Annotated in this window: 56 protein-coding genes, 3 tRNA genes and 2 riboswitches (2 of these 61 running past the window's edge); of the genes, 29 read left to right on the forward strand and 30 right to left on the reverse strand. The window is 73.6% G+C overall.

All coding sequences use genetic code 11. The features are described from left to right. The 3 genes in view from AB5970_RS04680 to AB5970_RS04690 are tightly spaced (at most 9 nt apart) and all read left to right on the forward strand, a layout consistent with a single transcriptional unit that may run on beyond the window. Positions 1-261 carry the final stretch of an LLM class flavin-dependent oxidoreductase gene (locus tag AB5970_RS04680; RefSeq protein WP_370502742.1) on the forward strand. It extends 831 nt beyond the left edge of the window, so 261 of the gene's 1,092 nt are visible here — the last part of the coding sequence; the start codon falls outside the window, past its left edge; its stop codon occupies positions 259-261. Between the two features lie 9 nt (positions 262-270). Further along, positions 271-1,647: an NtaA/DmoA family FMN-dependent monooxygenase gene (locus AB5970_RS04685; RefSeq protein WP_370502743.1), complete on the forward strand. Its 1,377-nt coding sequence runs from the start codon at positions 271-273 to the stop codon at positions 1,645-1,647. Then, the gene (locus tag AB5970_RS04690; protein WP_370502744.1) at positions 1,647-2,438 is read left to right on the forward strand and encodes a DUF1684 domain-containing protein; all 792 of its coding nucleotides are present in this window, start codon (positions 1,647-1,649) and stop codon (positions 2,436-2,438) included. Before AB5970_RS04685 ends, AB5970_RS04690 begins: the two co-directional genes overlap by 1 nt. Here the strand turns inward: AB5970_RS04690 and AB5970_RS04695 are convergent. Further along, positions 2,435-2,650 carry a hypothetical protein gene (locus AB5970_RS04695; protein WP_370502745.1) on the reverse strand — a complete coding sequence of 72 codons (216 nt, stop codon included), beginning with the start codon at positions 2,648-2,650 and terminating at the stop codon, positions 2,435-2,437. The genes AB5970_RS04690 and AB5970_RS04695 overlap by 4 nt on opposite strands. Positions 2,651-2,859: 209 nt before the next feature. Here AB5970_RS04695 and AB5970_RS04700 point away from each other — a divergent pair, with 209 nt between their 5' ends. Further along, a complete protein-coding gene (locus tag AB5970_RS04700; protein ID WP_370502746.1) occupies positions 2,860-3,342 on the forward strand; it encodes a pyridoxamine 5'-phosphate oxidase family protein in 483 nt (160 codons plus the stop codon). Between the two features lie 4 nt (positions 3,343-3,346). On the opposite strand, the gene AB5970_RS04705 is transcribed toward AB5970_RS04700, so the two are convergent. The 3 genes from AB5970_RS04705 to AB5970_RS04715 are packed head-to-tail and all read right to left on the reverse strand — an operon-like array spanning position 3,347 to position 5,670. Then, positions 3,347-3,958: a DUF1345 domain-containing protein gene (locus tag AB5970_RS04705; RefSeq protein WP_370502747.1), complete on the reverse strand. Its 612-nt coding sequence runs from the start codon at positions 3,956-3,958 to the stop codon at positions 3,347-3,349. Positions 3,959-4,000: 42 nt separating this feature from the next. Next, complete coding sequence (locus AB5970_RS04710) at positions 4,001-5,260, reverse strand: O-succinylhomoserine sulfhydrylase (protein ID WP_370502748.1); 1,260 nt, start codon at positions 5,258-5,260, stop codon at positions 4,001-4,003. Then, positions 5,257-5,670 (reverse strand): rhodanese-like domain-containing protein, encoded by a 414-nt coding sequence (locus AB5970_RS04715; RefSeq protein ID WP_370502749.1) that lies wholly within the window; start codon positions 5,668-5,670, stop codon positions 5,257-5,259. Before AB5970_RS04715 ends, AB5970_RS04710 begins: the two co-directional genes overlap by 4 nt. Positions 5,671-5,680: 10 nt before the next feature. Beyond that, positions 5,681-5,781, reverse strand: a riboswitch (SAM riboswitch). A 118-nt stretch (positions 5,782-5,899) separates the two neighbouring features. Continuing rightward, positions 5,900-6,014, forward strand: a riboswitch (SAM riboswitch). Between the two features lie 43 nt (positions 6,015-6,057). Between AB5970_RS04715 and AB5970_RS04720 the strand changes: the two genes are divergently transcribed. The 3 genes from AB5970_RS04720 to AB5970_RS04730 all read left to right on the forward strand — a co-directional run bounded on the left by AB5970_RS04720 (position 6,058) and on the right by AB5970_RS04730 (position 8,809). Further along, positions 6,058-7,446, forward strand: a complete 1,389-nt coding sequence (locus AB5970_RS04720; protein WP_370502750.1) for an aminotransferase class V-fold PLP-dependent enzyme — start codon at positions 6,058-6,060, stop codon at positions 7,444-7,446. 206 nt (positions 7,447-7,652) lie between these two features. Continuing rightward, positions 7,653-8,033 carry a YrdB family protein gene (locus AB5970_RS04725; RefSeq protein ID WP_370502751.1) on the forward strand — a complete coding sequence of 127 codons (381 nt, stop codon included), beginning with the start codon at positions 7,653-7,655 and terminating at the stop codon, positions 8,031-8,033. Positions 8,034-8,161: 128 nt separating this feature from the next. Further along, positions 8,162-8,809 carry a fasciclin domain-containing protein gene (locus tag AB5970_RS04730; protein WP_370502752.1) on the forward strand — a complete coding sequence of 216 codons (648 nt, stop codon included), beginning with the start codon at positions 8,162-8,164 and terminating at the stop codon, positions 8,807-8,809. A gap of 26 nt (positions 8,810-8,835) precedes the next feature. On the opposite strand, the gene AB5970_RS04735 is transcribed toward AB5970_RS04730, so the two are convergent. From AB5970_RS04735 to AB5970_RS04745, 3 genes are read right to left on the reverse strand one after another with little or no spacing between them, the layout of a single operon-like run. Then, positions 8,836-9,714, reverse strand: coding sequence for a MaoC/PaaZ C-terminal domain-containing protein (locus tag AB5970_RS04735; RefSeq protein ID WP_370502753.1), 879 nt, complete (start codon positions 9,712-9,714; stop codon positions 8,836-8,838). Beyond that, positions 9,711-11,054, reverse strand: a complete 1,344-nt coding sequence (locus AB5970_RS04740) for a 3-oxoacyl-ACP reductase (RefSeq protein ID WP_370502754.1) — start codon at positions 11,052-11,054, stop codon at positions 9,711-9,713. The genes AB5970_RS04735 and AB5970_RS04740 overlap by 4 nt, the downstream gene beginning before the upstream one ends. Before the next feature lie 2 nt (positions 11,055-11,056). After that, on the reverse strand, positions 11,057-12,382 hold the full coding sequence (locus tag AB5970_RS04745; RefSeq protein WP_370502755.1) for an acetyl-CoA C-acetyltransferase: 1,326 nt from the start codon (positions 12,380-12,382) through the stop codon (positions 11,057-11,059). A gap of 91 nt (positions 12,383-12,473) precedes the next feature. Between AB5970_RS04745 and AB5970_RS04750 the strand changes: the two genes are divergently transcribed. Further along, positions 12,474-13,331, forward strand: a complete 858-nt coding sequence (locus tag AB5970_RS04750) for a TetR/AcrR family transcriptional regulator (protein ID WP_370502756.1) — start codon at positions 12,474-12,476, stop codon at positions 13,329-13,331. Continuing rightward, entirely contained in the window at positions 13,328-15,400 is a 2,073-nt protein-coding gene (locus AB5970_RS04755) for an acyl-CoA dehydrogenase (protein ID WP_370502757.1), read from the forward strand. The genes AB5970_RS04750 and AB5970_RS04755 overlap by 4 nt, the downstream gene beginning before the upstream one ends. 45 nt (positions 15,401-15,445) lie before the next feature. Here AB5970_RS04755 and AB5970_RS04760 read toward each other — a convergent pair whose 3' ends face one another. Genes AB5970_RS04760 through AB5970_RS04795 form a run of 8 tightly spaced genes read right to left on the reverse strand, consistent with a single transcriptional unit; the run spans position 15,446 to position 25,275 of the window. Next, on the reverse strand, positions 15,446-16,186 hold the full coding sequence (locus AB5970_RS04760; protein WP_370502758.1) for a DUF2599 domain-containing protein: 741 nt from the start codon (positions 16,184-16,186) through the stop codon (positions 15,446-15,448). A 17-nt stretch (positions 16,187-16,203) separates the two neighbouring features. Next, positions 16,204-17,667: an alpha-amylase family glycosyl hydrolase gene (locus AB5970_RS04765; RefSeq protein ID WP_370502759.1), complete on the reverse strand. Its 1,464-nt coding sequence runs from the start codon at positions 17,665-17,667 to the stop codon at positions 16,204-16,206. After that, on the reverse strand, positions 17,664-19,469 hold the full coding sequence (locus AB5970_RS04770) for a GH39 family glycosyl hydrolase (protein WP_370502760.1): 1,806 nt from the start codon (positions 19,467-19,469) through the stop codon (positions 17,664-17,666). The genes AB5970_RS04765 and AB5970_RS04770 overlap by 4 nt, the downstream gene beginning before the upstream one ends. Then, the gene (locus tag AB5970_RS04775; protein WP_370502761.1) at positions 19,466-21,016 is read right to left on the reverse strand and encodes a glucoamylase family protein; all 1,551 of its coding nucleotides are present in this window, start codon (positions 21,014-21,016) and stop codon (positions 19,466-19,468) included. The genes AB5970_RS04770 and AB5970_RS04775 overlap by 4 nt, the downstream gene beginning before the upstream one ends. 11 nt (positions 21,017-21,027) lie before the next feature. Further along, on the reverse strand, positions 21,028-21,912 hold the full coding sequence (locus AB5970_RS04780) for a carbohydrate ABC transporter permease (protein WP_370502762.1): 885 nt from the start codon (positions 21,910-21,912) through the stop codon (positions 21,028-21,030). Then, positions 21,909-22,925: a carbohydrate ABC transporter permease gene (locus tag AB5970_RS04785; RefSeq protein WP_370502763.1), complete on the reverse strand. Its 1,017-nt coding sequence runs from the start codon at positions 22,923-22,925 to the stop codon at positions 21,909-21,911. The genes AB5970_RS04780 and AB5970_RS04785 overlap by 4 nt, the downstream gene beginning before the upstream one ends. 4 nt (positions 22,926-22,929) lie before the next feature. Beyond that, a complete protein-coding gene (locus AB5970_RS04790) occupies positions 22,930-24,201 on the reverse strand; it encodes a sugar ABC transporter substrate-binding protein (RefSeq protein ID WP_370502764.1) in 1,272 nt (423 codons plus the stop codon). 42 nt (positions 24,202-24,243) lie between these two features. After that, positions 24,244-25,275 (reverse strand): LacI family DNA-binding transcriptional regulator, encoded by a 1,032-nt coding sequence (locus AB5970_RS04795; RefSeq protein ID WP_370502765.1) that lies wholly within the window; start codon positions 25,273-25,275, stop codon positions 24,244-24,246. Between the two features lie 324 nt (positions 25,276-25,599). On the opposite strand from AB5970_RS04795, the gene purL reads away from it, so the two are divergent. Both purL and rsgA read left to right on the forward strand, forming a co-directional pair. After that, a complete protein-coding gene (purL, locus tag AB5970_RS04800; protein WP_370502766.1) occupies positions 25,600-27,963 on the forward strand; it encodes a phosphoribosylformylglycinamidine synthase subunit PurL in 2,364 nt (787 codons plus the stop codon). Between the two features lie 69 nt (positions 27,964-28,032). Further along, on the forward strand, positions 28,033-29,073 hold the full coding sequence (gene rsgA / locus AB5970_RS04805; protein WP_370502767.1) for a ribosome small subunit-dependent GTPase A: 1,041 nt from the start codon (positions 28,033-28,035) through the stop codon (positions 29,071-29,073). Here the strand turns inward: rsgA and AB5970_RS04810 are convergent. Continuing rightward, a complete protein-coding gene (locus tag AB5970_RS04810; protein WP_370502768.1) occupies positions 29,070-29,972 on the reverse strand; it encodes a hypothetical protein in 903 nt (300 codons plus the stop codon). The genes rsgA and AB5970_RS04810 overlap by 4 nt on opposite strands. A gap of 1 nt (position 29,973) precedes the next feature. Then, positions 29,974-30,588, reverse strand: coding sequence for a hypothetical protein (locus AB5970_RS04815; protein WP_370502769.1), 615 nt, complete (start codon positions 30,586-30,588; stop codon positions 29,974-29,976). Positions 30,589-30,807: 219 nt separating this feature from the next. Here AB5970_RS04815 and AB5970_RS04820 point away from each other — a divergent pair, with 219 nt between their 5' ends. From AB5970_RS04820 to purM, 7 genes are all read left to right on the forward strand, one after another. Beyond that, complete coding sequence (locus AB5970_RS04820) at positions 30,808-32,127, forward strand: glycoside hydrolase family 6 protein (protein WP_370502770.1); 1,320 nt, start codon at positions 30,808-30,810, stop codon at positions 32,125-32,127. A gap of 105 nt (positions 32,128-32,232) precedes the next feature. After that, complete coding sequence (locus tag AB5970_RS04825) at positions 32,233-32,697, forward strand: hypothetical protein (protein WP_370502771.1); 465 nt, start codon at positions 32,233-32,235, stop codon at positions 32,695-32,697. A gap of 339 nt (positions 32,698-33,036) precedes the next feature. Continuing rightward, the gene (locus AB5970_RS04830; protein WP_370502772.1) at positions 33,037-33,276 is read left to right on the forward strand and encodes a hypothetical protein; all 240 of its coding nucleotides are present in this window, start codon (positions 33,037-33,039) and stop codon (positions 33,274-33,276) included. Between the two features lie 18 nt (positions 33,277-33,294). Further along, entirely contained in the window at positions 33,295-33,675 is a 381-nt protein-coding gene (locus tag AB5970_RS04835) for a sterol carrier family protein (protein WP_370502773.1), read from the forward strand. Between the two features lie 25 nt (positions 33,676-33,700). Next, a complete protein-coding gene (locus AB5970_RS04840) occupies positions 33,701-34,084 on the forward strand; it encodes a histidine kinase (protein ID WP_370502774.1) in 384 nt (127 codons plus the stop codon). Between the two features lie 50 nt (positions 34,085-34,134). Further along, the gene (gene purF, locus AB5970_RS04845; RefSeq protein ID WP_370502775.1) at positions 34,135-35,682 is read left to right on the forward strand and encodes an amidophosphoribosyltransferase; all 1,548 of its coding nucleotides are present in this window, start codon (positions 34,135-34,137) and stop codon (positions 35,680-35,682) included. Continuing rightward, positions 35,679-36,800 (forward strand): phosphoribosylformylglycinamidine cyclo-ligase, encoded by a 1,122-nt coding sequence (gene purM, locus AB5970_RS04850; protein ID WP_370502776.1) that lies wholly within the window; start codon positions 35,679-35,681, stop codon positions 36,798-36,800. Before purF ends, purM begins: the two co-directional genes overlap by 4 nt. A 97-nt stretch (positions 36,801-36,897) precedes the next feature. Here the strand turns inward: purM and AB5970_RS04855 are convergent, their stop codons facing one another. Beyond that, positions 36,898-37,110 (reverse strand): DUF3073 domain-containing protein, encoded by a 213-nt coding sequence (locus tag AB5970_RS04855; RefSeq protein WP_370502777.1) that lies wholly within the window; start codon positions 37,108-37,110, stop codon positions 36,898-36,900. Positions 37,111-37,601: 491 nt separating this feature from the next. On the opposite strand from AB5970_RS04855, the gene AB5970_RS04860 reads away from it, so the two are divergent. Next, positions 37,602-37,811 (forward strand): BldC family transcriptional regulator, encoded by a 210-nt coding sequence (locus tag AB5970_RS04860; RefSeq protein WP_370502778.1) that lies wholly within the window; start codon positions 37,602-37,604, stop codon positions 37,809-37,811. A 136-nt stretch (positions 37,812-37,947) separates the two neighbouring features. Here the strand turns inward: AB5970_RS04860 and AB5970_RS04865 are convergent, their stop codons facing one another. The 6 genes from AB5970_RS04865 to AB5970_RS04890 form a co-directional block, all read right to left on the reverse strand. Continuing rightward, entirely contained in the window at positions 37,948-38,256 is a 309-nt protein-coding gene (locus AB5970_RS04865; protein WP_370502779.1) for a DUF3618 domain-containing protein, read from the reverse strand. Beyond that, the gene (locus AB5970_RS04870) at positions 38,253-38,663 is read right to left on the reverse strand and encodes a phage holin family protein (protein ID WP_370502780.1); all 411 of its coding nucleotides are present in this window, start codon (positions 38,661-38,663) and stop codon (positions 38,253-38,255) included. The genes AB5970_RS04865 and AB5970_RS04870 overlap by 4 nt, the downstream gene beginning before the upstream one ends. 80 nt (positions 38,664-38,743) lie before the next feature. Further along, a complete protein-coding gene (locus tag AB5970_RS04875) occupies positions 38,744-39,184 on the reverse strand; it encodes a phage holin family protein (RefSeq protein WP_370502781.1) in 441 nt (146 codons plus the stop codon). Between the two features lie 115 nt (positions 39,185-39,299). After that, positions 39,300-39,372: transfer RNA gene (locus AB5970_RS04880), tRNA-Phe, on the reverse strand. Between the two features lie 56 nt (positions 39,373-39,428). After that, positions 39,429-39,502: transfer RNA gene (locus AB5970_RS04885), tRNA-Asp, on the reverse strand. A gap of 38 nt (positions 39,503-39,540) precedes the next feature. Continuing rightward, positions 39,541-39,613: transfer RNA gene (locus tag AB5970_RS04890), tRNA-Glu, on the reverse strand. Positions 39,614-39,750: 137 nt separating this feature from the next. Here AB5970_RS04890 and AB5970_RS04895 point away from each other — a divergent pair. The 3 genes from AB5970_RS04895 to AB5970_RS04905 are packed head-to-tail and all read left to right on the forward strand — an operon-like array spanning position 39,751 to position 41,951. Then, the gene (locus tag AB5970_RS04895) at positions 39,751-40,104 is read left to right on the forward strand and encodes a metallopeptidase family protein (RefSeq protein WP_370502847.1); all 354 of its coding nucleotides are present in this window, start codon (positions 39,751-39,753) and stop codon (positions 40,102-40,104) included. 2 nt (positions 40,105-40,106) lie between these two features. After that, positions 40,107-41,018: a cation diffusion facilitator family transporter gene (locus AB5970_RS04900; protein WP_370502782.1), complete on the forward strand. Its 912-nt coding sequence runs from the start codon at positions 40,107-40,109 to the stop codon at positions 41,016-41,018. A gap of 21 nt (positions 41,019-41,039) precedes the next feature. Beyond that, a complete protein-coding gene (locus AB5970_RS04905) occupies positions 41,040-41,951 on the forward strand; it encodes an LLM class flavin-dependent oxidoreductase (RefSeq protein ID WP_370502783.1) in 912 nt (303 codons plus the stop codon). A 3-nt stretch (positions 41,952-41,954) separates the two neighbouring features. On the opposite strand, the gene galE is transcribed toward AB5970_RS04905, so the two are convergent. After that, on the reverse strand, positions 41,955-42,914 hold the full coding sequence (gene galE, locus AB5970_RS04910; protein ID WP_370502784.1) for a UDP-glucose 4-epimerase GalE: 960 nt from the start codon (positions 42,912-42,914) through the stop codon (positions 41,955-41,957). A gap of 171 nt (positions 42,915-43,085) precedes the next feature. On the opposite strand from galE, the gene AB5970_RS04915 reads away from it, so the two are divergent. Genes AB5970_RS04915 through AB5970_RS04940 form a run of 6 tightly spaced genes read left to right on the forward strand, consistent with a single transcriptional unit; the run spans position 43,086 to position 48,292 of the window. Beyond that, a complete protein-coding gene (locus AB5970_RS04915) occupies positions 43,086-44,207 on the forward strand; it encodes a polyprenyl synthetase family protein (RefSeq protein WP_370502785.1) in 1,122 nt (373 codons plus the stop codon). Between the two features lie 15 nt (positions 44,208-44,222). After that, entirely contained in the window at positions 44,223-45,122 is a 900-nt protein-coding gene (locus AB5970_RS04920; protein ID WP_370502786.1) for a phytoene/squalene synthase family protein, read from the forward strand. Further along, positions 45,119-46,753 (forward strand): phytoene desaturase family protein, encoded by a 1,635-nt coding sequence (crtI, locus tag AB5970_RS04925; RefSeq protein WP_370502787.1) that lies wholly within the window; start codon positions 45,119-45,121, stop codon positions 46,751-46,753. The genes AB5970_RS04920 and crtI overlap by 4 nt, the downstream gene beginning before the upstream one ends. Next, positions 46,750-47,124, forward strand: a complete 375-nt coding sequence (locus AB5970_RS04930) for a lycopene cyclase domain-containing protein (protein ID WP_370502788.1) — start codon at positions 46,750-46,752, stop codon at positions 47,122-47,124. Before crtI ends, AB5970_RS04930 begins: the two co-directional genes overlap by 4 nt. Beyond that, on the forward strand, positions 47,121-47,423 hold the full coding sequence (locus AB5970_RS04935) for a lycopene cyclase domain-containing protein (protein ID WP_370502789.1): 303 nt from the start codon (positions 47,121-47,123) through the stop codon (positions 47,421-47,423). The genes AB5970_RS04930 and AB5970_RS04935 overlap by 4 nt, the downstream gene beginning before the upstream one ends. Beyond that, positions 47,420-48,292, forward strand: a complete 873-nt coding sequence (locus AB5970_RS04940; RefSeq protein WP_370502790.1) for a prenyltransferase — start codon at positions 47,420-47,422, stop codon at positions 48,290-48,292. The genes AB5970_RS04935 and AB5970_RS04940 overlap by 4 nt, the downstream gene beginning before the upstream one ends. Here the strand turns inward: AB5970_RS04940 and AB5970_RS04945 are convergent. Beyond that, positions 48,273-49,133 (reverse strand): hypothetical protein, encoded by an 861-nt coding sequence (locus AB5970_RS04945; RefSeq protein ID WP_370502791.1) that lies wholly within the window; start codon positions 49,131-49,133, stop codon positions 48,273-48,275. The genes AB5970_RS04940 and AB5970_RS04945 overlap by 20 nt on opposite strands. 63 nt (positions 49,134-49,196) lie before the next feature. Between AB5970_RS04945 and AB5970_RS04950 the strand changes: the two genes are divergently transcribed. Further along, positions 49,197-50,288 (forward strand): hypothetical protein, encoded by a 1,092-nt coding sequence (locus AB5970_RS04950; RefSeq protein WP_370502792.1) that lies wholly within the window; start codon positions 49,197-49,199, stop codon positions 50,286-50,288. Between the two features lie 18 nt (positions 50,289-50,306). Here AB5970_RS04950 and AB5970_RS04955 read toward each other — a convergent pair whose 3' ends face one another. From AB5970_RS04955 to AB5970_RS04970, 4 genes are all read right to left on the reverse strand, one after another. Continuing rightward, entirely contained in the window at positions 50,307-52,004 is a 1,698-nt protein-coding gene (locus AB5970_RS04955) for an ABC transporter ATP-binding protein (RefSeq protein WP_370502793.1), read from the reverse strand. After that, complete coding sequence (locus AB5970_RS04960; protein ID WP_370502794.1) at positions 52,004-53,107, reverse strand: ABC transporter permease; 1,104 nt, start codon at positions 53,105-53,107, stop codon at positions 52,004-52,006. The genes AB5970_RS04955 and AB5970_RS04960 overlap by 1 nt, the downstream gene beginning before the upstream one ends. Continuing rightward, positions 53,107-54,219 (reverse strand): ABC transporter permease, encoded by a 1,113-nt coding sequence (locus AB5970_RS04965; protein WP_370502795.1) that lies wholly within the window; start codon positions 54,217-54,219, stop codon positions 53,107-53,109. The genes AB5970_RS04960 and AB5970_RS04965 overlap by 1 nt, the downstream gene beginning before the upstream one ends. 88 nt (positions 54,220-54,307) lie before the next feature. After that, positions 54,308-55,032, reverse strand: the 3' portion of a protein-coding gene (locus AB5970_RS04970; protein ID WP_370502796.1) for an ABC transporter substrate-binding protein. 922 nt of this gene lie beyond the right edge of the window; the window shows 725 of its 1,647 coding nt (coding positions 923-1,647); its start codon lies beyond the right edge, outside the window; it ends in the stop codon at positions 54,308-54,310.

Below are 55,032 nucleotides of genomic sequence, written 5' to 3' on the forward strand. Positions count from 1 at the left end.
GCCCGCGCCCGCCACGAGGCCCTCGACGCGCTCGAGCCCTGGGCGACCGACGCGGTCGTCGCGGGCACCGGGACCGCCGCCGCGGTTCTCCAGGACCTGGTCGACCGGTCCGGCGCCGACGGCCTCACGCTCCGTCCGCTCGCGCTGGCGACCGACCTCCCGCTGCTCGGGCAGGTCCTCGCACCCGCCGCGCCGGGCACGACCCTGCGCGACTCCCTCGGCCTGCCCCGCCCCGCCAGCCGCTACGCGGCCGCCCGCTAAGGACCCCCGATGACCAAGCAGATCCACCTCGCCGCGCACTTCCCCGGCGTCAACCACCACACCGTGTGGACCGACCCGAGCCACCACGCCGACACCCAGTCGTCGTTCGCGTCGTTCCAGCACCTGGCCGCGACCGCCGAGCGCGGGCTGTTCGACTTCGTCTTCCTGGCGGAGGGCCTGCGCCTGCGCGAGCACCGTGGCCGGCTGGTCGACCAGGACGTGGTCGGCCGCCCCGACACCTACGCGGTCCTGGCGGCCCTGGCCGGCGTCACGACGACGGTCGGCCTGGCGGGCACCATCAACGCGACCTTCAACGACCCGTACGAGCTGGCCCGTCAGTTCGCGACGCTCGACCACCTCTCGGCCGGCCGGGCGGCGTGGAACGTCGTGACGTCCTCGGACGCCTTCCACGGCGCCAACTTCCGCCGCGGCGGCTACCTGGCCTACCCGGACCGCTACGAGCGGGCGCGCGAGGTGGTCGAGGCCGCCCGGGCCCTGTGGGACGCCTGGGCACCCGACGCGATCGTGGCCGACGCCGCGACCGGCGAGTTCGTCCGGCCCGGCTCGCTGGGCACCGTCCGCACGGGCGGCCGCCTGGTGGACATCGAGGCCGTCCCGACGGTCCCGCGCCCGCCGCAGGGCCACCCCGTCATCCTCCAGGCGGGCGACTCCGACGGCGGCCGGGAGCTCGCCGCGCGGGTGGCCGACGCGGTGTTCTCCCGCCACAGCGAGCTCGCGGACGGCCAGGCGTTCTACACCGACGTCAAGGGCCGCCTCGCCGCGTACGGCCGCCGCCCGGAGGACCTGCTGATCCTGCCCGCGGCGTCGTTCGTGCTCGGCGACACCGCGGCGGAGGCCGAGGAGAAGCTCCGCGCGATCCAGCTGCAGCAGGTCCGGCCCAGCGTCGCGCGCGCGTTCGTCGAGCAGGTCTGGAACCGCGACCTGTCGGACCACGACGTCGACGGCCCGCTCCCGACCGTCGACCCGCTGGTCGACGCCCCGTCGATCACCCAGGGCCGCGCCTCGCACTTCCGCGACCCGCTGGCGATCGCGCGACAGTGGCGCGAGCTGTCGGAGGCGAAGGGGCTCTCGATCCGCGAGCTGGTGATCCAGGTGATCGGCCGCCACTCGTTCGTCGGCACGCCGCAGCACGTGGCCGCCGAGATCGACCGGTACGTGCAGGAGGACGCCTCCGACGGCTTCATCCTGGTGCCGCACCTGACGCCGCACGGTCTCGACGAGTTCGTCGACACCGTGGTCCCGCTCCTGCAGGAGCGCGGCACGTTCCGCACCTCGTACGAGGGCTCGACGCTGCGCGAGCACCTCGGACTCCCCCCGGCCGACGCCTTCGGCCGGACTCTCGACGCCGACGTGAGGGCCAGCTGATGACGACGACGACCGAGCGCTCCGCCTTCGTGGCCGACTGGGAGCAGTGGCACGCCGCGCGCGAGCGGTACTTCCGGCAGCCGCACGGCTGGGTCGCGATCACCGCCCTGCACTGGCTGTCCGCCGAGCCGCGCGCCCTGGCGGGCCTGCCAGGCCTGTGGTCCGCGGACGGTCCGGTGCGGGTGGAGGCCGTCGACGGGCTCGAGCTCCCCGACGGCTCCGTGGTCGACGGCGTCGCGACCCTCGACCCGGTCGAGGGTGCGCCGGGCCTGCAGGTGCGGGCGGGCGACCTCCTGCTCGAGGTCGCCCGCCGCACCGGGCACGCGATCGTCCGGGTGCACGACCCGGCCGCCCCGCAGCTCGCCGCCTTCGAGGGCATCCCGGCGTACGCGCCGTCGCAGGAGTGGGTGCTGACGGGCCGGCTCGACCGGTTCGCCGAGACCCGGACGGTCACCACGGGCGCGGTCGTCGACGGACTGGAGCACCACCACACGGCCGTCGGCACCGTGCACTTCGAGGTGGCCGGGATCCCGCAGTCGCTCGTCGTCTTCGACGGTGGCGCCCGCGGGCTCAGCGTGCTCTTCCGGGACGCGACCAGCGGGGTCACCACCTACCCCGCGTCGCGCACCCTGGCGCTCGGGCCCGTGGCCGACGACGGCACGGTGACGCTCGACCTCAACCGGGCGGCCAACCTGCCCTGCGGCCTGACGCAGTTCGCGACGTGCCCGGTCCCGCCGCCCGAGAACGTGCTGACGGTCGCGGTCGAGGCCGGGGAGAAGTGGGTGCGCTAGCCGCCGGCGGCCCGCCGCCTCGCGATCTCGGCGAACCGCATCCACTCGTCCTCCTGCGAGGCGGGCAGCGCCACCCAGTCGTAGAAGAGGCGGCCGGAGTCGCCCGGTGACCAGACCGTGGCGCCGGGCAGCGCCAGCGCCTCGGCGTGCTCGGCGCTGTCCCGGCCCAGCTTGACCACCAGCCGGTCGCCGCCGGTGTGCCCGGCGAACATGTCGACCCCACCTTGAGGATCGGGTGACCCATCATCTGCGCGCGGGTGGCGCCGCGGGCGACCAGGTCGTCGGCGATCGCGTCGTAGTCGCTGTCCGTCATGGACCGAGCATGCCGCGCGCCGCCGACATGCGGCACCCCGCGGACCTGCCTACGGTGGCCGGGCCGCCCGCGGTCAGCAGCCCCGCGCGCACGCCCGAGGAGGAACGCATGACGAACGAGGACGAGCAGGCCAAGGTCGCGCGCCTGATCAAGGAGGCGAGGATCGCGATGCTCACCACGGTGTCGGGGGACGGTTCGCTCGTGAGCCGGCCCATGGGGGTGCAGGACGTGGACTTCGACGGCGACCTGTGGTTCTTCGCCGAGGAGGGCAGCCACAAGGTGCACGAGGTCGAGGGAGGCAGCCCCGCCAACGCGGCGTTCGCGGACTCGACGGCCTGGGTCTCGGTCTCGGGTCGCGCCGAGGTGGTCCGTGACCTCGCCAAGATCAAGGAGCTCTGGGGCACGTCGGCCGAGGCCTGGTTCCCCGACGGTCCCGAGACCCCCGGCGTCGTCCTGGTCGTGCTGCACGGCGAGACCGCGGAGTACTGGCACGCCAAGGGCGGCCGGCTGACGACGGCGTTCAGCCTGGTCAAGGCCAAGGTCACCGGCGAGCGCTACGACGGCGGCGAGAACGAGACCGTCCGGCTCTGAGCGGTCACATCGACGCGACGAGGTTCACCAGCAGCGCGATGATCACGGTGCCGAACAGGTAGCTGAGCAGCGCGTGCACCAGCGCCGTCCGCCGCATGGACGACGACCCGAGGTCGGTGTCCGAGATGGCGAAGCTCATGCCCACGGTCACCGCGACGTAGGCGAAGTCGCTGTACCGCGGCGCCTCCGTCATGTGGAAGTCGATCCCGCCGGCGCCGTCCGTCAGGAACATCCGCGCGTAGCGCAGCGCGAACACGGTGTGGATCGCCGCCCACGAGGCCAGCACGCTGGAGAGCACCGCGATCGTCGGCAGGAGCTGGCCGATCTCCTTGTCGACCAGCACGAGCACCACGCCGACTAGGGTCACGAGCGCCGCCGCGATGACCACGGCGTGGGCCCCGAACCGGGTGGGCTCCTCGCGCGTGGCGTGCGACGCGGTGTCGTCGGGACCCATCGGGCCGACCACGATCCAGGTCCACACGACGAAGACCGCGGCCACGGTCGCCCAGCCGGCCAGCACCGCGGCGACCGGCGAGGTCCACCCGATGACCGAGCCGACGACGATCCCGGCGAGCACCCCGACGAGCAGGCGGACCAGCGACGACGACGGGCTCATGCGGTCAGTGTTCCGCGCCGGGCCGACCGGATCGGGGAGGCGTCAGCCGGCGAGTGTGTCGAGCGCCTGCGTCAGGTCGTCGACGAGGTCCGCCGGGTCCTCGAGACCGACCGACAGCCGGACCGTCGTCTCCGCGATGCCCACGGCCGCGCGGCCCTCGGGCCCGAGCTTGCGGTGCGTGGTCGTCGCGGGGTGCGTGACCATCGACTTGGCGTCGCCCAGGTTGTTCGAGATGTCGACGATCCGCAGCGCGTCGAGCACGCCGAACGTGGCCTTCTTGGCGACGTCGGGCTGGGTGCCCTCGGGCACCGCGAGGTTGAAGGTCACCACCGTGCCGCCGCCGGACTGCTGTGCGAGCGCCAGCTGGTGCTGCGGGTGGGACGGCAGGTACGGGTAGCGCACGAGCGAGACGCCGGGCTGCTGCTCGAGCCACGACGCGATCTGCAGGGCCGACGCCGTCTGGTGCCGGACGCGCAGCGACAGCGTCTCCAGCCCCTTGAGCAGCACCCACGCGTTGAACGCCGACAGCGACGGTCCGGTGTTCCGGATCAGCGTCTGCACCGGACCGTGGATGTACTCGTCCGTGCCCAGGATCGCGCCGCCGAGCACGCGCCCCTGCCCGTCGATGTGCTTGGTCGCCGAGTACACGATCACGTCCGCACCCAGCTCGAGCGGCCGGGAGAGCACGGGCGTGGCGAACACGTTGTCGACGATGACGGTGGCGCCCGCCGCGTGCGCCAGCCGGCTCACGGCCGCGATGTCGACGAGGTCCTGCATGGGGTTGGACGGCGTCTCGAAGAACACGACGTCGGCCGGCGTCGAGAGCGCCTCCTCCCACTGCCCGAGCTCGTGCCCGTCGACGTAGTCGGTGCGGACGCCCCACTTGGCCAGGATCTCCTCGAAGATCACGACGGTGGACCCGAACAGCGCCCGCGCGGACACGATGCGCGAGCCCGACTGCACGATCGCGGCGATCGACGTGAAGACCGCCGACATGCCGGACGCCGTGGCGAACGCGGCCTCGGCGCCCTCGAGCAGCCGCAGGCGCTCCTCGAACGTCGACACCGTCGGGTTGCCGTAGCGCGAGTAGAGGAAGCGATCGGCCTCGCCGGCGAACGCGGCCTCGGCCTCGGCGGCGGCGTCGTAGACGTAGCCCTGCGTGAGGAACAGCGCCTCGGACGTCTCCTGGAACTGCGAGCGCACCAGCCCGCCGCGGACGGCGAGGGTGTCGGGCCGCAGGTCGGTGCGCGGCGCTCGGCGGTCGTCCCAGTCGGCCGGGCCGGGGACGCGCCGGGGGCTCACGCCTGCCGCCACGGGAGGCCGGCGGCGCGCCAGCCCGAGTGGCCGCGGTGGCCGTCGGGGCCGACGTCGCCCTCGAAGCCCTCGAGCACGTTGTACGCGGGACCCAGGCCCGCGGCGGTGGCGGCCTGCGCGGCGGCGATGGACCGCACGCCCGAGCGGCACAGGAACACCACGGGTCGGCCGGACGTGACGCCGGCGTCGGCGAGCTGCTTGAGGAACTGCGGGTTGGGCCGTCCCGACGGGTACGACACCCACTCGACCAGCGCCGCGCGGCCGTCGAGCGCCGCGGCGTCCGGGATGCCGACGTACCGCCACTCGGCGTCCGTGCGGACGTCGACGAGCACGGCGGTCTCGTCGGACGTCAGGAGGTCCCAGGCCTGCTGGGGGGTCAGGTCGCCGGCGTAGCTCATCAAAGCCCTCGTCTCATCGGTCCTGGCGGTAGCACCCTCGGCCGGGCACGTGGTGCCCGCGGGTTGCTGCGGCGTCGTCGAGCCAGATCTCTCAGCCGCTCTGGATGGTGCCGGCGATGCTACGCGCGGCGATGCCGCGGCTCCAACTGGTGGACAGGGTGTCCCGCTAGGCGAGACGAACCGCGCGGTGCGTTGACAGGCGCGGCGGGCTGCCGGGACCCTCGTTGCAGGTCATGAGCGCCAGCGTCAAGCCCCGGCTCGCTGGCCGGCAACCCTCCTCCGCGGCGGGGTGCCCCGGGTGACGACCTGGCCGCGTCCCGTCCGGGGCTCGGCAAGCGCGGGGTCCCACCGTCGACGGTGTTCCCCCGGAACGTGTCGGAGGACCCCATGACTGCCATCGCCGAGCGTCTCTCGTGTGCGACCGAGGTGAGCGCCCTGCTGCCCGTCGTCGGCGGAACGACGACCGTCCCGCTGGTGGACGGCACCCAGCGCGTCTACGCCAACCTCGACTACGCCGCCAGCGCTCCCGCGCTCGAGGCCGTAGCGGCCCGCGTGACCGAGGTGCTGCCGCTGTACGCCTCCGTGCACCGCGGGGCGGGCTACCTCTCCCAGGTGTCGACCGCGCTGTACGAGTCCGCGCGGCAGACCATCGCGCGGTTCGTCGACGCCCGTCCCGACGACGTCGCGATCGTCACCCGCAACACCACCGACTCGCTCAACCTGCTGGCCGGCGTCGTGCCCGCCGGGGGGCGTGTGCTGGTGCTGGACGTCGAGCACCACGCCAACCTGCTGCCCTGGGTCCAGTCGTCGGAGCGCCACGGCAACCGCACGACGATCCTGCCGATCGCCGGCACGGTCGCGGCGACGCTCGACGCCGTGCGCGACGAGCTCGCCCGCCAGCGGTACGCGCTGGTCACCGTGACGGGCGCGTCGAACGTGACGGGCGAGGCGCTGCCGATCGACCAGGTCGTCGCGCTCGCCCACGCCGCGGGCGCGAGGGTGGCGGTCGACGGCGCGCAGCTGGTTCCGCACCGCGGCTTCTCGCTGGCGTCGACGCACGCCGACTACGTGGCGTTCTCGGGCCACAAGACCTACGCACCGTTCGGCGCGGGGGCCCTCGTGGGTCGCCGCGACTGGCTCGACAGTGGCACGCCGTACCTCGCAGGGGGAGGTGCGGTGCGCGACGTGCGCGCCGACCGGACGATCTGGCAGCCCGCGCCGGCCCGGCACGAGGCGGGCTCGCCCAACGTGCTCGGCGCGATCGCGCTGGCCGAGGCGTGCGACCAGCTGGCGGCCCTCCCGGCCGGTGCCCTCGCGGCGCACGAGGAGGCGCTGCGGGCGCGCCTGGTCGAGGGGCTGTCGGGCATCGACGGCGTCGAGATCGCGCGCATCTGGCCCGACTCGGCGGCGCCGGTGGGCGTGCTGACGTTCACGGTGCCGGACCACGACCCGGGCCTGGTCGCGGCGTACCTCGCCGCCGAGCACGGCATCGGCGTGCGCGACGGCCGGTTCTGCGCCCACCCGCTGCTCGCGCACCTCGGGGCCTCGGGCGGCGCCATCCGGGCGTCGGTCGGCGTGGGCACCACCAGCGAGGCGGTCGACCGCCTGGTCGCCGCGCTGACGTCGTACCTGTCCGCCGGGCCGGCCGTGCGGTACGAGGTGGTCGACGGCTGCTGGGCGGTGGTCGACGACACCCGCCCGCTGCTCGCCGTGCACGGCCTGGACCACCTGGCGGCCACGGCCGCAGCGGCCTGCGGCCCGGCCCTGGACGACTGACCCCTGCCGCGGACGGCCCGGCACCGAGCTCACCTCGTCGAGCTCGGTGCTCCGGGCTGCCCTCGTCGAGCTCGACGGACGCCACCCGCGGTGAGGACGAGGGTTCGGCACGAGAACGCGGGTCCGGACCCTCGTTCTCGTGCGCACACCTCGTTGTCGCGGCGGCGCCGACCTCCAGCGCCCTGCCGAGCCGACAGGATGGTCCGGTGACCACACCACCGGCCGACCGACCAGCCGACCCGCCCGCGGTCGGCGTGCTCGGCGTGCTCGCCTTCCTCTGCGAGCTCGCCATGGTCGCGCTGCTGGCGGTGGCCGGGTGGCGGCTCGGGCCGAGCACCCCGGCGTCGCTCGCGCTGGCGGTCGGGCTGCCGGCCGTGGCCGTGGCGATCTGGGCGCGCTGGATGGCCCCGGCGTCGCGGCACCGGCTCCGGCGCGGGCCGCGGGTGGCTGCGCAGACGGCGCTGTTCGTCGCGGTCGGCGCGGTCTGCGTCGCCGCCGGCCTCGCCGCGTGGGGTGTCACCTTCGCCGTGATCGCCTCGGCGGTCTTCCTCGGCGCCAGGGACGCCGATCCCGCGCCACGGTCCTGACCGGGCGGCGAGGGCCGCGTGCATCCGAGCGGGCGGGATCCGACGAAGAGGACACAGGGCGCCCTCCGGGTGCCCGCGCGGCGCGGCGCAGGGGCGTCGGCCGCGACCGTCGTCCGCAGGAGACCCTCATGAGGATCCGTCGCACGCTCTCCGTCCTGGTCGCCGCCGGTGTCGTCGCCGGCGGGGGACTCGCCCTCGCGCCGGCCGCGAGCGCGGCAGCGCCACCCACCGGCACGTCCAGCCTGGCCGCCCTGCTGGCGTCGGACGGCGACACCTTCGACCGCAACTGGCGGGACTTCGACATCCTCGACCAGGCGGTCGGCGCGGTGCTCGCCGCGAAGCCGTCGAGCCCGGTCGCGGTGCTCGCCGACGGCACGGTCCCGCTCACCGCGTTCCTGCCGACCGACCGCGCGTTCCAGCTCCTGGCCAAGGACCTGACGCACCACTGGTACGGCACCGAGCAGGAGGTGCTCACGGCGCTCGCGGGCGCGGTCGGCATCGACGCGATCGAGCAGGTGCTGCTCTACCACGTGGTCGCGGGCGCGACGATCGACTCCGCCACCGCGCTGGCCAGCGACAACGCGGTGCTGACCACCGCCCAGGGCGGCACGTTCACCGTCGACGTGCTGTCCAAGCGCTGGGGCATCGTGCAGCTGCGCGACCAGGACCGCAACGACCTGAACCCGTTCCTGATCCCGGGCCGGCTCGACCTCAACAAGGGCAACGTGCAGATCGCGCACGCGATCACGTTCGTCCTGCGCCCCGCGGACCTCTGAGACCCGCGCTCGGTCGCCCCGCCGGCTCAGGCGAGCGGGGTGACCGAGCCCGTCAGGTGCGGCTTGCCGGAGCGGGCGTCCCAGCCGGCGAACGCGAACCCGTCGGCCGGGGTCCCCGCGATCCGGACGGTGACCGTGCCGGGCAGGAGCACCGGCTTCGCGAACTCGACCGACCAGTCGAAGGCGTCCCCGCGGCCGGCGCCGACGTCGGCGAGCGCGCGGGAGGCCGTGTACATGCCGTGCGCGATGGCCCGCGGGAACCCGAGAGCCTTGGCCGGCAGCGCGGACAGGTGGATGGGGTTGCGGTCGCCCGACACCGCCGCGTACCGGCGCCCGACGTCGCCGGCGAGCGTCCAGCGGCCCGTGGGCGTCGGCGGGACGAAGGGCGTCGGTCCGTCGTCGGAGGACGCAGCGGCCCCGTCCAGGAACACGTCGCGCGCCAGGTAGGTGGACACCCCGCGCCAGGCGAGTGAGCCGTCAACCGAGACCTCGGTGACCAGGTCCACCTGCGTGCCGGAGCGGTGCGCGCGCAGGTCGGCCGCGGACGCGCGGATCTCGAGCTCGTCGCCGAGCGCGAGGGGCCGCAGCTGCGTGACCCGGTTGGCCACGTGCACGAGCCCGACCAGCGGGAGCGGGAAGTCGACCCGGGTCATGAGCGCCGTGGCCACGGGGAAGGCGAGCACGTGCACGAACCCCGCGGGCAGGTGGTCGGAGCCCGACTCGCCGAGCAGGTGCTGGTAGTCGGTCAGGTGCTCCGCCGAGGCCTGGACGCCGCGCACGACGAGGGAGACGCCCGGCAGCACCGACGGCCCCGACCGCACCCGGCGCGCCACGGCGAGCCCGGCGCCGCGGGCGTAGAGCCCGCCGAGCCCGGGCACCCCGGGCAGGACGACGGTCGTCGTCACTGGCCCACCATGTTCTGCCCGCACACGCGCAGCACGCGCCCGACCACGCCGCCGGCGGCAGGCGAGGCGAGGAAGGCCACGGTCTCGGCGACGTCGACCGGCTGCCCGCCCTGCTGCAGCGAGTTGAGCCGACGGGCCACCTGCCGCGTGACAGCCGGGATCCGGGCGGTCATCTCGGTCTCGATGAACCCGGGGGCCACGGCGTTGGCGGTGCCGCCGAAGGCCGCGAGCAGCGGCGCGGTCGCGCGGACCATGCCGATGACGCCGCCCTTGGACGCCGCGTAGTTGGTCTGCCCGCGGTTGCCGGCGATGCCGGAGGTCGACGCGAGCGAGACGATCCGCGGCGCGTCCGTGAAGTCGCCGGACGTCAGCAGCGCCTCGTTGATGCGCAGCTGGGAGGCGATGTTCACGGCGAGCACCGACTCCCACTTGTCCGCGGACATGTTGGCCAGCAGCTTGTCACGCGTGATGCCGGCGTTGTGCACCACGATGTCGAGCCGCCCGTGCCGCTGCAGCGCGTGCTCGAGCAGGCGCTCGCCGGCGTCCTCCGCGGTGACGTCGAGCTGCAGCGCGGTCCCGCGCACGCGGTTGGCCACCGCGACCAGCTGCTCGCCGGCCGCGGGCACGTCGACCGCGATCACGGTGGCGCCGTCGCGGGCCAGGGTGTCGGCGATCGAGGCGCCGATGCCGCGGGCGGCGCCGGTGACCACGGCGACGCGCCCGGCCAGCGGCTTCTCCCAGTCCTCCGGGAGCGAGCCCGCGGACGAGTCGACGGCCAGCAGCTGCCCGTCGACGAACGCCGACCGGGTCGACAGGAAGAACCGCAGCGCGCCTACCACGGACGGGGCGGTCACGGGCACGTCGTCGGCGAGCACGATGCCGTTGCCGGTCGAGCCGCCCCGCAGCTCCTTGGCCAGCGACCGCAGCAGCCCGTCGACGCCCTGCCGGGCGGCGGCCATCGCGGGTGCGTCGTCGGGACCGGCCGAGCGGGACACGGTGATCACGCGCGCACCCCGCGGGAGCGACTTGAGCACCGCGCCGGCGGCCAGCACGGGCTCCGCCAGCTGGTCGGGGTGCGTGAGCTCGGTGAGCGCGAGGACGACCGCGGAGTACCGGGTGCCGGGCGTCGCGTGCCGGTGCACGTCGAGGTCCCAGTCGGACGCGAGGACCCCGGCGACCGCCTCGGACTCCGCGCCCCGGCCGAGCACCAGCACGGCCCCGGCGACCAGCGGCTGCCCGGGCTCGTAGCGCTTGAGCGGCGCGGGCTGGGGGAGGCCCAGCTGCTTGGCGAGCTTCTTGGTGAAGCCGCTGTTGACCAGGTTCAGGTAGGTGTCGGTCATGGTCAGGCCGCCTCGAGGATCGCGGTGAGGCCCAGCCCGCCGGCCGCGCACACGGACACGAGCGCACGCACCGGCTTGTCGGAGCCCGACGCCACCTTGCGGCGGTGCAGCTCCTTGCTCACGGTCGCGATGATCCGGCCGCCCGTCGCGGCGAACGGGTGCCCCGCGGCCAGCGACGAGCCGTGCACATTGAGCCTCGACCGGTCGACGGTGCCGAACGCGCCCTCGAGGCCGAGCCGGGTGCGCCCGAACTCCGCGGACTCCCACGCGGCCAGGGTGGTCAGCACGGTCGCCGCGAACGCCTCGTGGATCTCGATGAGCTCGAGGTCGGCCAGCGTCAGCCCGTTGCGGGCGAGCAGGCGCGGCACCGCGAACGCGGGGGCCATGAGCAGCCCGTCGTCGCCGTGCACGAAGTCGACGGCCCCGGCCTCGGCGTCGACCACCGACGCGAGCGGCACCAGGTCGTGGGCGGCCGCCCAGTCGGCGGAGCCGAGCAGCACGGCGGACGCGCCGTCGGACAGCGGCGTCGAGTTGCCCGCCGTCATCGTCGCGGGTGTCGACAGCCCGAGCCCGAAGGCGGGCTTGAGCTTCGCCAGCTTCTCCAGGGACGAGTCGGCGCGCAGGTTGGCGTCGCGCGTGAGCCCGCGGAACGGCGTGACCAGGTCGTCGAAGAACCCGGACTCGTAGGCGGCGGCCAAATTCTGGTGGCTGGCCAGCGCGACCTCGTCCTGCGCCTCCTGCGTGATGCCCCACTGCGCGGTGGTCAGCGCCTGGTGCTCGCCCATCGACAGGTGCGTGCGCGGCTCGCCGGTGTTCGGGGCCGACGGCGCGAGGTCCTTCGGGCGGATCTGCGCGATCGCCGCGAGCTTCTGCTTGGCGGTGCGGGCCCGCGACAGGTCGAGCAGCGCCCGGCGCAGGCGGTTGCTGACCGCGATCGGCGCGTCCGAGGTGCTGTCGACGCCGCCCGCGATGGCCGACTCGAGCTGGCCCAGGCGGATCTTGTTGCTCAGCGAGACGACGGTCTCGAGGCCGGTCGCGCACGCCTGCTGGACGTCGTACGCGGGCGTCTCGGCCGAGAGCGCCGACCCGAGGACGGCCTCGCGCGTGAGGTTGAAGTCCTTGCTGTGCTTGAGCACGGCGCCCGCGGCGACCTCGCCGATGCGCTCGCCCTGCAGCCCGTAGCGGGCCACGAGCCCGTCGATGGCGGCCGTGAGCATGTCCTGGTTGCTGGCGCGGACGTACGGGCCGCCGGCGCGGGCGAAGGGGATCCGGTTGCCGCCGAGCACGTAGGCCTTGCGGACGCTCGGGGTGGGGCTGGGGCGGGCCATGAGGCGCGTTCCTCTCGCATCGTCGCTGGAGGGCAGGAGTCAGATGATGACGTGGTGTCCGAAACCCACAGTACCTGATACCTTCGGTCTCGTGAGCCCTGTCACACCGGGCCCGTCGAAGGCGACGGCCCTCACCCTGCTGAGCACCGAGGTCGGTCGTGCGCGACCGGCCCTCCCCACGCCCCCGGCGAGCCGGCGTCCCCCCGAGGACGCTTTCGCCGCGGACGGCCGGTCCACCCGCTGGGCCGACCACCGCGAGGCCCGTCGCGCCGAGCTGGTGCGCATCGCGCGCCGCACGGTCCACCACAAGGGGCCCGACGTCTCGATGGAGGAGATCGCGGCCGCGGCCGGCACCTCCAAGTCGATCGTCTACCGCTACTTCGCGGACAAGACCGGCCTGCAGATCGCCGTGGCCGAGGCGGTCGTGCTGCAGATCCAGGGGGCGCTCGAGGGCGTCCTGCGGATCGCGCCGACCCCGCGCGACGGCCTGCGGGCGATGGTCGCCGTGTACCTCGAGATGATCGAGTCGTCGCCGCACGTGTACGCGTTCGTCACGCGCAACGGCTCGATCGAGTCCGGCGGGCCGCTCGGCCACTTCCTCGACTCCGTGACCGCCCTGGTGGCCGCGCCCTTCGCGCGCGGCCTGACCGAGGAGCACGCCGACGGCCGGCGCACCGCGCGCCGCCCCGAGGGCGCCGAGGACGACGACGCCGCGCTGCAGGCCCGCGTCGCGCTGGCCGAGTCCTGGGCCGCCGGCGCCGTCGGCTTCGTGCGCGGTTCCGGCGAGTGGTGGCTGGCCCACCGCGACGACCCGGGCAGCCCGGACCGCGAGGAGATCACCGCCCAGGTCGCCGCCTGGCTCTGGGCCGGACCCGTCGGGCTGCTCGCCCGTGACCGTCACCGCACCACCACCGACCACTCTCACGCTGCACCGGAGGAGCCCCGATGACCACCACTGCGAACCGCCCCACGGTCGAGGCGCCGGACGCCGGCGACCCGCGGCTCGACGCCGACGTCACCAACGTCGACATCGCCCACCTGCACCAGGTCCTGCTGGGGCACTACCCGGACCTGCGGCTGGCCGCCCGCAACCTCATGGCCGACGAGCGGTTCCACCGGATCGAGGGTCAGTCGCTGGCCGAGCACCGCGAGCGCGTCATCGGCCAGCTGCGCCTGCTCGCCGCCGAGGGCGACGTGCACCGCTCGTTCCCCGAGCGGTTCGGCGGCGCCGAGGACCACGGCGGCTTCCTGGCCCGGTTCGAGGAGCTCACGCACGCGGACCCGTCGCTGCAGATCAAGTCCGGCGTGCAGTGGGGCCTGTTCGCCTCGGCCATCTACCACCTGGGCACCGAGCGCAACCACGACGAGTTCCTCGCCGACGCCCTCTCGGTCAAGGTCCCGGGCGCCTTCGCCATGACGGAGACCGGTCACGGCTCCGACGTCGCCGCGATCGGCACCACGGCCACGTACGACCCGGCGACGCAGGAGTTCGTGATCCACACGCCGTTCCGTGCGGCGTGGAAGGACTACCTGGGGAACGCCGGCCAGCACGGCACGGCGGCCACGGTGTTCGCGCGGCTGGTCACGGCCGGCGTCGACCACGGCGTGCACGCGTTCTACGTGCCGATCCGCGACGAGGCCACGATGGAGTTCCTGCCGGGCGTCGGCGGCGAGGACGACGGGCTCAAGGGCGGCCTCAACGGCATCGACAACGGCCGGCTCTGGTTCGACCACGTGCGGATCCCGCGCACCAACCTTCTCAACCGGTACGGCGACGTCGCCGAGGACGGCACCTACTCCTCGCCCATCGCGAGCCCGGGCCGCCGGTTCTTCACCATGCTCGGCACCCTGGTGCAGGGCCGCGTCTCGCTCGACGGCGCCGCGGTCACGGCCGCCCGCGTGGGCCTGACCATCGCGATCACCTACGGCAACCAGCGCCGCCAGTTCAACGCCGCGTCGCCCACCGACGAGGTCGTCATCCTCGACTACGCCGAGCACCAGCGCCGCCTGCTGCCGCTGCTGGCCGAGACGTACGCCGCCGGGTTCGCGCACGAGGACCTCCTCGCCGCGTTCGACGACGTGTTCTCGGGCCGCAACGACACCCCCGAGACCCGCGAGGACCTCGAGACGCTCGCCGCGGCGCTCAAGCCGGCGTCCACCTGGCACGCGCTGACCACCCTGCAGGTGGCCCGCGAGGCGTGCGGGGGCGCCGGGTTCCTGGCCGAGAACCGGCTCACGGGGCTGCGCGCCGACATGGACGTCTACGCCACGTTCGAGGGCGACAACACGGTCCTGCTGCAGCTCGTCGGCAAGCGCCTGCTCACCGACTACGGCAAGTCCTTCAAGCACCTCGACGCGACGAAGGTCGCCCGCATGGTGGCCGAGCGCGCGTCCGACGCCGCCCGGTACCGCACGCCGCTGCACCGGGCCGTGCAGACGATCGCCGACGTGGGCGACCCCCGCCGCTCGGCCGGCCAGCTGCGCGAGACGGCCACCCAGCGCGAGCTGCTGGTGGACCGCGTCGAGACGATGGTCGCGGAGATCGCCCAGGCCCTGCGCCCGGCCCAGAAGGCCGACCCGGCGACGGCCGCCGCGCTGTTCAACGCGCACCAGCACGAGCTGGTCGAGGCCGCCCGGGCGCACGCCGAGCTGGTGCAGTGGGAGTCGTTCACCGCGGCGCTCGAGCGGGTCACCGACCCGGGCACCCGGCAGATCCTCACGTGGGTGCGCGACCTGTTCGGCCTCACGCTGGTCGAGCGGCACCTCACCTGGTACCTGCTCAACGGCCGGCTGTCCGCGGGCCGCGCCCGCACGGTGACGTCGTACATCGACCGGCTGCTGGCCCGCCTGCGCCCGCACGCGCAGAGCCTGGTGGACGCGTTCGGGTACGAGCAGGCGCACCTGCGCGCGCCCATCGCGTCGGGCGCCGAGCAGGAGCGGCAGGACGAGGCCCGCGCCTACTACCGGGCGCAGCGCGCGTCCGGCGACGCCCCCGTGCCGGAGAAGCACAAGCGCTGACTGCCCGACGACGGCCCGCTCCCGTGGGGGGCGGGCCGTCGTGCGTCAGCGCGGGTTGCAGCGCGCGGCGATCATCTCGAGGGCGTCGACCGCCGGCCGCCACGGCTCGAGGTTCCACACGGCCTTGTCCGGTGCGCCGAGCTCGTGGCACTCGAGCTGGGCCTGCATGCCCGGCACGTCGGCGTCGGGGGCGAGGGCGACCACCTGCGCCCACAGCCCCTCGCGGCCGGCCAGGCTGCCGACGCGCGCCCAGGCGGACGGCGTCACCGCGAGCGAGCGGCCGCCCTCGGCCTCGCCCCACACCGCGCTGTCGACGGCGGCGGCCGTGAACCAGACGCCCGCGGGGCCGGGGGTCGCGCCGGCCGCGGTGAGCCGGACCACGTCGGGGCCGAGCTGCGTGAGCCGGGCGCCCCACGGGTCGGGGGTCAGGCCGGCGACGAACGCCCCGGTCGCGTCGTGGACCGCGGCCGAGCCGTCCGAGAGGGCGGTGACGGTCATGCCCTCGGGCGCCGCGAGCCGGGCGTCCCCGTCGGGCACGCTCAGCCGCGCGGAGCCGTCGTCCTGCGGGGTCACGGTCGCGTCCGGCGCGGCGACCAGCAGCGTCACGGCCCCCGACGCCAGCGGCACGCCGGTCGCGCGGACCACGGCCGGGTCGTCCGGATCGGGCGGCGCGGGCTGCGTGGTCGTCGCGCTCGGGGACGGCGCCGGCTCCGCGCGGCCGGGGGAGCAGCCCGCCAGGGCCAGCAGCACGAGGGTGGTGGCGAGCAGGGCCCGGGGTCGGGTCACCCGGCCACGGTAGGCGATCAGGCGCCGGCGCGGACCCAGACGCACTCCGAGGGCGAGACCACCGCGGGGTCGGCGTGGGAGTCGCTCCGCGCGACCACGGCGCCGGGGGTCAGCCGCGCGAGCGGACACGGGCGCGACGACGCGTTGAGCACGACGACCGCGCCGCCCCGGCGACCGACCAGCACGCCGGGCGGAGCCGGCTCCCACGCGAGGTCGTCGACGGTCCACAGCGCCGACCGCGCCGCGAGCGCCCGGTGCAGGACCGACCAGGTCGAGGCCGGGTCGGCCTCCTGGCGGTCGCGTGCGTAGCCGGACCAGGCCGCGGGGACCGGCAGCCACGGCTCACCCGTCGTGAACCCAACCCGCTCACCTGACGTCCACGGCAGGGGGACCCGCGCGCCGTCGCGGTTGGGCAGCCGACCGCCCGACCGCAGCGACTGGGGGTCCTGCCACGCCTCCGGCGGCACGTCGGCGTCCGGCAGGCCGAGCTCGTCGCCCGCGTACAGGTAGAACGCGCCCGGCAGCGCGAGCAGGAACAGGTGCAGGGCGAGCGCGCGCTCCGGGCCCAGGCGCGTGGCCACGCGGGCGACGTCGTGGTTGCCCGCCACCCACGCGGGCAGCGCGCCGACCGCGCGGTGGGCAGCCAGCTGGGCGTCGACGGTCCGGCGCAGCGCGGCGGCGGACCACGGGGTGCGCAGGATCTCGAACGCGAACGCCTGGCCCAGCTCGTCGGCCCGCGCGAACGCCGCGGTCCGGTCGGGCGGCCCCCACGCCTCGGCGACCGCCAGCACGTCGGGCCCGAGGACCCGTCGCCAGGAGCGGTAGATCTCGTGCACCTCGGGCCGGTCCCAGTGCGGGTGCGGCCCGCCGCGCCGGACCTCGCCGTACGACGGGTCCTTGGCGAGCCCGCCCGCGACGTCCACCCGGAACCCGTCCACCCCGCGGTCCAGCCAGAACCGCAGGGTCGACGCGAAGTCCTCCTGCACCCTCGGCTGCGACCAGTCCAGGTCCGGCTGCTCGGGCGCGAACAGGTGCAGGTACCAGGCACCGTCGGGCAGCCTCGACCACGCGCTGCCGCCGAACATCGACCGCCAGCCGTTCGGCTGCGCGCGCACGTGGAACAGCTCGCGCTCGGGGCCGCCGGCCCGGGCCGCGACGAACCACGGGTGCTGGTCGGAGACGTGGTTGGGCACCAGGTCCATGACCACGCCGAGGCCGCGCGCGTGCGCCGCCGCCACCAGGGCGTCGAACGCGTCGAGGTCGCCGAAGAGCGGGTCGATCGCGCGGTGGTCGGCCACGTCGTACCCGTGGTCGGCCTGCGGCGAGCGGTAGACCGGCGTGAGCCACACCGCGTCGACGCCCAGCCGGACGACGGCGTCGAGACCCGCGGTGAGGCCCGTGAGGTCACCGACGCCGTCGCCGTCCCCGTCCAGGAACGAGCGGACGTAGACCTGGTAGACGACAGCCGTGCGAGAGATCAAGCCGGGCGCACCAGCTCGACCAGCACGATCGACGGGTTGGGCAGCGCGACCGTCAGACCGTCGTCGGTCCACGGACGCTCCGTCACGGCGAGCCGGTCGGCCGCGCGCAGCTGCGCCCACTGCTCCTCGGTCGGCCAGTCGGCTCCCGCACCGAGGGACGACCAGACGGCCGCGATGTTCGAGTGGTCGGCGTCGACCCGCGACTCCCGCACCACCCACGGCCCGGGCGGCAGCCCGTCGAGCATCACGCGGACGGTCCGCGCGAGCGCGTCCGAGCCGTCGACGAGGCCCTGGTCGAGCGTGCCGTTCCACAGCGCGATCGCCACCCGGTCGGTGTCGTCGCCGTCGCGCGACGCCCACACCTCCACCAGGCTGTCCGCGCCGTCGCCGGTCACGGTCGCGGCGACCTCGTCGCGACCCAGCTGCTCGAGCAGCCACAGGGCCCACCAGCGGGGCTTGCGCAGCTCCCCGACCGTGCGCAGCCCGAACCCGCCGTGCAGCAGGCGGGGCGGCCGGCCCAGCTCCTCGAACTGGTCCGAGACCACCCAGTACGACAGGGCGTGGATGCGCCCGGCCGCCGAGCGCATGCCGCGCGCCAGGAACGCCGCGGAGAACACCCCGTCGTTGGCGTTGCCGAAGTGCGTCGGGCTGACGCCCCACTCGGTCCACCAGATCTCGGCGTCCTCCCGGCCGTACCGCGCGAGCGTCGCCCGCAGGTCGAGCGGGGCGTTGCCGTACGTGTGCGTCGACACGAAGTCGACGGGCGCACCCGACGAGGCGACGTGCTCGAGCAGCCCGTCCACCCAGCCGGCGGCCGCGGTCGAGGGACCGCCGACCACGAGCTGGTCGTCGACGGCGCGGACGGCCGTGACCGTCACGTCGTAGAGCCGCCAGAACTCCTCGCGCGTGCCCGACCAGAAGACCTCGAGGTTGGGCTCGTTCCACACCTCGAACGACCAGCTCGACCGGACCTCGAACAGCCCGTACCGGTCGACCAGGTGCTGGACCAGGTCGGTGATCAGGGCCGCCCAGCGGTCCCAGTCCTTGGGCGGGGACACGATCGCCGCGTACTCGAACACGGTCTTGTCGGGGTCCGACGCCAGGTCGCGCGGCATGTACGACAGCTCGACCACGGGCCGCAGCCCCAGCTCGAGCAGGGCGTCGTACGTGGCGTCGACGCCCGAGAAGTCGTGCACCGGCTCGCCGTCCACCTCGCGGTAGACGCCCAGGTCGTCGCAGAGGATCGCGTGGGCTCGCACGGTCGAGACGCCGAGCTCGTCGTGCGCCGCGCGCAGCGCGCTCGTGAGGTCGGCCGCGATGCTCTGGCCGCCCACCGTCTCGTCGCTGAGCAGCAGGGAGAGGTGCTCGGAGCCGATCATCGGCCGCCAGGGCCGGGGCAGCTCGCGGACCGCGGTGCTCACGTCCACGAGCACGTCGACCGTCGCCTCGCCGTCGGGCAGCGAGGCCGCGACGACCTCCGGCCCGGTCGGCCCGGTCACGTCGACGTCGGTCACCGTGGCCACCGCGTACCGGTACGGCACCCCGGGCTCGCCGGTGGTGTCCGCGTACGGCCCGTGCGGCACGGCGAGCACGTCGCCGCCGAGGTGGTCCAGGGGGACGCCGTCGCGCACCACCTGGTACCCGACCGCGCCGTCGACCGTGTCCCAGTGGAGCGAGACCTGGCCGACACCGGGGGCCGCGTAGAGGCCCGACGGCGGGGCGAGCACCGGGATCTCGCCCGCGGCCGTCGTGTCGGACCGACGTCCGATCCGGGTCTCCCAGTCCGTGCGTGCCCCGGTCACTTGACCACCCCCGCGCTGAACTCCTCCTGGCCGATGAGCGGGCGCAGGACCTTCTCCACGTCGCGCGTGCCGAACGAGCGGTGCAGCACGTCGTGGCCCAGCAGGTTGCCCACCGCGCCCAGGACCATGCCCTGGTCGAGCGAGAGGTAGCGCTTCGCCTGCGTGTTCGACCGCACGGCCACGGAGTCGTAGAAGCCGCCGTCCCCGTAGGCGCCGAGCTTCGTCTCGATGTTCCGCAGGTTGTCGACGGCCTCGCGGGGCGCGTACGGCAGCGCGAGGAACGACGCGTGCGGGGTGACGACGCCGTCGCCGAAGGTCGGCGTCGGGTTCGTCGCCGGACGGCAGCCGTCGTAGCCCGCGTCGACGTTGGTCGCCTCGTGGTCGGACGGGTAGCCCTCGGGGCTCATGCCGATGGCGTCGACGCCGTACACGTTGTACTCGGCGAACGGGTCGCTGGCGGGGGAGAAGCCCCAGTAGCCGTAGCCGGCCTCGTCCAGGCCGTGCTCGATCTGCGCACGGACGGCCAGCGGGTGGTTGACGCCCCAGCTCTTCGGGGCCCACGTGGACTCGGGCACCAGCAGGTCGGGCATGAGCTCCTCGAACATGTCGCCGCCCCACGTCGGGACGATGTGCATGCCGCGGTAGGTGAAGGCGCCCTCGAACACGTCGATGCCCTCGTACGTCCGGGTCACGCCGACGGGACGCTGCTCGAGCCACGACCAGTCACAGCTGGCCGGGAACGTGCGGTTGGTCGCGAAGTAGTGCGCGGGCGGGATCTGGCCGCGGGCGATGCCGATGTAGCTGGCGATCCGGGGCTCGGAGTTGGTGATGTCGTAGTGGTTCTTGGTGAAGTACACCGGCGATCCGGCGACCGTGCCGGGGTCGGTCGCGACGTTCGGCGCGTCGGCCCAGAAGCCGCCGCGCATCATGCCGGGCCTGGTCCCGCCGAACTGGTTCGCGTCGTAGAACGCCGCGAAGTTCATCGGGTCGAGCAGGACGTCGACCTGCGTGCGCAGCGACGGCTCGGCGGTGCGGACCACCATGAGGGCGGCCGCGAACCAGCCGTTGTCCACGGTGGACAGGAACGGGTAGACGGTGTCCCCGCTCGGGAACGCGGTGAGCTTGGCGCCCGTGTGCTCGTCGTACCAGTTGTAGAACATGCCGCTGGGCTGGTGGCGCTCCATGGTCGCCAGCGTGGTCAGCGTCTGCTTCAGGCGCTGCTTGGCCTCGCGGTGGCCGATGATCCCGAGCTCCTCCGCGGAGACCGTGGACCACATGTACGCGCCGATGTTCGTCGGCGAGGTGTAGCCGGACCGCGTGGCGGGATCGAGCGACGCCTCGATGTTGTCGGCCGGCAGGCCGGTCTTCTCGTCGGTCATGGCCACGAACGAGGTCCACGTGTCGGTGGCCCAGCGGCGCAGGTCTGCCCGGTCGTGCCGGGTCAGCGCGTCGGCGTCGTGGTGCGGACCACCGGCGGAGGCGGCCGTCGCGCCGGACAGGACGAGCGCGGTGGCAGCCGCGGCGGCGGCGAGGGGTCGGAGTCTCATCGGTGAGCCCTTCATGATTTGAGGCCGGTCGTGGCCAGACCCTGGACGAAGTGCTTCTGCAGAGCGAAGAACACGATCAGGATCGGGACGACGATGACCATGGCGCCCGCAAGGAGCAGGCCGTACTGCGTGGAGTTCTGCCCCACGCTCACCAGGGCGAGCGCGACCGGCAGGGTGTACATCGACTCGGTGCTGGACACGACCAGGGGCCACAGGAAGTTGTTCCAGGAGCCGAGGAACGTGAGGATCGCGAGCGTGGCCAGCGCCGGCTTGCACAGCGGCATGACCACCCGGGAGAAGATCCGGAACTCGCCCGCGCCGTCGACGCGCGCGGCGTCGATGAGCTCGTCGGGGATGCCTTGCATGAACTGCCGCATGAGGAACACGCCGAAGGGCCCGGCCAGGAACGGCAGGATCAGCCCGAAGTAGGTGTTGACCAGGCCGAGGTTGCTGACCAGCACGAACAGCGGGACCAGCGTGACCATCCCGGGGATCATCAGGGTGGCCAGCACCAGCCGGAACAGCCAGGTGCGCCCCCAGAAGTCGATCTTGGCGAACGCGTACCCGAGCATCGAGCAGAACACCAGGTTGCCCAGCGTCACGACGATCGCGACGACGGTCGAGTTGGTGAAGTACTGCGGGAAGTCGAGCCGCGTGAACAGCTCGCGGAAGTTGTCGAGCGTCGGGTTGTGCGGGAACCAGGTGGGCGGGTTCGCGCGCAGCTCGCCCTCGGTCATGAACGAGCCGAGGAGCATCCAGACGAACGGCGTGACGACGAGCACGAGGCCGAGGCCCAGCACGACGTAGAGCCAAGGGCGGGCCTGGGGCTCGCCGATGTGCGAGCCCTCGGTGCCGCGGGGCTTGGTGACGGGCTTGGTGACGGTTGCGGTGGTCATGCGGACGCACCTCCCGAGCGACGGAACCAGCGGCGCTTCGAGCCGGTCGCGTCGTCGCGCTCGCCCAGCACCTTGAACTGCACGATCGTCAGGACGACGACCGCGGCGAAGAGCACGTAGCTCATGGCGGCGGCGACGCCGTAGTTGCCGAACCCGAACGTGTTGTAGATCAGGTAGGCGACCGAGAGCGTGCTGTTCAGCGGCCCGCCCTGGGTCATCACGAACGGCTCCTCGAAGAACTGCAGGAAACCGATGCCGGTGATGACGCCGGCGAAGAGCATGGTCGGCCGGATCGTCGGGATGGTGATCCGGCGCAGCCGCTGCCACGCGTTGGCGCCGTCGAGCGCCGCGGCCTCGTGCAGGGCCTTGGGCACGGACTGCAGGCCGGCCAGGAAGATCACGACGAGCGTGCCCAGCGAGCGCCAGACCGTCATCGCGATGAGCGACGGCATGGCCCAGGTGGTGCTGCCCAGCCAGTCGGGACCCGTGATGCCGAACCAGCCGAGCACCTCGTTGATCAGCCCGTTCTCGGGCCGGAGCAGGAAGCGCCAGACCACCGCGACCGCCACGATCGAGGTGACCACCGGCATGTAGTAGCCGATCCGGAAGAAGCCGGACAGCTTCGTGATGCCGGTGTTCAGCGCGATCGCGATGGTGAGCGCCACGAGGATGGTCAGCGGGACGCCGACGACGACGAAGTAGAGCGTGTTGAGGGCGGCCTTGCGGAACAGCGGGTCGCTCAGCACGGTCGCGAAGTTGTCGAGGCCGACGAAGTTGACCGCGAACGGGTTCTTCAGGTCGCGGCTCTTGAGGTCGGTCACGCTCATGAAGAGCGAGGACAGCACCGGCCAGGCCGTGAACACGAGGAACAGCAGGACGAACGGTGCTGCCATGCCCCAGGCGGCGATGCTGCGCCGCCGGCGCAGGGGCGACGAGCGCCGCACCCGCGGGACGGCCTGGTCGGCCGTCCCCGCGGGCGCCACGCCCGGACCGGAGGTCAGGGTCGTGGCCATGACGTCAGAGCCCCGTGCCGATCGACTCGGCCTGCTGCTGGATCGCCTTGGCGGCCGCTGCCGGGTCCTCGCCCGACTTGCAGACCTTCTCCAGCTCGGTGTCGATGACGCTCGCGATCTGCTCCCACGTCGGGACCGACGGGGGTGCCATCGCGGTGGTCATCTGGTCGCCGAAGACCGCGAGGTTCTTGTCGGAGGCCAGGTCGCCCTGCTTCCACGCGGACTGCACGGCGGGCAGGTCGCTCGTCGTCGTGTACCACTCGGCCTGGACCTCGGGCTGGCTGAGCCACTGGACGAACTTCCAGGCGGCGTCGCGGTTCTTCGAGCTCTTGAACACGGCGAGGTTGCTGCCGCCGATGAACGACGCCTGCTTGACGTCCTTGGGCATCGGCGCGAGGGTCACGCCGTCCATGAACGTGTCGCCGCCCGTGTCCTTGAGGATCCCGATGTGCCACGGGCCGGACGAGAACGCGCCGATCTTGCCGGCCACGAAGTCGGGTTCCAGCGTGCCGTCCGGGAGCTCCTTGGGCGCGACCCCCTCGGTGAAGAACGACTGGTAGTAGGTGAGCGCCTTGACGAACTCAGGGCTGTCGAACGTGAACTTCGTCTGGTCCGAGTTCATGATCTCCGCGCCGGCCTGCCACGCGAACGGCAGGAACGTCTGCCACGCGCCGGTCTGTCCGGGCTGCAGGTTGATGCCCCACTGCGCGCCGGCGGACTGCATGCCCTTGGAGGTGGCCATGAGGTCGTCCCACGTTGCGGGCGTCGCCGAGACGCCGGCCTTCTCCGCGAGCGCGGTGTCGACGTAGATCACGCGGGTCTCGACGTACCACGGCACGGCGTAGGAGGTGCCGCCGACCTCGGTGGAGCCCCAGGCCCCGTCGAAGAACGTGGACTTGTCGACCACGTCCGGCGTCGGGTCGAGCCCGCCGGAGGTGGCGAACTCGCCCATCCAGGTGGTCCCGATCATGGAGACGTCCGGGGTCTCGTCGGCCGCGATGGCCGTCGCGATCTTGTCGTGCGCGGCGTCCCAGGGGATCGCCGTGACGTTGACGGTGACGTCGGGGTTCTCCTTGGTGAAGCCCTTGGCGAACTCGCCCAGCGCCTCGCCCTCGGTGCCCATGGCCCAGACGTTGAGCGTGCCGCTCACGTCGCCGGTGGCGACGGGCGCGGCGCTGGTGTCCTGGCCGGACGTGTCGCTGCTCCGGCCGCAAGCGGCCAGTGCGAACGTGGTGATGGCCAGCGCGGCGACGCTGACGCGCGCGTATCTCCTCATGGCGGTTCCTCCTCGAACCTGGACAGCCCCTCGTGGGGTCTGTCAGGGGTGCAGGCCGCAGCTGTCGCGGACCACCAGGTCGGTGGCCAGCGACTCGTGCCGCGGGGTCGTGCGGTTTCCGGTGATGCGCTGGTCCAGCACCTCGGCGGCGAGTGCCCCGAGCGTGCGCATCGGCTGTCGGACGGTGGTGAGGGCGGGTCGGGCATGGCGCGCGGCCATGACGTCGTCCCAGCCGGTGATGGCGATGTCGCGGCCGACCCGCAGGCCGATCTCCTCGGCGGCGACGATCGCGCCCAGCGCGATCTCGTCGTTGGCGCACACGAGGGCGTCGGGGCGCTCGCGGACCGCGAGCAGGCCGGCCGCGACGCGGGTGCCGGACGCCTCGTCGAAGTGGCACGGGGTGACGGTGGGCTCGATGCCGTGCTTGCCGAGGCCCTCGCGGACCCCGCGCCAGCGCTCGGCCACGTCGGGGGACTCCTCGGGCGAGCCCAGGAACGCGACCCGGCGGACTCCGTGCGCGGCGAGGTGCTCGCCCAGGGCGCGGGCGGCGTCGAGCCCGTCGGCGCGGATCGAGTCGGCGCCGTCGACCTCCGGGCGTGCGACGACGACGATCGGCAGGCCGAACGCGCTGAGCTCCTCGACGACGTGGTCGGGGATCGTGCGACCGAGCACGACCAGCCCGTCGACGCGCCCCGCCAGGTCGCGCACCGCGGTCGCCGGGTCGGGCCGGCCGTGCGTCGCGAGCACGAGCACGCTGCGGCCGAGCCGCGAGGCGGTCTCCTCGTACCCGAGCAGCACCTCGGCGTAGTAGGGCCCGGAGAGGTCGGGGAAGACGATCCCGTTCGCGGCGTGCTTGCGCTCGGCCAGCGACGTGCCGGCATGGCTGGGGCGGAACCCGAGCTCCTCGACCGCGGCGAGCACGCGGGCACGGGTCGCCTCGGCCACGGGCGCCGAGCCGCGCATGGCCCGGGACACGGTGGCGATGCCGACGCCGGCCCGCTGCGCGACGTCGTAGATGGTCACCGGGGCAGCGCTCGGACGGCCGTCGCCGGTGTCCATAGGAAGCGCTTTCATATGACGACGGTCACACGCCCTGGGGAACCTCGCAACTCGGGCGAAGGCGACGCGCCACCCGCGGCGGCGCCGGCGGGACGCACTGACGGAGTCGTCCGCCCTGGTCAGTCCCGGTGGTTGCCCGGGGCGCAGGGCGCCGCGAAACTGCTCCGGATTGCTCCGCGGCGCGGGCTCCCGGAACCGCGTGACGGGCTCGTGGACGTGGGGCCGGCCGGCGTCCGCGCGCCGGTATCCTGAGCGACGTCTGCCGACGTCGGCTGGGCCTGCCGCCGCCACCGGGCCGGCGAGCACCGGCCGAGCCACGGGTCTCCACCGAGGGAATCGATGACCACCGCACCTGCGCGCGCCCCCCAGACCGACACCGTCGACGTCGCCGCCGCGACCCCGGACCAGGAGCAGCCGTTCGCCGAGCTGGGCCTCAAGCCGGACGAGTACCAGCGGATCCGCGACATCCTGGGCCGCCGCCCCACGGCCGCCGAGCTCGCGATGTACTCGGTCATGTGGTCCGAGCACTGCTCGTACAAGTCGAGCAAGAACCACCTGCGCCAGTTCGGCGACAAGACCACGGACGCCATGAAGGAGCACCTGCTCGTCGGCATCGGCGAGAACGCGGGCGTCGTGGACATCGGCGACGGCTGGGCCGTGACGTTCAAGGTCGAGTCCCACAACCACCCGTCGTACGTCGAGCCGTACCAGGGCGCGGCCACGGGCGTCGGCGGCATCGTGCGCGACATCATCTCGATGGGCGCCCGCCCGGTCGCCGTCATGGACCAGCTGCGGTTCGGTGCGGTCGACCACCCCGACACCGCGCGCGTGGTGCACGGCGTCGTCGCCGGCGTCGGCGGCTACGGCAACTCGCTCGGCCTGCCCAACATCGGCGGCGAGCTCGTCTTCGACGCCTCCTACCAGGGCAACCCGCTGGTCAACGCCCTGTGCCTCGGCGTCCTGCGGCACGAGGACATCCACCTGGCCAACGCCTCGGGCGCGGGCAACAAGGTCGTCCTCTTCGGCGCGCGGACGGGCGGCGACGGCATCGGCGGTGCCTCGATCCTGGCCAGCGAGACGTTCGACGACACCAAGCCCTCCAAGCGCCCGTCCGTGCAGGTGGGGGACCCGTTCATGGAGAAGGTGCTCATCGAGTGCTGCCTCGAGCTCTACGCCGCGCGCGTGGTCGAGGGCATCCAGGACCTGGGCGCCGCGGGCATCTCGTGCGCGACCAGCGAGCTGGCCTCGAACGGCGACGGCGGCATGCACGTCGACCTCGAGAACGTGCTGCTGCGCGACCCCACCCTGACGGCCGGTGAGATCCTCATGTCGGAGTCGCAGGAGCGGATGATGGCCGTGGTCCGGCCGGACCAGCTCGACGAGTTCCTGGCCATCACGCGCAAGTGGGACGTCGAGACCGCCGTGATCGGCGAGGTGACCGGCACGGGCCGCCTCACCATCGACCACCACGGCGAGCGGATCGTCGACGTCGAGCCGCGCTCGGTCGCGCACGACGGCCCGGTCTACGACCGCCCGTACGCGCGTCCGGCGTGGCAGGACGGGCTCAACGCCGACACCGCCGCGTCGCTCGCGCGTCCTGCCACGAACGCAGAGATCCGCGCGACGGCGCTGCAGCTCCTGGCCAGCCCCAACCTGGCCTCCAAGGCGTGGGTGACCAACCAGTACGACCGCTTCGTGCAGGGCAACACTGCGCTCGCGCAGCCCGACGACTCGGGCGTGATCCGGGTCGACGAGACCACGGGCCTGGGCGTCGCGCTGGCCACGGACGCCAACGGCCGGTACGCCAAGCTCGACCCGTACACCGGCGCGCAGCTGGCCCTGGCCGAGGCGTACCGCAACGTCGCCACGACGGGCGCCCGCCCGCTCGCGGTGACCGACTGCCTCAACTTCGGCAGCCCCGAGCACCCCGACTCCATGTGGCAGCTGGTCGAGGCCATCCGCGGCCTGGCCGACGCGTGCCAGGTGCTCGAGGTGCCCGTGACCGGCGGCAACGTGTCGCTCTACAACGGCACGGGCGAGCCGGGGCTCATCGACTCCGCCATCCACCCGACGCCGGTCGTCGGGGTCCTGGGCGTGCTCGACGACGTCGCCGACGCCACCCCGTCGGGCTGGACCGCGCCTGGCCAGGCCGTCTACCTGCTGGGCACCACGCGTGCCGAGCTCGACGGCTCCGCCTGGGCGGACGTCGTGCACGGCCACCTCGGCGGGCTGCCGCCGGCCGTGGACCTCGCCGCCGAGCGCCGGCTCGCCGCGGTGCTCACGCACGCGAGCCGCGACGACCTGGTCGACGCCGCGCACGACCTCTCGGAGGGCGGCCTGGTCCAGGCCCTCATCGAGTCGAGCCTGCGGTACGGGGTCGGCGTGCAGGTGTCGCTCGACCCGATCTGCGAGCGCGACGGCGTCACGCCGTTCGAGGCGCTGTTCTCGGAGTCGACCGCCCGCGTGCTCGTCGCCGTGCCGCGCTCGGAGGAGGTCCGCCTGGTGGACCTCTGCACCGCGCGCGGCGTCCCGGCGCTGCGCCTGGGCGAGACCGCCGAGTCGTGCTCGCCCGGCGCCGGCACACCGGTCGACGAGTCCGACCACGTGCACGGGCCCGCCGTGGAGGTGCAGGGCCTGTTCACCCTGCCGCTCGACGAGGCGCGCGAGGCCTTCGAGAGGACGCTCCCGAGCTACTTCGGCTAGCCACCGCTCGCGCGGAGCGGCGCGCTAATTCCGTGGTTCCCTCCCACGACCCGGTCCTACCGTCGAGGCGTGCCAGCCGCTCTCTCCCCCGACCACGTCCGCGTGGTCCGCGCCGACAAGGGCGCGGTCCTCGTGCTGTCCGCGCCCGAGCTCATGGCGGCCGCGACGCCCCGCCGGGTGACCATCGACCGCGACGGGCTCGTCCCGACGCAGGACGGCGACCGGCTGCCGCCGACCGTGGGCGACTGGCTGCTGGTCGACGACACCGACGGGGGCCCGCACGCCCGGACGCTCGCCCCGCGCCGGACGGCGCTGGTGCGGGACACGGCGGGTGGGACGTCCCGCGTCCAGGCTCTCGCCGCCAACATCGACGTCGTGCTGGTGGTCGAGCACCTCGACCCGGACCCGCAGCTGGGCCGCGTGGAGCGGCTGCTGACGCTCGCGTGGCGCTCGGGTGCCCGGCCGGTCGTCGTGCTCACCAAGGCGGACCTGGTGCCGGACCCGGCCGGCATGGCCGAGGAGGTCGCGGCGGTGGCGCTCGCGGTCGACGTGCACGCGGTCAGCGTCCCGACGGGTGAGGGCCTCGAGCCGCTGCGCGCGCTGCTGGTCCCGGGGACGACGCTCGTCGTCGTCGGCCCGTCCGGCGCCGGCAAGTCGACGCTGGTCAACGCCCTGGCAGGCCGCGACGTCATGGCCACCGGAGGGCGACGGACGGACGGCCGCGGCCGGCACACCACCACGCACCGTGAGCTCGTCCGGCTGGCCGGCGGCGCGATGCTCATCGACACCCCCGGCATCCGCGGCGTCGGCGTCGTCGCGGACGGGGACGCGCTGGACACCACGTTCGCGGACCTCGCGGAGCTGGCCCTGAGGTGCCGGTTCGCGGACTGCCGCCACGCAGGGGAGCCGGGGTGCGCCATCCAGTCGGCGCTGGACAGCGGGGAGCTGAGCGAGCGTCGGTACGAGAGCTGGCGCCGGCTGGCGCGCGAGGCCGCGTACCAGTCGCGGCGGACCGACGCCCACCTGGCCGCGCAGGAGAAGCGCCGGTGGAAGCAGCAGACCCGTCAGTACCAGCGCGGCCTGCGCGGCCCGGGCAAGCCGCGCGGCTAGCCGGGGGGCACGTTGACGAACTGGAACTGCAGCCGGACGTCGGCCGTGCGGGGCACCATCAGCGTGGTCGCGCTCGCGGACCACGCGGACGGCACCAGGAACATGGCGGTCGGCCCCTGCACCAGCAGGTGGAGGCCCCGGTACCGGTAGCGGGGCTGGTCGGTCAGCGCCGCGCACGCCGGGTCGGGGGCGTCGCCGGTGGTCCAGCACAGGTCCTCGGGCGCGGCGACGGTGTTGCGCAGGTGCAGGTCGCCGGGGCTGTCCAGGATGACGGCGGGCAGCTGGTCGAGGTTCCGGGCCGTGAGCTGCGCCTGCCCGCGGCCCGACCAGTCGGCCGTGATCGAGACGGCCCAGAACGCGGCGGCCACCACGAGCACCCACAGGCCCGCGACGATCCCTGGCGCGCGCGTGGTGGCGTACCCGAGGGTCAGCGCGCCCACCGCGGCGCCGACCCCGATGAGCACCGCCGAGACGAGCGACAGGTACGGCCACGCCCCCCACCAGGCGTAGGCGACGAGCAGCACCAGGCCGGCGCCGAGCACGACGCAGCCGCCGGCCACCCACACCCGGGCCGCGCGCCGGACGCGCGCCTCGCCCCCGCCGACCGACCGGGCCTCGCGGGCGCGGGCGTCGATCCGGCCGTGCAGCGCGACCACCGCGACCGAGACCACCGTGAGCACCAGGAGCGGGACCAGCAGCGGCTGCGGGCTGCGCATCACGTAGTCGCGCGGCGTGAGCCCGATGGTGTCCACGTCGACCCCGAAGTACGCGTACTGCGACCGCGTGAACACGTAGCCGAAGTAGAAGAGCAGCGCGGTGACCAGCGTGACGGGCGCGGCGATCTGCGTCGCCAGCGTGAACCACCCGGGCAGCGCGCGGCCGCTCGGGGTGGTGGCCACGTCAGCCGTCCCCGTTGGTGACCGGGAAGCTCTCGAGGTCGAGGTCGGGCGACACGTCGGGTGCCGCGCCCAGGGCCGTGGCGGCGTCGTCGCAGTCCGCGGTGGTGGCGGGCTCGACGCACGCGAACGTGCCCTGCATGCCGACGAGCGCGTGGGCGCCGGCCTCCGCGGTCGGTCCGGCGTCGCGGGCGAAGCCGACCAGGCAGCCGGTGTCGTCGACCGTGATCACGGCGCCGATGCACGCCCGGCCGCTCTGGCCCGTGCATGCGTCGGGGTAGGGCGACCAGGTGGCCGGCTGGACCTCGGCGTGGGCGATCGTGAACGACATCCCGACGGCGAGCTGCGGCGTGCCCGGCCCGCCCCACGTCCAGAACAGGCAGACGGTGCCGGCCTCGACGGAGGCGGCGGAGCCGGTCCCGGCGACCGCGGTGGTGAGCACCGGCAGGGCCTCGCCCGTCTCCCGCGGCTGCTCGACCTCGCCCGAGCCCTTGGTCGGCGCGACGTCGCCCGCCTCCGCGGTGGCCGGCGGCTCCTGCTGGGGAGCGGTGGGTGCGCCGCTGCACCCCGTGAGCGCCAGGGCGAGCGTGAACGCGGCGAGCAGTCGTCGGAGCAGCATGACCACACCTCCGGCACGGCAGCCGGGTGCCTCACCGCGCCACCTCCCAGGATGGCCGCGAACGGGCGCCGAGACGAGCCCCCCGCGCGCGGAAGCGCATCGACGACCCGGATCCGGTGGCTCAACGATTCGGTCGCGCCCGAGCGCTCGCCACGCCGGCCCGGGTCCGGTTTCCTCGTCGGGACCGCTGCACGTCAGCCGCCCCGAGGAGACCCGCTCATGCCCACCCGCCGAAGCGCGACCGCGCTGCTCGCCGCCGCGGCCCTCGCCGTCGCCGGCCTCACCGCCGTCACCGCCAGCGCCGCGCAGGCCGCCGGCGGCTGCAAGGTCGAGTACCGGATCACCAACCAGTGGCAGGGCGGCTTCGGCGCCGACGTGACCGTGACCAACCTGGGCGACCCGGTGAGCGCGTGGACGGTCGGCCGGTCCTTCGGCGCGGGCCAGAGGATCACCTCGCTCTGGAATGGCACGGCCACGACCAGCGGAGCCGCGGTCTCGGTCGCGAGCCTGCCGTGGAACGGTACGGTGCCGACGAACGGCCGGACGAGCTTCGGGTTCAACGCCTCGTGGAGCGGCACGAACCCGGTCCCCGCCGCGTTCACCATGAACGGCACGCCGTGCACCGGCACGACGCCGACGCCGACACCCACGCCGACGACCACACCGACCCCGACACCGACCGTGACCACACCCCCCACCGCCAGCCGGTTCTACGTCGACCCCACCACGCAGGGCTACCGCGCGTGGCAGGCGGCCTCCGGCACGGACAAGACGTTGCTCGCCAAGATCGCCCTGACCCCGCAGGCGTACTGGGTGGGCAACTGGGCCGACCCCGCGCACGCCAAGGCCGAGGTCGCCGACTACACCGGCCGCGCGGTGGCCGCCGGCACGACCCCGATGCTCGTGGTCTACGCGATCCCGGGCCGCGACTGCGGGTCCTACTCCGGCGGCGGCGTCGCCGAGAGCGCCTACGCGGCCTGGATCGACACCGTCGCCTCCGGCATCCAGGGCAACCCGTACGTGGTCCTCGAGCCGGACGCCCTCGCGCAGCTGGGCGACTGCGCGGGCCAGGGCGACCGCGTGGGCTTCCTGAGGTACGCCGCGAAGTCGCTGACGCTCAAGGGCGCCCGGGTCTACATCGACGCCGGCCACGCGTCGTGGTTGCCCGTGAGCACGGCCGTGAGCCGCCTCAACCAGGTCGGCTTCGAGTACGCGGTGGGCTTCGCGCTCAACACGTCGAACTACCAGACCACGGCGGCCTCCAAGGCCTACGGCCAGCAGATCTCGCAGCAGCTCGGCGGCAGGAGGTTCGTCATCGACACCTCCCGCAACGGCAACGGCTCGAACGGCGAGTGGTGCAACCCGCGCGGCCGGGCGCTCGGCGAGAGGCCGACCCTGGTGAACGACGGGTCGGGTCTCGACGCCCTCCTGTGGGTCAAGCTGCCCGGCGAGTCGGACGGCACCTGCAACGGCGGGCCGGCCGCGGGCGCCTGGTTCCCGGACATCGCCCTCGAGCTGGCCCGCAACGCGGCGTGGTGACCGCCTGACGACGGGCCCGCGGGGATCCCCGCGGGCCCGTCGGCGACCGGGTGACGTCCGGCCGATGCAGGGCCGCGCGGCTGCGGCGCGGGGCACGATCGCGGGATGAGAACACCGCTCGCGATCGTCGCCGTCGTGGCGCTCGCCGCCGGCTGCGCGAGCGGGGAGCGCCCGGAGCCCTATGACGACGCCGCCGACTGCAACCACCTCTACACGCGCGGGGATCCCGGGCTCGGAGCGGGTTTCGGGTACTCCGAGGAGCCGCACCCGTTCGGCACGCCGGTCCCGGTGACGGTCTGCGTCCCGGGCGGTGGAGGCACGGTCCGCCTGTGGGCCGAGGGTTCCGGCGTGACGATCACCCCCGAGGCCGGCTGGGCGCCGGAGGGCGGCCCGTCCGGGCTGAGCCAGGTCGCCTTCGAGATTACGGTCGAGCCGGGAGCAGCGGCCGGGCTCCGGGTGGAGGCGACCGGCATGTCCTACGGCGGACCCGGCGTCGTGACCGACGACGAGGCCGGGACGTGGCGGCTCGATGTGTGGGGCGACCGTTACTTCGACCGACGTCACCCGTAGCTCACGCCCATGAGCTGGCGGACGTCACGGATCGTGGCGTCCGCCAGCTCGTTGGCGCGCGCGTTGCCGGCCGCGAGGATGTCGGCGACCAGGCCCGCGTCCTCCGCGAACAGCGCGCGGCGCGCGCGCAGGGGCGCCAGGTGCTCGACGAGTGCATCGGAGACGCTCGGGGGCAGGACGACCGCGGGCTGCGTCTACTGCAGCCGGCGCCAGGTCGTCGAGGACAGGCGGCGCGGGTAGCCCGCCGCGCCGGGGGGTGGAAGCGGCCCGCTGCATCAGCCGTCGGGTGCGCGGACTCCTTCGGACGTCCACCGGAACCGCATCCTGCTGGAGCGCCCCATGAACCTGCCCGCCGACCCCAGGCACCCCGTCCTGCACCTCGAGCGGTACGACATCGACGACGCCGTCGCCATCGACCGGGCCGCCGTCACCCTGGGCCTCACCCCGTTCGACGGCGCGGCGCCGCTGCTCCTCCTCACGCCCCGCCAGCCCGGGGCTCCCGGGGGGCTGCTCGCCTTCTACGCGCCGGGTCGCTGGGACTGCACCAGCGAGCGGTCGCTGTCGGTGCGGGCGGCCTGAGCCGGGCAGAATCGCTGCATGCCGCCGCGCCGACGCACCGACCCCGCCGACGGGCGCGCCGCGCTCGCGGTCTGGCGGGCGGACCCGGCCGGCGTGCCCACGGCGGCCCGGCGCACCGCGGTCCGGTTCACGCTCGAGGAGCTGGCCGAGGTGGCCCCCGGCAACGCGGTCGAGGTGCGGGTCCCGCCCGACGGTGCGGTGCAGGCGGTGGAGGGACCTCGTCACACCCGGGGCACCCCGCCCAACGTGGTCGAGACCGACGCGCAGACCTGGCTCGCGCTGGCCACCGGCGGGCTGACCTGGGAGTCCGCGACGGCCGACGGGCGGATCCGGGCCTCGGGGGAGCGCGCCGACCTGCGCGAGTGGCTGCCGCTGCAGGCAGCCCGGGACCGCGGGTGAGCCGCCGCTGACCTAGGATCACGGGGTGCCGAACGACCCCCAGCCCGACGACGCTCCCGTGCCCGACGCGGTCGCGCGCGACGCCCGCGGCGTCCCGATCCCGTCGGAGCAGGAGCTCGCCCAGGTGGCGCAGCCCGCCACGGTCCGGCACGCCCCGAAGTTCGGCGCCTTCATCACCGCGGGCGCGCTCGTCGGGATCGTCGTGGGCCTCGTGCTCACCGCCGTGATCCAGCCCGAGATCCCGCGCGCCGCGGACGGCTCCGGCTTCATCTCGTTCCTCGACGGCGAGGGTGCCGTGCGCACGTGGATGGTCGTCGCCGGCGCGGTGCTCGGCGGCTTCGTCGGCGGCCTCGTCGCGATCCTGGCCGACCGCCGCAGCGTGCGGCGCGCCCTGCCCGCCGACGACTGACCCGCGGACGCGGGGGTCGCCCACGCCGACGCGTGTGCGACCATGGTGACGTGGCCCCCCGCGCAGACGGACGTCTGAACCACGACCTCCTCCCCAACGAAAAAGGCCCCCAGGACGCTTGTGGCGTCTTCGGTGTGTGGGCTCCTGGCGAGGAAGTCGCCAAGCTGACCTACTTCGGCCTGTACGCGCTGCAGCACCGCGGCCAGGAGTCGGCGGGCATCGCCACCTCCAACGGCCAGCAGCTGCTCGTCTACAAGGACATGGGCCTGGTCTCCCAGGTCTTCGACGAGACCGCGCTGAACGCCCTGCAGGGCCACATCGCCATCGGGCACGCGCGCTACTCGACCACCGGTGGCAGCACCTGGGAGAACGCGCAGCCGACGCTCGGCCCCACGTCGGCCGGCACCGTCGCGCTCGGGCACAACGGCAACCTCACCAACACGGCCGAGCTGGTCGACCTCGTCGCCGAGCGCTACGGCAGCCAGCGCCGCGGCGAGCTCGCGCGTGGCAACACCACGGACACCGCGCTGATCACCGCGCTGCTGGCCGGCGACCCGGACCACACCCTCGAGGCCACCGCGCTCGAGGTGCTCCCGCGCCTGCGCGGCGCGTTCAGCCTGGTCTTCATGGACGAGCACACCCTCTACGCCGCCCGCGACCCGCAGGGCGTGCGCCCGCTCGTGCTCGGCCGGCTCGAGCGCGGCTGGGTGGTGGCCAGCGAGACGCCGGCCCTCGACATCGTCGGCGCGTCGTTCGTCCGCGAGATCGAGCCCGGCGAGTTCATCGCGATCGACGCCGACGGCCTGCGCAGCAGCCGGTTCGCGCCGGTGGACCGCGCCGGCTGCGTGTTCGAGTACGTCTACCTGGCCCGCCCCGACACGTCGATCGCGGGCCGGTCCGTGCACGCCGCGCGCGTCGCGATGGGTCGCCGCCTGGCCGTCGAGCACCCCGTCGAGGCCGACCTGGTCATCCCGGTGCCGGAGTCGGGCACCCCCGCGGCCGTCGGGTACGCCGCCGCGTCCGGCATCCCGTTCGGCCAGGGCCTCACCAAGAACGCCTACGTCGGCCGCACGTTCATCCAGCCGTCGCAGACGCTGCGCCAGCTGGGCATCCGGCTCAAGCTCAACCCGCTCAAGGACGTCATCCGCGGCAAGCGCCTGGTGGTCGTCGACGACTCGATCGTCCGCGGCAACACCCAGCGCGCGCTCATCCGGATGCTCCGCGAGGCCGGGGCGGCCGAGGTGCACGTGCGGATCAGCTCCCCGCCGGTCAAGTGGCCGTGCTTCTACGGCATCGACTTCGCGTCCCGCGCGGAGCTCATCGCCAACGGCCTGGGGGTCGACGAGATCGCCGCGTCCCTGGGCGCCGACTCGCTCGGCTACATCTCCCCGGAGGGCATGATCGCCGCGACCGAGCAGCCCGCCTCGCAGCTGTGCGCCGCGTGCTTCACGGGCCAGTACCCGATCGAGCTGCCGCCGGACGACCGGCTCGGCAAGTTCCTGCTCGAGCAGAACGAGCTGCCGCTCGGAGCGCCTGAGGACGGGCTCCTCTCGATCGTCCCCAGCGCCGGTGGCGCGGGCGCCCTGGACCACCCGTGAGCGGCGCGCAGGTGACCTACGCCGCGGCGGGGGTCGACACGGAGGCCGGCGACAAGGCTGTCGAGCTGATGAAGGACGCCGTGCGCGCGACGCACGGCCCGCAGGTGCTCGGCGGGGTCGGCGGGTTCGCCGGGCTCTACGACGCCAGCGCGCTGCTGACCTACCGCAAGCCGCTGCTGGCCACGTCGACCGACGGCGTCGGCACCAAGGTGGCGATCGCGCAGGCGCTCGACATCCACGACACCATCGGGTTCGACTTGGTGGGCATGGTGGTCGACGACATCGTCGTGGTCGGTGCCAAGCCGCTGTTCATGACCGACTACATCGCGTGCGGCCGCGTGGTGCCCGAGCGGATCGCGGGCATCGTGCGCGGGATCGCGGCGGCGTGCTCGGTGGCCGGGACCGCGCTGGTCGGCGGCGAGACCGCCGAGCACCCGGGCCTGCTGGGTCCCGACGAGTACGACGTGGCCGGCGCGGCGACCGGAGTGGTCGAGGCCGACCAGCTGCTGGGCCCGGAGCGCGTGCGCGCCGGCGACGTGCTGCTCGCGCTGGGCTCGAGCGGCCTGCACTCGAACGGCTACTCGCTGGTGCGCAAGGTGGTCTCGGTCGCGGGCTGGTCGCTGGACCGCCACGTCGACGAGCTGGGCCGCACGCTGGGCGAGGAGCTGCTGGAGCCCACCCGCGTCTACGCGAGCGACTGCCTGGCGCTGGCCGAGCGTGCCGGTGTCGACGGCCTGCACGCCTACAGCCACGTGACCGGCGGGGGGCTCGCGTCGAACGTCGCGCGGGTGCTGCCGCAGGGCCTGGTAGCCGACATCGATCGCGGCGGCTGGACGCTGCCGCCGGTGTTCTCGCTGGTCCAACGCCTCGGTCAGGTCCCGTGGACCGACCTCGAGGGCACGCTCAACCTCGGCGTGGGCATGGTGGCGATCGTCGCGGCCGGTGCCGTGGACGGGGTGCTCGCGCACGCCGCCGAGCTGGGCCTGCCGGCCTGGGAGCTCGGGACCGTGCGGGATGCCGACCCGACCACCGACGTGCCGGGTGCGCCCGGCTTCGTCGCGGGCACCAAGGGCGTGCACGGCGGGGCCGTCCAGCTCACCGGGTCCTACCGGGTCTGACCCGGTCCGACGGCACGCGCACACACGCGCGCACCACCCCGAAGGATGGTGCGGAGCGTGTGCGTCCCCTACGCCTCAGCGCAGGTGGCGAGAACAATCAGCGATCGTCGTCCGACCAGCGTCGGTAGTCGTCGCTGTCGTCGTCAGTGTCCGTGTCCACAGCCGCGCGAGGGCGGTTGTCGGTCACGACATCGTTGTGGCCGTGCGACGTGAGCTCCTGCTCGAGAGCTCGGTAGTTGGTCTCCGGGCTGAAGTACTTCAGCTCCCGGGCCACCTTCGTCTGCTTAGCCTTCTGACGGCCGCGCCCCATGGCATCGACCCCCTCTTACGTGGATGCGGGGCGGCTCCGTGCTGACACGTGCGGCCCCGGGGTGCTGAATCGTCTCTTCGTGGGGCAACGGTACATGCTCGTTCGGTATTCCGACCACTCGCCGGTGGGCGACACGCGTCACGTGACGGCCCGACGAGCCGGACCGTTGTCCAACGCCCGGTGGACACGCCCGAGCGCGTCGGCGTGTATGACCGATTGGTCGGGTTTAGGCTGGTGCGGTACCCGCGAGACCCTGCTGTATGAGAACTTCATGAGAGCCGTGTGAAGGTTCGTTACCGGACCGTGTCACAGAATGCGCTGTCTGCGGCTTTCGTTCATGCTAGTGGGGCGATGTCACGTTTGCGGGTCTCTGCCCGTAGGCTGGCCAGATAGAGAACGTTTCACACCGCTCGACCGCACCACCCGCACCTTGAACTGGCCGGGGTTCCGACGGATCGGACCCTCAGGCCGCACGTTGCCAGGAGGCAGCTATGAACGCACACGCCACCGAGTCCGAAGCACTGCTCACGCCCTCCGAGGTCGCGACGCTGTTCCGGGTCGACCCCAAGACCGTCACCCGTTGGGCGAAGGCCGGGAAGCTGTCCTCGATCCGCACGCTGGGGGGCCACCGTCGGTACCGCGAGTCCGAGGTGCGCGACCTGCTCAACGGGATCCCGCAGCAGCGTCCGTCGGACGGCTGAACGACCCTCACGCCAGGCCGAGGCCCGTCGACCCTTCTCGACGCGCCCTCGGCCGTTTCGTACCCGGACGCAGGCCGCCCGCGCGCGACGGCGACCCCGACGGCGCAAGGACGCGCCCGCGGAGCCGCCGTGCGGCTCAGTGCCTGCGGCGTCCGGCCGCCACCGCCACCGCGAGCAGCGCTGCCACGCCCGCCGCGGCGCCGCCGAGCACGGCGAACGCCTTCTTGCGGTCCGCGGGGTCGGCCTGGCTGTTGGTCGCGTCCACCCACAGCTGCCGGCCCGACTCGACCGCCCGGCCGGCCTGGGCCCGCGGGTCCAGGCGGGAGACCAGCTCGTCGACCGTCGAGGCCAGCTGGGCGCGGGTCGCGGCGAGCTCGGCCTCCAGCGCCACCATCTCGGGCGTGCTGAACGGGGGCTGGGGCTTCTGGTCCTTCTCGTCGCTCATGACTGGAACCCTGCCTTGAGTGCGTCGATGTCCTGCTGGACGTTCTCGATGGCCCTGGTCGGCGTGGGCGGCGATCCGGCCTTGATCCGGTTGATGCCGATGAGCACGAGCACGACGACCACGAGCAGCAGCGCGACCGTGACGATCAGCGCGGCCAGCCACAGGTCGAGCCAGAGGTCCAGCACGATGATGGCCGTGGCGATCCCGGCGCCCAGCATGTAGAGCGCGAGCAGCGCTCCCGCGGCGACGAGTCCACCGCCGACGCCGAGCCGCTGGGCCCGGCCGGTGATCTCGGCCTTGGCCAGGTCGATCTCCGCGCGGACCAGCCGCGCGGCCTGCTCGCTGAGGTCGGACACGAGCTGGCCGAGCGACTTCTCGTCGCCCGGCGGTCCCGACTGTGTGGTCATGGGGTAGGGCCTCTCGTCTGCACGTCCGTAGGGCACCCAGTCTGGTGGTCCGCGATCGGGTGCGCGAGAGGTGGGACCGGTCAGTCCTCCCAGGGGTGCACCTGCTCGCCCGCGGGGTGCACGGGCTCGTGGATGCGGACCACGGAGACGGCAGGCCCCGGGGGCAGCCGACGCTTGGCCCAGGCCGCGATCCCGCCGCCCACGAGCAGCAGCGCGACGCCCACCAGGAGCGCGGACAGCCACGGGTCGACGGCGTGCGCCAGGCCCAGGACCGCGGAGGTGATCAGCAGGGCCAGGCCGAAGAAGCTGAGCAGGGCGGCCGCGGCGAACCCGAGGGCGGACGGGCGGACCTCGATGGCGCGGGCCCGGACGCTGCGCGTGACGGCGTCGATCTCCGACTGGACAGCCTCGCGGACGTGGTCCTCGACCTGCTCGAACTTCTCCCGCGCCCGGTCCGCCAGCGGCTCGGTGAAGCGGTCGAAGAAGCTGCGGGGTCGGTCGGCTCCGGGGGTGCTGGCCATGGGTCCTCCTCGTACGGCATGCGGTGGACCCAGCCTAGGAGCAGAGGCCCTGGTCGCAGAGTTGCCGCGCGCACGACGAAGCCCCGCTCCGGTGATCCGGGCGGGGCTTCCGAGGTGGCCACTGGCAGGGTCGAACTGCCGACCTTTCGATTTTCAGTCGAACGCTCTACCAACTGAGCTAAGTGGCCGAAACGACGCGGCCCGGCCTCTGCTGTTCGCAGAACTGCTGACCGGGCGTATCGAGCGACCCCGACGGGACTTGAACCCGCGACCTCCGCCGTGACAGGGCGGCGCGCTAACCAACTGCGCTACGGGGCCTTGGTGAAGCTGCAAGGCCTTGATGCTGTTCCTGCTCGTACCCCCAACGGGATTCGAACCCGTGCTACCGCCGTGAAAGGGCGGGGTCCTAGGCCGCTAGACGATGGGGGCTTGTCCAACGCGAACATCCAACCCCCAACGCCGAGGCGCCGGATGACCGGTGATGAGCATACGGGGTGTTCGGCCCGAACTCCAAAGTGGCCGACCGTGGCCACCGTCACGTCGTCATGAGCAGGCAGGATGGTGCCATGGTCGACATGTCGCGGGACGAGTTCGAGGACGCCGTGCGCGACGCGCTCGACGAGATCCCCGACGAGCTGGCCGCGATGATGGACAACGTCGTCGTGCTCGTGGAGGACGACGCGCCCGAGGGGGAGGTCGAGCTGCTGGGCCTGTACGAGGGCACGCCGCTGACCGAGCGGGGCGAGTTCTGGGCCGCCGGTTCCCTGCCGGACCGGATCACCATCTTCCGGCTCCCCACGCTGGCGGTCTGCGACGACCGCGCCGAGGTCGTCGAGGAGGTGGCGGTCACCGTGGTGCACGAGATCGCGCACCACTTCGGCATCGACGACGACCGGCTGCACGAGCTGGGCTGGGACTGACCGTGGGCCACGACCACAGCCACTCGACGGCGGCGCAGGCCCATCGCGGCCGGCTGCTCGCCGTCCTCGTGCTCACGCTCGTCATGCTGGTGGTCGAGGTCGTCGGCGGCCTGGTGTCCGGGTCGTTCGCCCTGATCGCCGACGCCGGGCACATGCTCACCGACGCCGCCGGCGTGGGGCTCGCGCTCGGCGCCACGGCGCTGGCGGCCCGGCCCGCGACCGCGGCCCGCACGTTCGGCTGGCAGCGCGCCGAGATCCTCGCCGCGCTGGCCAACGGGCTGGTCATCGCGGTCGTCGGGATCGGCGTGATCGTCGGCGGCGTGAGCCGGCTGCTGACGCCGCGGCCGGTCGAGGCCGGTCTCATGCTCGCGGTCGCCGCCGTCGGGCTGGTGGCCAACGCGGTCGGGCTGGTCCTGCTGAGCCGGGGGCAGAGCGAGTCGCTCACCGTCCGGGGCGCCTACCTCGAGGTGCTGGGGGACCTGCTCGGGTCCGCCGCGGTGGTGGTCGCCGCGGTGGTCGTGCTGACCACCGGGTTCACGCGGGCGGACGGCATCGCGTCGGTCGTCATCGGTCTGATGATCGTGCCGCGGGCCGTCGCGCTTCTGCGCGAGGTCGGGACCGTGCTGCTCGAGGCGACGCCGCGCGGGGTGGACCTGGACGCCATCCGGTCGCACATCTGCGGGGTGCGCGGCGTGCTCGGCGTCCACGACCTGCACGCGTGGACGATCACGTCGGGCGTCCCGGTGCTCTCGGCGCACGTCGAGGTGCCCGACGAGCTGCTGTCGCGCGGCGAGGCCGGCCGCGTGCTCGACGACCTGCGGCACTGCCTGGCCGGGCACTTCGACGTCGACCACTGCACGTTCCAGCTGGAGCCGCCGTCCACCACGGGCAGCGAGCACCACGCGCACGCCTGACGGGCGCATAGGGTCGGGGCCATGGTTGCTGTGGGGATCGTGCTGCTGCCGCAGGAGCGGTGGGCGTCGGCTCGTCGCAAGTGGCAGCAGGCCGAGGAGTGGGGCTTCGACCACGCGTGGACGTACGACCACCTGGCCTGGCGGACGCTCGTCGACCAGCCGTGGTTCGCCACCGTGCCGCTGCTCGCCGCGGCCGCCGCCGTCACCGAGCGGATCGGGCTGGGCACGTGGGTGGCGTCGCCCAACTTCCGGCACCCGGTGCCGTTCGCCAAGGACGTGATGGGTCTCGACGACGTCAGCGGCGGCCGGTTCCTGCTCGGGATCGGTGCGGGCGGTGAGGGGTTCGACGCCTCGGTGACCGGCGACCCGCCCTCACGCGGGGAGCGGACGCGGCGGTTCGAGGAGTTCGTGTGGCTGATGGACTCCCTGCTCCGGCAGGACGTCACCGACCACGACGGCACGTTCTACCGGGCCCACCAGGCGCGGATGATCCCCGGCACGCTGGCCCGCCCGCGCACCCCGTTCGTGGTCGCCGCCAACGGACCGCGGGCCATGACGCTGGCCGCCCGCTTCGGGCAGGGCTGGGCCACCTACGGTCCCGCGTACGCGACCGAGGACGTGCCGGCGGACCCCGTCGCCGCGCAGGAGCAGTGGTGGGCCGGGCTCGCGACGATGCTCGAGCAGCTCGACGGCATCGAGGCCGGTGCGCGGCCCGCCGGCGAGCCCCCGCTGCGCCGGTATCTCAGCCTGGACGGCGCGCCGATCTTCTCGATGACGTCGCTGGACCTGGTGACCGGGGGCATCGAGCGCGCGGCCGCGCTGGGCTTCACGGACGTCGTGGTCCACTGGCCGCGCGCCGAGGGGATCTACGCGGGCAGCGAGGCCGTCCTCGAGGGCCTGGTGGAGGCGCTGCCGAGGCTGCAGTCGCTCTAGGGGTCAGTGCGCCTGGCGGGCGTCCCACGCGCTGGTGACCATCTCGAGCAGCGTGTGGCGCATGCGCCAGCCGAGGTCGCGGGCGGCGAGCTCGCCGGAGGCGACGATGCGGGCCGGGTCGCCCGGACGGCGGGGGGCGGTCTCGGGCTCGAACGGGATGCCCGTGCCCTCGGCCATCGCGGTCATGATCTCCCGGACGGAGACGCCCTCGCCCGAGCCCAGGTTGTAGACGGGCTCCAGCGCCGTGCCGGCCGCGAGGGCCTGCGCGGCGGCCACGTGGGACTCGGCCAGGTCCGCCACGTGGATGTAGTCGCGGACGCAGGTGCCGTCCGGCGTCGCGTAGTCGGTGCCGTTGATGCGCGGGGTGCGGCCCTGCGCCAGGGCCTCCAGCACCAGCGGAAAGAGGTTGTGCGGGCTGGTGTCGTACAGGTCGGGCGTGGCCGACCCGACGACGTTGAAGTACCGCAGCGAGGTGTGGCGCAGGCCGGCCGCGCGGCCCTGGTCCCGCAGCAGCCACTCGCCGATCAGCTTGGACTCGCCGTACGGGGACTCCGGGGTGGTCGCCGTGGCCTCGGTGACCAGGTCGACGTCCGGGGTGCCGTAGACGGCGGCCGACGACGAGAACACGATCGCGTCGACGCCCTGCGAGGCCATCGCCTCGAGCAGGTGGGCCGTGCCGGTGACGTTCTGGTCGTACGTGTGCAGCGGGCGCTCCACCGAGACGCCGGCGTACTTGAAGCCGGCCAGGTGCACCACGCCGACCACGCCGTGCTGCGAGAGGGTGTCCGCCACGAGGTCGGTGTCCAGGATCGAGCCCTCGACCAGCGGCACGCCGTCGGGCACGAAGCCCCGGTGCCCGCTGGAGAGGTCGTCGAGCACGACGGTCTCCAGGCCGACCTGCCCGAACGCGCGCACCACGTGCGACCCGATGTACCCGGCACCCCCGGTGACCAGCCATGTCATGCGCCTGAGCGTACCGACACCTGGTGGGCGCTCCGTGCATCCGTGGAGGGCCCTCGGACCGAAGGGTGCTCGACAGGCGTGCGCGACGGGGGCTCCCTGATGCGCGCGCGGGAATGCTCAATAGGCTGAGGATTCCCCGCAACGGGTTCCAGCAGCAGGGACGGAGGCGTGATGCATCCAGAGTCGCGGGTGACGGACCGGCGGGAGCTGCCCGAGGTGCGGGCGGCGGACGAGGCTGACCTGGCGCAGGCGGTCGAGCGCGCGATGGCGACGACGGCGGCCGTGCTGCAGGGCTTCGTCGAGTCGCGGGTGCGGGTGGCCGCCGACCGCTCCGACGCGGCCGCGCAGCTCTGGACGGACCTGGCCGGGGTGGTGGGCGGCAAGCTCATGCGGCCGCGGCTGACGGTCGCCGCGTACCTCGGGCTCGGCGGCACGGACCTGGAGGTGGTGGCCCCGGTGGCCGCCGCGATCGAGGTGCTGCACACGGCGATGCTGGTGCACGACGACCTGCTCGACCACGACGAGGTCCGGCGCGGGCGGCCCAACGTCGCGGGCGCCGCGCGCGCCCGACTGGCCGGGCGCGGGCTCGACCAGCGGGCCGTGGCCGACCAGGTGCTTGCGGCCGGGCTGCTGGCCGGCGACCTGGCGATCACCTCCGCGTTCTCGCTGGTGGCACGGGCCCCGGCGGACCCCGCGGTCCTGCTGCGGGTGGTCGGGCTGCTGGCGGAGGGGATCGAGACGACCGTCGTCGGCGAGCTGCTGGACGTCACGGCGTCGCTGAGCCCGCCCCGGGACGTCGACGCGCTCGCGGTTGCGGAGCTCAAGACGGCCGCGTACTCGGGCTGCCTGCCCCTCGTGGTCGGGGGCCTACTGGCGGGCGTGGACGACGCGCAGACGGGTCGGCTGGGTGGGGTCGGGTCCGCGCTCGGGGTGGCGTTCCAGCTCACCGACGACGAGCTCGGGGTGTTCGGGGACCCGCAGGTGACCGGCAAGTCCGTGCTGTCCGACCTGCGCGAGGGCAAGCGGACCGAGCTGCTGCGCCGCTCCTACGCGCTCGCAGACGAGGCCGGGTGCGCCGTGCTGGACGCGCACGTCGGCCGGCCCGACCTCGACGAGGCGGGGGCCGCGGCGGTGCGCGCGGTGATGGTGTCGAGCGGCGCGCTGGACCAGGTGCGCGAGCTGACGCGGCGGACGGGCCTGCGCGCGCGGGAGCTGGCGGTGGCCGGGCTGCCCGAGCCCCTGGGAGGCTACCTTGTGGGCGTCGTCGACGATCTGGTCGGACGGGGCCACTGAGTGCTGGAGGAGCCGATGTCGGAGCTGCGATCGGCCCGTGACCGGGCGCTCCGGCTGTACGACGCGACGGCCGCGCGCACGAGCGCCGGCGTGCTGGCCGCCTACTCGACCTCGTTCGGGCTGGGCACGCGGCTGCTCGGCCGGAGGGCGCAGCAGGACATCCGCGCGGTGTACGCGCTCGTGCGGCTGGCCGACGAGGTGGTGGACACCTACCGCGGCGCCGACGCGGGCGCCGAGCTGGACGAGCTCGAGGAGCAGACCGCGCGCGCCCTGCGCACGGGGTACTCGACCAACCTCGTGGTGCACGCGTTCGCGCGGACCGCCCGGCGCACCGGGATCACCGCCGCGGAGACCGCTCCCTTCTTCGCCTCCATGCGCACCGACCTGACCGTGCGCGAGCACGACCGCGCCAGCTACGAGGCCTACGTGTACGGGTCGGCCGAGGTGGTCGGCCTCATGTGCGTGCGCGCCTTCCTCAACGAGGACCGCCGGCCCGACGAGCCGGTGCGGGAGCCCGACGCCACGCAGGTGGCCGGTGCCCGGGCGCTCGGTGCGGCCTTCCAGAAGATCAACTTCCTGCGCGACCTGGGCGCGGACACCGAGGAGCTGGGCCGCACGTACTTCCCCGGGACCACGCCGGGGCACCTCGACGAGGCCCGGCTGCGCGAGATCCTCGACGAGATCACCGCGGACGTCGCCGTCGCCCGGGCGGCGGTCCCCCGCCTGCCGACGAGGGCGCGCTACGCGGTCGGCGCGACGCTGGCCCTGTACCAGCGGCTGCTCGACGAGATCGCGAGCCGCCCGCCCGAGTCGCTGCTGGTCGGGCGCGTCCGGCTGCCCGCGCCCGTCAAGCTGCTGGTGGTCGGCGAGTCGGTGCTGGCCGAGGCGCGGGCCGGCCGCGCGGTCGGCGCATGACCGGACCCGGACGCGTCGTCGTCGTCGGCGGCGGCATCGCCGGCCTGACCACGGCCGCGCTGCTGGCCCGCGGTGGCGCGCTGGTGACCCTCCTGGAGCGGCACGACCAGCTGGGCGGGCGCGCGGGCGTGCTCAGCGTCGACGGCTTCCGCTTCGACACCGGGCCGTCCTGGTACTTCATGCCCGAGGTCTTCGCGCACGCGTTCGCGCTGCTGGGGGAGCGGATCGAGGACCACGTCGAGCTGGAGCGGCTGGACCCGGCGTACCGGCTGTTCCCCGAGGGCGGCGAGCCGTTCGACGTCGTGGGCGACCCCGAGGCCAACTGGGCGACGTTCGACGCGCGCGAGCCCGGCGCGGGCGAGGCGATCCGCCACTACACCGAGGCCTCGACGCAGGCGTACCGGACGGCCCTCGACTCGTTCCTCTACACCACGTTCGCCCGGCCCGACCGGCTGCTCTCGCTCGATGTGGTGCGGCAGTCCGGCGCGCTGGCGGGGCTGCTCACCGGCACGCTGGCGGACAAGGTCGCGGCGACGGTCACCGACCCCGTGCTGCGGCAGGTGCTCGGCTACCACGCGGTCTTCCTCGGGTCGTCGCCGTACCGGGTGCCCGCGCTCTACTCGCTCATGAGCCACCTCGACCTCGTCGACGGTGTACGTTTCCCTCGCGGCGGGATGTACACCGTGATCGAGGCGCTCGAGCGGATCGCCCGCAGGGAGGGCGTCGAGGTCCGCACGGGCGCCGACGTGACCGCCATCGAGATCGCCGACGAGCCGCCCTCGGTGCGGCATCCGCGCAGGTCGGGCAGGGCCCGCGGGGTCCGGCTGGCCGACGGCTCGCTGGTGCCCGCGGACGTCGTCGTGTCCGCGGCGGACCGCCACCACACCGAGACCGCGCTGCTGGGCCGGCACCGCGACCTGCCCGACGAGTGGTGGGCCGACCGCGGTCCCGGCATCTCGGCGCTGCTCGTCATGGCCGGCGTGCGCGGCGAGCTGCCCGAGCTGGCGCACCACTCCCTGTTCTTCACGCGCGACTGGCCGGCGAACTTCGAGGACATCCTCGGGCCTGGGCGCTCGACCGCGCCCGACGGGCTGCGGGTGCCCGAGGTCGCGTCGATGTACGTCTCGAGGACCACCGCGAGCGACCCGACCGCGGCGCCGCCCGGGCACGAGAACCTGTTCCTGCTCGTCCCCTTCCCCGCGGACCCGTCGCTGGGTGCGGACGACCGCGAGGCGGTGGAGCGGCACGCCGACCGGTACCTCGACCAGGTCGGCGCGTGGGCCGGCATCCCCGGGCTGCGCGAGCGCGTGGTGACCCGCCGGGTCGTCGCGCCCGCGGACTTCGCGCGCGACTTCTCGGCCTGGCGTGGCAGTGCGCTCGGCATGGAGCACACGCTGCGGCAGAGCGCGATGTTCCGGCCCGGCGACGCCTCCGCGCGCGTCCCGAACGTGCTGCACGTCGGGGGTGGGACGATCCCGGGTGTGGGACTGCCGATGTGCCTGATCAGCGCCGAGCTCGTGGTCAAGCGGATGCTCGGGGAGACGTCGTCGCGACCGCTGCCCGCCCCGCTGCGGCCCGGCTTCCTGGCGTCTGCGCGCCCGCGCGGGGTGTGGAGCGAGCAGGTCGGATGAGATTCCTCTACCTGGGCGCCCTGCTCGTGTCGCTGGGCGGCCTGGCGCTGCTGGACCGGCAGTTCCGGCTCGCCTTCTGGGCGGACGCCCGGCGGGCCGCCCTCACGGTCGGCATCGGCGTCGTCGGGTTCCTCGCGTGGGACGTGACCGGGCTGCTGCTCGGCATCTTCGCCCGCGGCGACTCGCCCCACATGACCGGGCTGCTGCTGGCGCCCGAGCTGCCGGTGGAGGAGGCCTTCTTCCTCGCGCTGCTCTGCTACACGGCGCTGCTCGCGTGGCGCTGGTTCGACCAGTCGGCGCGGCAGCGCGAGGCCGGCCGGCGGGCCCTCGCGAACGAGCCGGACCAGGCGGACCAGGCGGACCAGCCGTGACCAACATCGTCCTCAACGTCATCGTGCTGGCCGTGCTCGGCGCCGTCTCGTGGCCGGTGCTGCGCCGCATGCGCGCGCTGCCGATCGTGTGGACCGTGCTCCACCTGTGCGTGCTCACCGCGGTCTTCGACACGATCATGATCGACGCCGGCCTGTACGTGTTCGACCCCGACAAGATCCTCGGCCGGTACATCTGGGGCGCCCCGCTGGAGGACTTCGCGTATGCGATCGCCGCCGCCGTGGGGATGCCGGTGCTGTGGGTGCTCCTCGGCCGACGCACGGACCGGGAGCCCTCGTGAGGGAGGTCCTCGCGGCGTCGCGCCCGTTCAGCTGGATCAACACCGCCTACCCCTTCGCCGCGGGCTACCTGCTGGCCACGGGCGGGCGGGTCGACGCGACGTTCGTCGTCGGCACCCTGTTCTTCCTCGGGCCGTACAACCTGCTGATGTACGGCATCAACGACGTGTTCGACTACGCCTCGGACCTGCGCAACCCGCGCAAGGGCGGGATCGAGGGCGGCCTGGTCGAGCCGGCCCGCGCGCGCGAGGTGCACCGCCGGATCCTGTGGGCGTGCGTCGTCGCGACCGTGCCGTTCGTCGTCTACCTCGTGCTCGTGGGCGATGCCGCGGCGAACGCCACGCTCGCCCTGGTCCTGTTCCTCGTGGTGGCGTACTCGGCGCCCGTGCTCCGGTTCAAGGAGCGGCCGGGCCTGGACTCGCTGACGTCCGCGATGCACTTCGTCGGGCCCCTGCTGTACGCCCTGGTGCTGGTCGGCGCGGACCTGAGTGCCCCGACCACGTGGCCGGTGCTCGTCGCGTTCGTGCTCTGGGGCATGGCGTCGCACGCGTTCGGGGCGGTGCAGGACGTGCGGGCGGACCGAGAGGGCGGCATCGCCTCGGTGGCCACCGCGCTGGGGGCGCACCGGACCGTCGTGGCGGCGACGATGCTCTACGTGCTCGCGGCCGCCGTCCTGCTCGTGGTGCCGTGGCCGGGCTCGCTCGCGGCGGTGCTGCCCGTCCCGTACGCGATCAGCACCGCGCGGTTCTGGTCCGTGCGCGACGACGACTGCGAGCGCGCGAACGCCGGCTGGCGCCGGTTCCTCTGGCTCAACCTGGTCACCGGGTTCCTGGTGACCATGCTGCTGATCGTCATCGCCCGGACGAGCTGACGGGCGCGATGCCGGGCGGTCGGTAGCGCGCGAACAGGACGCGTGAGCCGAGGAACGCGAGCACCCACAGGACGACCACCAGGGCACTGGCCGCCACGGCGGTGGTCAACCACGGGAGGCGGTCGACGACGCTCGGCAGCGGCGTGCCCCCGGACCCGGCGACACCGATGGTCGCGCCCCCACCCGACCGCCACCACACCCAGCTGAGTCCGGCGGCGGGCAGGACGTAGGCGGCCGCCCGGGCGGGCGTGGACCTACCGGCCAGGAGCACGGCGGCGCCGATCGCCACCGCCAGCAGCAGCGACACCGTCCGGACGACCGTGACCGGGGCGCCGACGACCTCACCTGCGAGCGACCACCCGGACGCCGTGACCCGTGGACCCGGCGCGACCCAGAGCGGCGCGGTGAGCGCCGTCGCGACGATCGCGAGCACCCGGACCGGCGACTCAACGCCCACGAGGGTGACCGCTCCCGTCGTCGCGAGAGCGAGGAGCAGGCCGACGAGCGCGGGCAGCAGGAGGTCGGTGGCGGGCGAGCCCTGGATGACCGTGGCGGAGAGCGGGGCGTACGCGAACCAGCCGAACGCGCTGTGCGGCTGCCACCACCAGACGGCGCCGAGAGCGAGGGCCGGGACGGCGAACCACGCGGCCCGGCGTGCCGCCGTCGCCGGCCGCCGCACGGCGAGCACGGCCACGCCGAGAGTGAGCACGACCCCGGCGACCACCAGGCCCGTGCGTGGTCCGGAGATCTGCCGCACGGGCGGGTAGAGAGCGGTCAGCGCGACGAGGACGCCGAGGACCGCGACCGCGATCGACCCGGACACGACGAGCCTGTTCCGCATGCCGTCAGGCTAGGGGTGGACCGGGTCGTCGCGAGGCAGAACCGGGTCGCTACAGTCCGCAGCATGGCGAACGCGGGGACCCTCGACTGGACCGTGTTCCTGCTGGTGGTGGGCCTACGGCTCGTGGTCCCGCTGTTCATCCCGCGGTTCCCGCTGCCGGCGATCCTCGCGGCGCTCGTGATCGACGGCGTCGACAAGTCGATCTTCGCCGCGTTCACCGACCTGCCGCTCGACAACTACCAGTCGTACGACAAGGCGCTGGACATCTACTACCTGACGATCGCCTACCTGGCGGTCCTGCGGAACTGGCGCAACCCGTTCGCCGTCGGTGTGGCCGCGTTCCTCTGGTACTTCCGGCTGGTCGGAGTGCTGGCGTTCGAGCTCAGCGGCGCGCGCTGGTTGCTCATGGCGTTCCCCAACACGTTCGAGTACGTCGTCATCGCGCTCGAGGTGGTCCGGACGCGGTGGGACGCCGGGCGGCTGAGCAAGGCCGCGTACCTGTGGACAGCCGGGCTGATCTGGGTCGTGATCAAGCTGCCGCAGGAGTGGTGGATCCACGTCGCCCAGCTGGACTTCACCGACGAGTTCGGGAAGCTGGTGGACGGGCGGCCGTGGGTCTGGGGCGTCATCGCGGCGCTCGTGGCGGTCCTCGTGGTCGTGGGACGACGGCTCGCGCGGCGACTGCCGCCGCCGCGGTGGCCGTTCACGGTCGATGCCGACGTGGTCGCCTCGCACGTCGGCTGGCTTCCCCGCGGGCCGGTGGCGGCGGCGCCGACGGGCGTGCGGCACCTGGTCGAGAAGGTCGTCCTCGCCGGTCTCGTCACGCTGATCATGGTCGAGTCGTACCCGCGCATGGAGGCCCGCATCGGCGCGGTGGCCCTCGTCGTCACCGCGACCGTGCTGCTCCACGCGGTGCTCTCGCTGCCACGCCGACGGTCGCTCGGGGTGCAGGTGGCCGTCAACACCGCGATCAGCCTGGTGGCGATGCTCGTGTTCGCCGCGATCGCGACCGGGCAGCGCGGGCAGGTGGCGGTGGGCGACGTGCTGCTCTTCGCCTACCTGGTGGCCCTCGTCGTCACGCTGTACGACCGCTACGCAGCGCGCCGTGAGGCGTGCGAGCTGCCGGTGCCGGCCGAGGCGCCCGTCGTCGCCTGAGCGCTCGGCCGGCCCGCGTCACTCCTGCGCGCGCAGGTTCCTCCACTGCTCGCGCCGGGCGGCCTGCTCGACCGGGTCCGGCACGGGCAGCGACGCGAGCAGCCGCTGCGTGTACGGGTGCTTGGGGGCGCCGAGCACCTGGTCACCGGTGCCCTCCTCGACGAGCACGCCCCGGTGCAGCACCGCGATGCGGTGGGCGAGCAGGTCGACGACGGCCAGGTCGTGGCTGATGAACAGGCACGCGAACCCCAGCTCGGCCTGCAGCCGGGCGAACAGGTCGAGCACGCGGGCCTGCACCGACACGTCGAGCGCGCTGGTCGGCTCGTCGGCGATGAGCAGCTCGGGGCCCAGGATGAGCGCCCGGGCGAGGCTGGCGCGCTGGCGCTGGCCGCCCGACAGCTCGTGCGGGAACCGGTCGCCGAACGCCTTGGGCAGCTGCACGGCCTCCATCAGCTCGTCGACCCGCGGGCGGGCCTCCTGCGGGTTCGGCGCCAGGCCGTGCACCACCATCGGCTCGGCCACGCACTGCGCGATCGTGAGCAGGGGGTTGAAGCTGGTCGCCGGGTCCTGGAACACGAACCCGATGCGCTTGCGCACGGGCCGGAACGTCTTCTCCTTCACGCCGAGCATCTCGACGCCGTGGACCTTCAGCGAGCCGCCGCTGACCGGCGTCAGGCCGGCGATCGCGCGCCCGATCGTCGTCTTGCCGCTGCCCGACTCGCCGACCAGCCCGAGCACCTCTCCGGGGCGGATCACCAGGTCGACGCCGTCGACTGCCGTGAACGCGGGCTGCCGCAGCCGGCCCGGGTACACGATCCGCAGGTCCGTCGCCTCGACGACCGGGGTCGCCGACTCGTCGACCACCATGGCCTCGAGCTCGTCGGCCACCCGCACCCGGTCGCGCAGCCGTCGCCCACCGACGCGCGGCACGGCGTCGAGGAGCTTCTTCGTGTACGGGTGCTGCGGCGAGGAGAACAGCGTGTGGACGTCGGCCTGCTCGACGATCTCGCCGTTGTACATGACCGCGACGCGGTCGGCGAGGTCCGCGACGACGCCCATGTTGTGCGTGATGAGCACGATCGCGGAGCCGAAGTCCCTCGGCAGCCGGCGCAGCAGGTCGAGGATCTCGGCCTGCACCGTGACGTCGAGCGCAGTCGTGGGCTCGTCCGCGATGATCAGGCCCGGGTCGAGCACGAGCGCCTGCGCGATGACGATCCGCTGCTTCTGCCCGCCCGAGAACTGGTGCGGGTAGTGGTCGACGCGGTGCTCCGGGTCGGGGATGCCGACCAGGCGCAGGACCTCGATCGCCTGCGCGCGGGCGTCCTTCTGCGAGAGGCGGTGATGGGCGCGCAGGCCCTCCGCGATCTGCCATCCGACGGGGAACACCGGGTTCAGCGCGGTCGACGGCTCCTGGAACACCATCGCGGCGTCGCGGCCCCGCACGTCCCGCAGGTCGTTGGCGTTCATGGTGACCACGTCGTGCGTGGCCGACCCGTCCTTGCGGGTCAGCAGCACGGCGCCGCTGCTCAGCGCGGTCTCGGGCAGCAGCCCGAGGATCGAGCGGGCGGTGACGGTCTTGCCCGAGCCGGACTCGCCGACGATCGCGAGCACCTCCCCGGCGGCGACCGTGAGCGAGACGCCCTCGACCGCACGCACGGTGCCCGAGTCGGTGGCGAACGAGACCCGCAGGTCCTGGATGTCGACGACGTCGGTCATCAGCGCACACCTTCCTGGCCGGGCTCGTCGAACAGGGCGGACGGTGCCTCGAGCTCGTCGATGGCGCCGAGCTCGTCGTCCAGCGCGCCGCCGGGGACGGCGACGACGGGGCTGACCGGGCCGATGGCGTCCGCCGCCTTGGCGCGGCGGCGGGTGCGCAGGCGCGGGTCGGCGAGGTCGTTGAGGGACTCGCCGACGAGCGTCACGCCGAGCACGGTGAGCACGATCGCGACGCCCGGGGGCACCGCCGTCCACCAGATCCCGCTGGTCACGTCGGACAGGGACTTCGACAGGTCGTAGCCCCAGTCGGCCGCCGCGGTGGGCTCGATGCCGAACCCGAGGAACCCGAGGCCGGCCAGCGTGAGCACGGCCTCGGAGCTGTTGAGCGTGAGGATCAGGGGCAGCGTGCGCGTGGAGTTGCGCAGCACGTGCCGGCCCATGATCCGCACGTGGCCCGCGCCGATCACGCGCGCGGACTCGACGAACGCCTCGGCCTTGACGCGCACGACCTCGGCCCGGACCACGCGGAAGTACTGCGGGATCATCACGACGCTCAGCGAGATGGCGGCCGCCATCACGCCGCCCCACATCGACGACTGCCCGCCGCTGATCACGATGGCGACGACGATGGCGAGCAGCAGGCTCGGGAAGGCGAACAGCGCGTCGGCGATGACCACGAGGACACGGTCGATCCAGCCGCCGAAGTACCCGGACAGCAGGCCGAGCAGGACGCCCGCGAAGATCGAGAGCAGCACCGCGACGACGATGACGAGGAACGCCGGCCGGGCGCCCCAGATGGTCCGGGACAGGACGTCGTAGCCGCCGACGGTGGTGCCCAGCCAGTGCTGCGCGGACGGCGGCTGCTGCGAGCCGAAGTTCACGTCGCCGGAGGACAGCTGCGCGTAGCCGTAGGGCGCCAGGACCGGCGCGAACGCGGCGGTGAGGACGAAGATCGCGACGAGCACGAGGCCGACGACGAGCATCGTGCGCTGCAGGCCGACGCTCGTGCGCAGGTGGCGCACCACCGGCAGGCGCTTCCAGAGGGACGTGTGCTCGGGGGCCGCCGGGGCGGCGTGGACGGCGTCCGGGTCGATGACGGTCATCAGTACTTGATCCTCGGGTCGACGAGTGCGGCGATGACGTCGACGATGAAGTTCGTCAGCGCCACCACGACGGCGAGCAGCACGACGAGCCCCTGGACGGCGACGAAGTCGCGCGCCAGCAGGAACTGCACCAGCTGGAAGCCGAGGCCCTTCCACTCGAACGTGGTCTCGGTGAGGACCGCGCCGCTGAGCAGCAGCGCGATCTGCAGGCCGATCACGGTGATGATCGGGACGAGCGCGGGCCGCCAGGCGTGCTGGCGCAGCAGCCGACGCTCGTTCACCCCGCGCGACCGGGCCGCCTCGACGTACCCGGTGGACAGCGTGCCGATGACGTTGGTGCGGACCAGGCGCAGGAAGATCCCGCCGGTCAGCAGGCCGAGGGCCAGCGCGGGCAGGACCGCGTGCTGCAGCACGTCCCACACCACGGAGGGGTCTCCGGTGCTGAGCGCGTCGATCAGGTAGATGCCGGTGCCCGCGCCGTTGCGCTGGATCGCGATCTGCGCGTCGGTGGAGGCGCGACCCGCGACGGGCAGCCAGCCCAGCCAGACGGAGAAGACGAGCTTGAGCAGGATGCCGGCGAAGAACACGGGCGTGGCGTAGGCGACGATGCCCGACACCCGCAGCGACGCGTCGACTCCCTGGTCACGGCGTGCGGCGGCGATCCGGCCCAGCGGGATGCCGACCAGGAGGGCCACGAGGAGCGCGTAGAACGCGAGCTCGAGCGTCGCGGCGCCGTACGTGAGGACGACCTCGGTCACGGGTCGGTTGGTCGAGATGGTCGTGCCGAAGTCGCCGTGGAACAGGTTGGTCAGGTAGTCCCAGTACTGCACGAGGATCGGCCGGTCGTACCCGGCGGCGTGGATCCGCTCCTGCAGCTGGTCGTGGGTGAGCCGGCCGCCGAGCGCGGCGGTGATCGGGTCACCCGTCGAGCGCATGAGGACGAAGACGGTGGTCACCAGGATGAAGATCGTGGGGAAGATCAGCAGGAACCGGATCAGCAGGTAGCTGCCGAGGTGCCCCCCCGATCGCCTGCTCTTCGCGCCTGGGGTCGCCGGCGCGGTGGGTTCGCCGGGGACGACGCCGGTGGGCGTGCCGGTCGTGGTGGTGGTCATGGTTCCTGCCTGTTGCGGTACGGACGAGCCAGACGGCCCCGCCCCCGATCGTGCTCGGGAGCGGGACCGTCTGCCAGCGGTACGAGGATCAGTTCGACAGCGCGCCGTAGCGGAACTTGAACGAGGCGTCGAGGGTGTCCTCGGTGCCCTTCACGTCCTTGCCGACGACGGCCACCTGGGCACCCTGCAGGTACGGGACCGTGGACAGGTCCTTGGCCTCGGTGTCCTGGATCTTCTCGATGAGCTTGGTGCGGGCGTCGGGGTCGGTCGTCGTCGCCTGCTCCAGGATCATGTCGTTGACCTCCTGGTTGGAGTAGTGGTTGCTCAGGAAGTTCTCCGTGAGGAAGAACGGCGTGAGGTAGTTGTCGGCGTCCGAGTAGTCCGGGAACCAGCCGAGCTGGTACGCGGGGTACACGTCGGCCGTGCGGTCCTTGGAGTACTGGACCCACTCCGTCGTCTGCAGGTCGACCTTGAACAGGCCGCCCTTCTCCAGCTGCTCCTTGATGAGGCCGTACTCGTCGGCCGACGAGGGGCCGTAGTGGTCGTTCGAGTACTGCAGGCTCAGCGCGACCGGCGTGGTGACGCCGGCTGCCTCGAGGGTCGACTTCGCCTTGTCGGCGTCGGGACCGCCGTTGCCGTCGCCGTAGAGGCTCTTCAGCGACTCGGTGGCGCCCGTCAGGCCGTCCGGCACGTAGGAGTACAGGGGCGTGTAGGTGCCCTTGTAGATCTGCTCCGACAGCGGCTTGCGGTCGATGAGGTCGGCCACCGCCTGGCGCACCGCGAGGGCCTTGGCCGGGTCGGCGCCGTCCGCCT

Origin of the sequence: Cellulomonas sp. ICMP 17802 (assembly GCF_041295535.1) — a bacterium.
GTDB lineage: Bacteria > Actinomycetota > Actinomycetes > Actinomycetales > Cellulomonadaceae > Cellulomonas.

Coding starts and splice junctions, on each gene's coding strand:
- AB5970_RS04865 (WP_370502779.1), bottom strand. CDS start 38,256: ATGAGCGACGAGAAGGACCAGAAGCCCCAGCCCCCGTTCAGCACGCCC.
- AB5970_RS04875 (WP_370502781.1), bottom strand. CDS start 39,184: ATGGCCAGCACCCCCGGAGCCGACCGACCCCGCAGCTTCTTCGACCGC.
- AB5970_RS04815 (WP_370502769.1), bottom strand. CDS start 30,588: ATGCTGCTCCGACGACTGCTCGCCGCGTTCACGCTCGCCCTGGCGCTC.
- AB5970_RS04690 (WP_370502744.1), top strand. CDS start 1,647: ATGACGACGACGACCGAGCGCTCCGCCTTCGTGGCCGACTGGGAGCAG.
- AB5970_RS04685 (WP_370502743.1), top strand. CDS start 271: ATGACCAAGCAGATCCACCTCGCCGCGCACTTCCCCGGCGTCAACCAC.
- AB5970_RS04835 (WP_370502773.1), top strand. CDS start 33,295: ATGCCGCCGCGCCGACGCACCGACCCCGCCGACGGGCGCGCCGCGCTC.
- AB5970_RS04950 (WP_370502792.1), top strand. CDS start 49,197: ATGGCGAACGCGGGGACCCTCGACTGGACCGTGTTCCTGCTGGTGGTG.
- AB5970_RS04795 (WP_370502765.1), bottom strand. CDS start 25,275: ATGAAAGCGCTTCCTATGGACACCGGCGACGGCCGTCCGAGCGCTGCC.
- AB5970_RS04960 (WP_370502794.1), bottom strand. CDS start 53,107: ATGACCGTCATCGACCCGGACGCCGTCCACGCCGCCCCGGCGGCCCCC.
- AB5970_RS04930 (WP_370502788.1), top strand. CDS start 46,750: ATGAGATTCCTCTACCTGGGCGCCCTGCTCGTGTCGCTGGGCGGCCTG.
- AB5970_RS04825 (WP_370502771.1), top strand. CDS start 32,233: ATGAGAACACCGCTCGCGATCGTCGCCGTCGTGGCGCTCGCCGCCGGC.
- AB5970_RS04920 (WP_370502786.1), top strand. CDS start 44,223: ATGTCGGAGCTGCGATCGGCCCGTGACCGGGCGCTCCGGCTGTACGAC.
- AB5970_RS04745 (WP_370502755.1), bottom strand. CDS start 12,382: ATGGCCCGCCCCAGCCCCACCCCGAGCGTCCGCAAGGCCTACGTGCTC.
- AB5970_RS04860 (WP_370502778.1), top strand. CDS start 37,602: ATGAACGCACACGCCACCGAGTCCGAAGCACTGCTCACGCCCTCCGAG.
- AB5970_RS04945 (WP_370502791.1), bottom strand. CDS start 49,133: ATGCGGAACAGGCTCGTCGTGTCCGGGTCGATCGCGGTCGCGGTCCTC.
- AB5970_RS04740 (WP_370502754.1), bottom strand. CDS start 11,054: ATGACCGACACCTACCTGAACCTGGTCAACAGCGGCTTCACCAAGAAG.
- AB5970_RS04775 (WP_370502761.1), bottom strand. CDS start 21,016: ATGAGACTCCGACCCCTCGCCGCCGCCGCGGCTGCCACCGCGCTCGTC.
- purL (WP_370502766.1), top strand. CDS start 25,600: ATGACCACCGCACCTGCGCGCGCCCCCCAGACCGACACCGTCGACGTC.
- AB5970_RS04965 (WP_370502795.1), bottom strand. CDS start 54,219: ATGACCACCACCACGACCGGCACGCCCACCGGCGTCGTCCCCGGCGAA.
- AB5970_RS04870 (WP_370502780.1), bottom strand. CDS start 38,663: ATGACCACACAGTCGGGACCGCCGGGCGACGAGAAGTCGCTCGGCCAG.
- AB5970_RS04755 (WP_370502757.1), top strand. CDS start 13,328: ATGACCACCACTGCGAACCGCCCCACGGTCGAGGCGCCGGACGCCGGC.
- AB5970_RS04915 (WP_370502785.1), top strand. CDS start 43,086: ATGCATCCAGAGTCGCGGGTGACGGACCGGCGGGAGCTGCCCGAGGTG.
- AB5970_RS04715 (WP_370502749.1), bottom strand. CDS start 5,670: ATGAGCTACGCCGGCGACCTGACCCCCCAGCAGGCCTGGGACCTCCTG.
- AB5970_RS04895 (WP_370502847.1), top strand. CDS start 39,751: ATGGTCGACATGTCGCGGGACGAGTTCGAGGACGCCGTGCGCGACGCG.
- AB5970_RS04830 (WP_370502772.1), top strand. CDS start 33,037: ATGAACCTGCCCGCCGACCCCAGGCACCCCGTCCTGCACCTCGAGCGG.
- AB5970_RS04820 (WP_370502770.1), top strand. CDS start 30,808: ATGCCCACCCGCCGAAGCGCGACCGCGCTGCTCGCCGCCGCGGCCCTC.
- AB5970_RS04955 (WP_370502793.1), bottom strand. CDS start 52,004: ATGACCGACGTCGTCGACATCCAGGACCTGCGGGTCTCGTTCGCCACC.
- AB5970_RS04695 (WP_370502745.1), bottom strand. CDS start 2,650: ATGTTCGCCGGGCACACCGGCGGCGACCGGCTGGTGGTCAAGCTGGGC.
- AB5970_RS04790 (WP_370502764.1), bottom strand. CDS start 24,201: ATGAGGAGATACGCGCGCGTCAGCGTCGCCGCGCTGGCCATCACCACG.
- AB5970_RS04855 (WP_370502777.1), bottom strand. CDS start 37,110: ATGGGGCGCGGCCGTCAGAAGGCTAAGCAGACGAAGGTGGCCCGGGAG.
- AB5970_RS04730 (WP_370502752.1), top strand. CDS start 8,162: ATGAGGATCCGTCGCACGCTCTCCGTCCTGGTCGCCGCCGGTGTCGTC.
- AB5970_RS04705 (WP_370502747.1), bottom strand. CDS start 3,958: ATGAGCCCGTCGTCGTCGCTGGTCCGCCTGCTCGTCGGGGTGCTCGCC.
- AB5970_RS04785 (WP_370502763.1), bottom strand. CDS start 22,925: ATGGCCACGACCCTGACCTCCGGTCCGGGCGTGGCGCCCGCGGGGACG.
- AB5970_RS04700 (WP_370502746.1), top strand. CDS start 2,860: ATGACGAACGAGGACGAGCAGGCCAAGGTCGCGCGCCTGATCAAGGAG.
- AB5970_RS04720 (WP_370502750.1), top strand. CDS start 6,058: ATGACTGCCATCGCCGAGCGTCTCTCGTGTGCGACCGAGGTGAGCGCC.
- crtI (WP_370502787.1), top strand. CDS start 45,119: ATGACCGGACCCGGACGCGTCGTCGTCGTCGGCGGCGGCATCGCCGGC.
- galE (WP_370502784.1), bottom strand. CDS start 42,914: ATGACATGGCTGGTCACCGGGGGTGCCGGGTACATCGGGTCGCACGTG.
- AB5970_RS04780 (WP_370502762.1), bottom strand. CDS start 21,912: ATGACCACCGCAACCGTCACCAAGCCCGTCACCAAGCCCCGCGGCACC.
- AB5970_RS04905 (WP_370502783.1), top strand. CDS start 41,040: ATGGTTGCTGTGGGGATCGTGCTGCTGCCGCAGGAGCGGTGGGCGTCG.